Source organism: Leucobacter sp. GX24907 (assembly GCF_053567335.1).
In genome coordinates this window covers 179,396-234,733 of sequence record NZ_JBSGPD010000003.1, presented here as the reverse complement: position 1 = coordinate 234,733, position 55,338 = coordinate 179,396, and the positions used below count along the sequence as shown (strand labels likewise).

Genomic DNA, 55,338 nt, shown 5'->3' with positions numbered 1-55,338 from the left:
CTCACTATCGCTCAAGTAAATGGAATGCTGGTCGTGCGAATGCCTGCCCGATTTCGGGAACCCCGAAATAGGGCGCAAGGCACCAAGGAGCAACTCTACCCTTCAGGGCAAAGTTTGTAAAGGCGAAGGTACTGCGTCAGGGAATCGGCACCGGCGTGACGCCGAGCGGTTCGAGACCCGCAGCGCCGCCGTCTTCCGCGGTCAGCACCCAGATACCGTCGCGATGCACGGCCACTGAGTGCTCCCACTGCGCGCTCATCGAGCCGTCCGCCATCGTCACGGTCCAGTCGTCGTCCTGAACGACCGTGTCGATACCGCCTGCGGCGATGATGGGTTCGATGGCGACCACGAGCCCCGGCTTCACCTCGGGCCCGCGACGCTGCACCGGGTAGTTGAAGACGGGCGGATCCTCGTGCATGCGCCGTCCGATGCCGTGACCGATGTAGTCCTCGAGAATGCCGTAGTCGCTATTCGCATGCACGTACTCGGCGATCGCGTCACCGACCTCATTGAGGTGCGACGCACGCGCCAATCGGGCGATGCCCCGCCACATGGCCTGCTCTGTCACATGGCTGAGGCGCTCGTTGGCGTCGGTGAGGTCGGGTCGCTCAGGATCAGGCAGCACGACGGTGATCGCGGCATCACCGTTCCATCCATCGATGATCGCGCCCACATCGAGGGCGACGATGTCGCCGGGCTGCAGCGGACGATCGTCAGGGATGCCATGGACCACGTGCTCGTTGACGTTGGCGCAGATCGTGTGCCGGTACCCGGGCTCGAGAGCGAAGTTGGGTGCTCCCCCGAGTGAGCGGATGGTCTCTTCGGCGATCGAATCGAGTTCGAGCGGGGTCATTCCGACCCGCACTGCGTCGCGCATCGCCGCAAGCGCTGCGCCGGTCGCGTGACCGGGCGCCTGCATGAGGCGCAATTGCGCGGGCGACTTGTAAATCGAGCGCCGCAGCAGACCACGGGCCATTTAGCGGTCGCCCAATTTCGCATCGAGGGCCTCCGCGATGCGCTCGGCGACCTCTTCGATCGAACCCAAGCCGTCGACGGCGAGCAGGTTGCCGCGTTCGGTGAACAGTGCGATGAGCGGAGCCGTCTGCTCGGTGTAGACCTCCTGGCGATGACGAATCACCTCTTCGGTGTCGTCTGCTCGCCCTTCGATCTCGGCACGCTTGAGCAGGCGCGCAACGACCTCATCCGTGTCCGCGTCCAGCAGTACCACGGCATCGAGTCCGCCGCCCGACGGTGCGAGCATCGCGTCGAGCGCGTGCACCTGCTCGACCGTGCGCGGGTAGCCGTCGAGCAGGAAGCCCGATGCCGCGTCCGACTGGGCCAGGCGATCCTCGACGATCTCGTTGGTGAGCGAATCCGGTACGAGCTCACCCCGCTCGATGATCGCCTGGACGCGCTGACCGAGCTCGGTGCCGCCCTTGATGTTGGCACGGAAGATGTCACCCGTTGAGATCGCCGGGATGCCGTAGCGCTCGGCGATTCGATTGGCTTGGGTACCCTTGCCCGCCCCCGGAGGGCCGATGATGAGCAGTCGTGTAGCGACGCCTGCAGCGTCGGAGCGGTCGGTGGTCATTTGAGGAGTCCTTCGTAGTGGCGCTGCTGCAACTGCGCGTCAATCTGCTTCACGGTTTCGAGTCCGACACCGACGATGATCAGAATCGAAGCTCCGCCGAACGGGAAGTTCTGGTTCGCGCCGAAGAACGACAGCGCGATCAGCGGGATCAGCGCGATGACACCGAGGTAGAGCGAGCCGGCGCTGGTGATGCGGTTGAGCACGTAGTTCAAGTACTCGGCGGTCGGACGGCCTGCACGGATGCCCGGCACGAATCCACCGTACTTCTTCATGTTGTCGGCGACCTCTTCAGGGTTGAAGGTGATCTGCACGTAGAAGAAGGTGAAGCCGATCGTCAACAGGAAGAAGACCAGCATGTAGAGCGGCTGATCGCCCTGGACGAGGTTGTTCGAGATCCAGACGACCCACGGCTTCGGTTCTTCACCGACGCCGGGCTGGTTGAACTGCGCAAGCAGCATGGGCAGGTACAGGATCGCCGACGCGAAGATCACGGGGATCACACCGGCCATGTTGACCTTGATCGGGATGTAGGTGCTGGATCCGCCGTAGGTGCGGCGTCCGACGACTCGCTTCGCGTACTGCACCGGGATGCGACGCTGCGACTGCTCCACGAATACGACCGCGGTGACGACGACCAGGCCGACGGCCAGTACGAGGGCGAAGACCTCCCAGCCGTTGGTCTCCTTGATGATCCAGAGCGCACCGGGGAAGGTCGCGGCGATCGACGTGAAGATCAACAGCGACATGCCGTTGCCGATACCGCGCTCGGTGATGAGCTCGCCGAACCACATGATGAGGCCGGTACCGGCGGTCATGGTGAGGATGAGCACGAGGATCGCCCACCATTCCTGCGAGATGAGGTTCTGGCAGGCAGAGTTGGCGGATGCGCCGAAGAGCATGCCCGAACGGGCGACAGTGACGAGCGTGGTCGCCTGCAGCACCGCGAGGGCGATCGTCAGGTAGCGGGTGTACTGCGTGAGTTTCGCCTGGCCGGCCTGGCCTTCTTTATGCAGCGTCTCGAAGTGCGGAATCACCACACGCAACAGCTGGGTGATGATCGAGGCCGTGATGTACGGCATGATGCCCAAGGCGAAGATCGAGAGCTGCAGCAGCGCGCCGCCGCTGAAGAGGTTGATCATCTCGTACAACCCGGAGGTGCCCTGATTCGCGACCAGACACGCTTGCACGTTGTTGTAGTTCACGAAGGGCCCCGGCACGAATGAACCGAGCCGGAACAACGCTACGATCGCAAGCGTGAAGAGGATCTTCCGCCGCAAATCGGGCGTTTTGAAGATCCGTCCGATGGCGCTGAACAAAATCTGCCTCCTGAAGGCTACATTGAAGGGCTGCGCGATACGCGCTGACCGAGAACCCAGCCTACACGCCGACCCCTGATCATCTGAACTTTGAGCGCAAATTTTCGTTGCGTGCGGCCCATACAGCGAAGACGGGGGCCAGTTGAGTCTGCTGTGAAGCAGCTACTCCCCCGGCCCCCGTCTCAGGGCTGCACGTCGAACGCGCTACTTGATCTCGCCGCCTGCGGCGACGATCTTCTGCTCTGCAGCCGCGGAGACCTTGTCTACCGCGACGCTCAGCTTGACCTGCAGGTCACCGTCGCCCAGCACCTTGACGGGCTGGTTCTTGCGCACTGCGCCCTTTGCCACGAGATCCTCGACCGTGACCTCGCCGCCCTGCGGGTACAGCTCGGCGAGCTTAGCCACATTGACGACCTGGTACTCGGTGCGGAACGGGTTCTTGAACCCGCGCAGCTTCGGAGTGCGCATGTGCAGAGGCATCTGCCCGCCCTCGAAGCCGGCGCGAACCTGGTACCGAGCCTTGGTGCCCTTGGTACCGCGTCCGGCAGTCTTTCCCTTCGAGCCCTCGCCGCGACCCACGCGGGTCTTGGCGGTCTTCGAGCCCGGCGCGGGGCGAAGGTGGTGAGCCTTCAGCACCGGCTGGCGCTCCTCGTTGTTCTCGCTCATGCGTCGATCTCCTCAACCTCTACCAGGTGAGCAACCGCGCGGATGTAGCCGCGGTTCGCCTGCGAGTCCTCGCGCACGACCGACTGACCGATCTTGCGGAGGCCCAGGCTGCGCAGCGTGTCGCGCTGGTTCTGCTTCTCACTGATGACGGACTTCGTCTGCGTAATCTTCAGAGACTTGCTCATTACGCACCTGCCTTCGCCTTGGCTGCAGCGTCGGCCGCGGCCTTCGCCTCGGCACGCACAATGCGGGCCGGAGCGACGCGGTCGAAATCGAGGCCGCGGCGAGCTGCAACGGAGCGGGGCTCCTCGAGCTGCTGCAGCGCCTCGACAGTCGCGTGCACGATGTTCAGAGTGTTCGACGAGCCGAGCGACTTGCTCAGAACGTCGTGGATGCCGGCGCACTCGAGTACGGCGCGCACGGGGCCACCGGCGATAACACCGGTACCGGCAGCAGCGGGGCGCAGCAGGACAACGCCTGCAGCGGCCTCACCCTGCACCGGGTGCGGGATGGTGTTGCCGATGCGCGGCACGCGGAAGAAGTTCTTCTTCGCCTCCTCGACACCCTTGGAGATCGCGAGGGGCACCTCCTTCGCCTTGCCGTAGCCGACACCGACGGTGCCGTTGCCATCGCCCACCACGACGAGCGCGGTGAAGCTGAAGCGACGGCCGCCCTTGACGACCTTCGAGACGCGGTTGATGGTGACGACGCGCTCGAGGAACTGGCTCTCCGAACGATCGCGGCCGCCGCGCTCACCGCGGGTACCACGGTCGCGGCTGCCACGACGCTGCTCGCGGGGTTCGTTGCGGTGATCCTGAGCCGGGGCCTCGGTGGTCTGAGTCTCAGCAGACACTTCCTGCTCCTTCGTTTCGTTGCTCACAGGGCAAGTCCCCCTTCGCGAGCGCCGTCGGCGACGGCTGCGACGCGGCCGGCGTACTTGCTGCCGCCGCGATCGAATACAACAGCCTCGACGCCCGCGCTCTTCGCGCGCTCCGCGACGAGTTCGCCGACCTTGCGCGCCTTCGAGGACTTATCGCCCTCGAGCGAACGCAGATCCGCTTCCATCGTCGACGCCGAGGCCACGGTGAGGCCCTTGGCATCGTCGATGATCTGGACGAAGACGTGACGCGTGGAACGAGTCACGACGAGACGGGGACGAGCCTCCGTACCGACAATCTTCTTGCGCAGACGGGCGTGGCGGCGGATGCGCGCTGCCGAACGGCCCTTGGCACGTGACACTGATGCGGCCATCGCTTACTTACCAGCCTTTCCTGCCTTGCGGCGGACGTTCTCACCCGCGTAGCGAATGCCCTTGCCCTTGTAGGGCTCCGGCTTCTTCAGCTTGCGAATGTTCGCGGCGGCCTCGCCGACCGCCTGCTTGTCGATTCCGCGAACGGTGATCTTGTTGGCGCCCTCGACCTCGAGCGTGATGCCCTCAGGGGCCTCGTAGCTCACCGGGTGCGAGAAGCCGAGAGCCAGCTCGAGGCCGGTTCCCTTCTGCTGCACACGGTAGCCGGTGCCGACAACCTCGAGCTCCTTCGAGTAGCCCTCGGTCACACCGATGATGTTGTTGTTGATGAGCGTGCGGGTCAGACCGTGCAACGCTCGGGAGTCGCGCTCGTCATCGGGGCGCGAGACCTGAATCTCGCCCTCCTCGAGCGCAATGGTGATGGGCTCGGCGACGACGAGCGACAGCTCGCCCTTCGGGCCCTTGACCGTGACCGCCTGGCCGTCAATCGTGACGTTGACCGAACCGGGGACGGTGATGGGAAGCTTTCCAATACGTGACATGACGAATTACCACACGTAGGCGAGGACTTCCCCGCCGACGCCCTTCTGCTCGGCCTCGCGGTCGGTGAGAAGCCCCGAGGAGGTGGACAGGATGGCAATGCCGAGGCCGCCGAGCACGCTCGGGATCTCGACGGAGCGTGCGTACACCCGCAGACCGGGCTTGGACACGCGCTTGATGCCCTCGATCGAGCGTTCGCGGTTCGGACCGTACTTCAGGGACATGGTGAGGGTCGTGCCGACGCGTGCGTCCTCGACCTTCCAATCCTTGATGTAGCCCTCGCGCTTGAGGATCTCGGCGATCCGCTCCTTCAGCTTCGAGCCGGGGAGCGAAACGTCGTCATGATGCGCAGAGTTGGCGTTGCGCAGCCGGGTCAGCATATCTGCGACCGGATCAGTCATCGTCATGAGTGACTCTTCTTTCTCGCCTGGTATCGCTCGGCCGTTACACGACCGGCGACCTGGGTGACGCGGCTCAGGGCGCCTCGGGATTCCGAGGCGCCCCTGCCACTTGGACTATTCAGTTATTCCGACTTGAAGGGGAATCCGAGCGCGCGAAGCAGCGCACGGCCTTCGTCATCAGTCTTCGCGGTGGTCACGACAGTGATATCGAAACCACGCACCCGATCGATCTTATCCTGATCGATCTCGTGGAACACACTCTGCTCGGTCAAACCGAAGGTGTAGTTGCCGTTTCCATCGAACTGTCGATCTGACAGACCGCGGAAATCGCGGATACGGGGCAGCGCCAGGTTCACGAGGCGGTCGAGGAACTCCCACGCGCGGTCACCGCGAAGGGTGACGTGCGCGCCGATGGCCTGACCTTCGCGGAGCTTGAACTGCGCGATGGACTTACGAGCCCGCGTGACCATGGGCTTCTGACCGGTGATCTTGACGAGGTCGGCGACCGCGCCCTCGATCACCTTGCTGTCGCGCGCGGCTTCGCCGACACCGGTGTTGACGACCACCTTGACGAGGCCGGGCACCTGGTTGACGTTCGCGAAGCCGAACTCCTCGCGCAGAGCGGGCACGATATCCGCGCGGTACTTCTGCTTGAGGCGAGGCTGAACCTTGGTCTCAGTCATTTAGAGGTCCTTCCCGGAGGTCTTCGCGTAGCGCACGCGAACGGTCTTCGTCACGCCGTCCTTCTCGACCTCCTCGAGACGGAATCCGACGCGAGTCGGCTTCTTCGTCTCGGGATCAACGATCGCGACGTTCGACACGTGGATCGGGGCTTCGTGGGTCTCGATGCCGCCTTCGACGCTGCCGCGTGCCGACTGGCCGCGACGCACGTGCTTGGTGACGTAGTTGACGCCCTCGACGATCACGCGATCGCTATCGGTGAGCACCTCGATGACATGCCCCTGCTTGCCGCGGTATCCGCCGCGCTCCTGGGACGGGCCCGAGATGACCTCGACGAGGTCGCCCTTCTTGATCTTGCTAGCCATGGACTAGATCACCTCCGGTGCGAGCGAGACGATCTTCATGAACTTCTTGTCGCGAAGCTCACGGCCGACCGGCCCAAAGATACGGGTGCCGCGGGGCTCCCCGTCGGCCTTCAGAATCACGGCGGCGTTCTCGTCGAAGCTGATGTACGAACCGTCGGCACGACGGGTCGACTTGCGGGTGCGAACGACAACGGCCTTGACGATGTCGCCCTTCTTCACGTTGCCGCCGGGAATCGCGTCCTTGACGGTCGCGACGATGGTGTCGCCGAGACCGGCGTAACGGCGCTTCGACCCCCCGAGCACGCGAATCGTGAGCAACTGCTTGGCGCCGGTGTTATCGGCCACCTTGAGTCGGGATTCCTGCTGAATCACTTGCTACTCCTTCTTCCGTAAGCCCGGAGGCTTACTTCGCCTTCTCGAGGATCTCGACCAGGCGCCAGCGCTTCGAGGCGCTCAGCGGCCGGGTCTCGTGGATGAGCACGAGATCGCCGATACCTGCGGTGTTCTGCTCGTCATGAGCCTTCACCTTGGACGAGCGGCGCATAACCTTGCCATAGAGCGGGTGCTTCACGCGATCCTCGACCTCGACGACGATGGTCTTGTCCATCTTGTCGCTGACGACGTAGCCGCGACGAGCCTTGCGGTAGCCGCGCTGTTCCTTCTCGACCTCAACAGCCATTCCTAGGCCTCCTTCGTTTCGGTCTTAGCCGAATCACTAGCGGCGTCCGCCTGCTTCTTGCTCTTCTTGGACGAGGCCGGAGTCTCGGTCTCGGGTGTGGCCCGGAGGCCGAGCTCGCGCTCGCGCAGCACCGTGTAGATGCGAGCGATGTCGCGCTTCACCTGACGGACGCGGCCGTGGCTCTCCAGCTGGCCGGTGGCCGACTGGAAGCGAAGGTTGAAGAGTTCAGTCTTCGCCTTCTTCAGCTCCTCGGCCAGACGCTCGTTCTCGAAGGTATCGAGTTCGGTGATGGCCAGTTCCTTGGTACCGATCGCCATTACGCGTCGCCCTCCTCGCGCTTGATGATGCGGGCCTTCAGCGGCAGCTTGTGGATCGCGCGGGTCAGCGCCTCGCGCGCAAGCTGCTCGTCGACGCCGGCGACCTCGAAGAGGACGCGGCCCGGCTTAACATTGGCCACCCACCACTCCGGGGAGCCCTTACCGGAACCCATGCGGGTCTCCGCGGGCTTCTTGGTCAGGGGGCGGTCCGGGTAAATGTTGATCCAAACCTTACCGCCACGCTTGATGTGACGCGTCATGGCGATACGAGCGGACTCGATCTGACGGTTGGTCACGTAAGCGGGGCTCAGCGCCTGGATGCCAAATTCGCCAAAGACGACCTTGGTGCCACCCTTCGACTGGCCGCTACGGCCCGGGTGATGCTGCTTGCGGTACTTGACTCGACGGGGAATCAGCATGCTTACTTCTCCGCTCCTGCTGCGGCGGGCGCAGCCTCGGCCTGCGCGCCACGAGGCGCACGGCGGCGGTCGCCGCGTTCGCGGGCCGGCTTCTGCGCGGCCTGCTCACGAGCGAGTTCCTTGTTGGTGAGGTCGCCCTTGTAGATCCAGACCTTCACGCCGATGCGGCCGAAGGTGGTCTTCGCCTCGTAGAAGCCGTAGTCGATGTTCGCGCGAAGGGTGTGCAACGGCACACGGCCCTCACGGTAGAACTCCGAACGGCTCATCTCGGCGCCGCCGAGGCGGCCGGAGACCTGGATACGGATGCCCTTGGCGCCGGCGCGCTGAGCGCCTTGCAGCCCCTTGCGCATCGCGCGACGGAACGCCACGCGAGCAGCGAGCTGCTCGGCAATGCCCTGAGCGACGAGCTGAGCATCAGCCTCGGGGTTCTTGACCTCGAGGATGTTCAGCTGGATCTGCTTCCCGGTGAGCTTCTCGAGCTCCGAGCGAATACGCTCGGCCTCGGCACCGCGGCGGCCGATGACGATACCCGGGCGAGCCGAGTGGATGTCGATGCGGACGCGATCACGGGTGCGCTCGATCTCGATACGCGAGACTCCCGCGCGATCGAGCGACGTGCTCAGGTGCTGACGGATCTTGATGTCTTCGGCGAGGTAGTCGGCGTAACGCTGACCCTTCTTCGTCGAGTCCGAGAACCAGCGCGAGACGTGGTCGGTGGTTACCCCGAGGCGGAAGCCGTAGGGATGAATCTTCTGGCCCATACCTTAGGCTCCCTTCTTCGAGGCTGCGAGCTCGTCGGCAGACTGCAGTACGACGGTGATGTGGCTGGTCCGCTTGTTGATGCGGAACGCCCGACCCTGAGCCCGCGGGCGGAAACGCTTGAGCGTTGCGCCCTCGTCCACGAAGGCACGAGCGATGACGAGATCGTCTTCGTTGAAGCGAAGGTTCTCGTTATCGGCCTTCACACGAGCGTTCGCGATCGCCGAGGCGACGAGCTTGAATACGGGCTCCGACGCGGCCTGCGGGGCGAACTTCAGGATGGCCAGGGCCTCCTGAACGTTCTTGCCACGAACCAGGTCGATGACGCGACGGGCCTTCTGGGGGGTGATGCGGATATGACGCACGCGTGCGATCGACTCCACCATTTCTCTTCCTCCTTCACGTCGCCGCGTTAGCGGCGACGGCCCTTCTTGTCGTCCTTCACGTGACCACGGAAGGTGCGGGTCGGAGCGAACTCGCCCAACTTGTGACCGACCATGGTTTCAGTGACGAACACCGGGATGTGCTTGCGACCGTCGTGCACCGCGATGGTGTGACCCAGCATTGCCGGGATGATCATCGAGCGGCGCGACCAGGTCTTGATCACGTTCTTGGTGCCAGCTTCGTTCTGGACAACCACCTTGTTCAGCAGGTGGTTATCGACGAAGGGGCCCTTCTTGAGACTACGAGGCATCTTCTAGTTACTCCTACCTGCCGACTAACGCTTCTTACCGGTGGGGCGGCGACGCACGATGAGCTTGTCGCTTTCCTTGTTCGGATGACGCGTGCGGCCTTCCTTCTGACCCCAGGGGCTGACCGGGTGACGACCGCCCGAGGTGCGGCCTTCGCCACCACCGTGGGGGTGATCCACCGGGTTCATGACGACACCGCGCACGGTCGGGCGAACGCCCTTCCAGCGCATGCGGCCGGCCTTACCCCAGTTGATGTTGGACTGCTCGGCGTTGCCGACCTCGCCGACGGTCGCGCGGCAGCGCGCGTCGACGTTGCGGATCTCGCCCGAGGGGAGACGCAGCTGCGCGTAGGGGCCGTCCTTCGCAACCAGACGCACCGAGGCGCCGGCCGAACGTGCCAGCTTCGCGCCACCACCGGGCTTGAGCTCGATCGCGTGGATCACGGTACCGGTGGGGATGTTCTTCAGCGGCAGGTTGTTGCCCGGCTTGATGTCAGCCGAGGGACCCGACTCGACGGTGTCACCCTGCTTGAGCTTGTTCGGTGCCAGGATGTAGCGCTTCGAGCCGTCCGCGAAGTGCAGCAGCGCGATACGCGCCGTGCGGTTCGGGTCGTACTCGATGTGCGCAACCTTCGCGTTCACGCCGTCCTTGTCATTCCGACGGAAGTCGATGACGCGGTACTGGCGCTTGTGGCCACCGCCGATGTGGCGAGTGGTGATCCGGCCCTGGTTGTTACGGCCACCGGTCTTCGGCAGCGGGCGGAGCAGCGACTTCTCGGGGGTCGAACGCGTGATCTCGGCGAAATCGGCGACGCTCGAGCCGCGACGACCCGGAGTCGTGGGCTTGTACTTACGAATAGCCATGTGTGTCTTCCTCTTCGCTTCCGAGCTACAGCGCAGCCGTGAAGATGTCGATGGAACCCGACTTCAGGGTGACGATGGCGCGCTTGATGTCCTTGCGCTTGCCCATGCCGAACTTGGTCCGGCGCGTCTTGCCCTTGCGGTTGAGCGTGTTGATCTTGTCGACCTTCACCCCGAAGACCTGCTCGATGGCGAGCTTGATCTCGGTCTTGTTGGCATCCGGCTGCACCTCGAAGGTGTACTGACCGTTGGCATCGATCAGACCGTAGCTCTTCTCAGAGACGACGGGGCGGATGATGACGTCGTGCACGTTCTTGTTGATGCTCACTTCGTCTCCTCCTGGGCGGTACGACCTGCGACGAACGCGTCGAACGCGGCCTTGGTGAACACGACATCGTCGCTGACGACGACGTCGTAGGCGTTGAGCTGATCCTGCGGAATGACGTGCACGTTCTGGAGGTTGCGCACGCTCAGAACCGTCAGTTCGTCCTCGCGAGTGGTGATGACGAGCACGCGCTTGCCCGGCGCGACCGAAGCGAGGAACTCGCGTGCGGTCTTGGTGCTGGGCTTGTCGGCGATGCCGAAGCCCTCGACGACGTGCAGGCGGTTCGCGCGAGCGCGATCCGAAAGCAGGCCGCGAAGCGCTGCGGCAATCATCTTCTTCGGAGTGCGCTGAGCGTAATCGCGGGGCACGGGGCCGTGCACGATGCCGCCGCCGCGGTGCTCGGGCTGACGGATCGAGCCCTGGCGCGCGCGGCCGGTGCCCTTCTGCTTGAAGGGCTTGACACCCGAACCGGAGACCTCGCCGCGGTTCTTGGTCTTGTGCGTGCCCTGGCGCGCTGCTGCGAGCTGGGCGGTGACGACCTGGTGGATCAGCGGGACATTGGTCTCGGCTGCGAAGATCGACTCGGGCAGATCAACAGACCCGGCCTTGGCGCCCTTCGCGTCGAGGACCTCGAGCTTGGTAGCGGTAGCCATGAACTACGCTCCCTTCACTGCGTTGCGGACGAAAACGAGACGACCACGAGCACCGGGAACCGCACCCTTGACGAGGATGAGGCCCTTCTCGGCGTCGATCGCCTGCACGGTCAGGTTCTGCACGGTGACGCGGTCGCCGCCCATGCGGCCCGGCATGCGCTGGCCCTTGAAGACGCGACCGGGGGTCGCGGCGCCACCGATGGAACCGGGCTTGCGGTGGTTGCGGTGCGCACCGTGCGAAGCCGAGACACCCTTGAAGTTGTGACGCTTCATGGCACCTGCGAAGCCCTTGCCCTTGGAGGTGCCCACGACGTCGATCTTCTGCCCCGCTTCGAACGTGGCATCGACGGTGAGCTCCTGGCCGAGCTCGTACTCGGCGGTGTCGGGGGTGCGCAGCTCGGTGAGGTGACGACGCGGCGTGACGCCGGCCTTCGCGAAGTGACCAGCAGTCGGCTGGTTCACCTTGCGGGGGTCGATCTGACCGGCCGCGATCTGCACGGCGCTGTAGCCGTCGACCTCGGGGGTGCGGATCTGGGTCACCACGTTGGGGGCCACCTCGATGACGGTGACAGGGACGACATTGCCGTCCGCGTCCCAGACCTGGGTCATGCCGAGCTTCGTGCCCAGGAGACCCTTGATGTTCTTGTTGTTCGACATCTTCGGAATCCCCCTTACAGCTTGATCTCGATGTTGACGTCGGCCGGCAGGTCGAGACGCATGAGCGAGTCGACGGCCTTCGGGGTGGGATCGACGATGTCGATCAGGCGCTTGTGCGTGCGCTTCTCGAAGTGCTCGCGGCTGTCCTTGTACTTGTGGGGCGAACGGATCACGGCGATCACGTTCTTCTCCGTGGGGAGCGGCACGGGGCCGATCACGGTGGCACCGGCGCGGGTGACCGTGTCGACGATCTTGCGCGCCGAGTTGTCGATGACCTCGTGGTCATATGACTTCAGTCGAATGCGGATCTTCTGTCCCGCCATGTGACTCTCTCTTTCTCTTGCGTCGTACCGCGGGATCGTAAGATTCCGCGGCATTGGACGTCTTGCGTATCAGCGCCCTGATCACCCCTGAAGGCTCTCGCTCGCTGTTCACCTGTCAACACCACCGGCCGAGCGGTGGCCCCGCACACGAATAGGGCCAGGCGTGGCCCGGCCGCTACGAAGTGTGAGGGTCGTGTTCGCTGCCAGCGGCACGCACCCGCCGAAGCGAGTCGTCATGCACAACCTGGCAGTGATCCTCAACGAAATGAGAAGTACTGAACCTGACTATTTTGACACAGGCGCCGCGAACTCTGCAACCCGGGCGTGTCGCGTGTCGCGAGCTCTCGAGAATTGATGATGCGGCGACCTATTCGATTGGCAGGTTTGCAGAGCTGCGCGGCGGCAGAAGCGCCGGAAGCAGCAGATAGAAGACGAGCACCGCGAGGCCGCCGATGAGCAACGCGAGTGTGCCGAGGAGTCCGGTGAAGAGCGCAACGAGGCCGAGCCCCGAGGTCAGCAGCGTGCATGCGGCGGTGATCGCCGAGGCCTGCACGTGCGAGTAGCCGAGCTGCTGAATCCGCTGATAGACGTGCTCCTTGTGCGGTTCGTCCCAGCGCTTCCCCGCCCGAACCCGCTTCACGAGCGTGACTCCGACATCACCGAAGTAGATCACCATCGGGCCGATGGTCGCAAGCAACGGCACGCCGTAGAGCAGAGCCGCGAAACTCGTGATCGCGGTGGCGCCGCCGAGCAAGTAGCTGCCGACGTCACCGAGAAAGGCTCCGGGCTTCGTGAGGTTCCAGGGCAGGAACCCGCCGAAGCCCGCAGCGAGCACCAAGCCCGCTGCGACGAGCCAGGGCTGGGAGACGAGCCAGCCGGCGGTCGCAAAGGTGGCACCGGCGATCACTCCGTGGAGCCCGCTGATGCCGTTGAGTCCGTCCATGAAGTTCGCGACGTTGATGTAGCTCGAGATGAACAGCACCGCGTAGAGCACGAGCAGCGCCGATATCCCGAGCGGCAGCGCGTCGAACGGGGCATTCGCCCCCCAGCCGAACGTCGCCGCACTCCCCCCGCGGTCGAAGTCGATCGCGTCGTCCGACGAACGTACCGCGAGCAGCACCCCGATCGCCGAACCGGCGGCGATGAGCAGCAGCGCAGCGCTGCGCACCACCACACTCACCCCGCGCAGATCTTCGACGAGGCCCAACACGCCGGCGAGCAGCGAGCAGCCGACTACTACGAGCAGCACGTCCCAGACGCCGTGCCCCGACCAGCCACGCAGCGCGAAGAGCGCGACACCGATGCCTCCGCCGCAGGTCATCGCGATGAGCACCGCGAGCCCGAGCCCGCGCAACACGGGCCGCTCGTGCGAGGAGCGCTCATTCGGAACGTCCATAATGCCGAGCCGCACGAGCAGCGGCTTCACCGCGAACGGAAGCAGCAGGCTCAGCAGCAGCGTGAGACTCCCTGCGAGCAGCGCCACACCGTATGCACTCACTGCACGCGCTCCTCGGCTTCAGCCGTGAGATCCATACGCGCAACCCATCCTTCGTGGTCGAGCACTTCAGGACTGATGGTGTCGACCTGTGCATGCGAGATCTTCGGATGGAATGGACGCTCGTCGCTCTCGCCGATACCGATCAGCTCCTCATGCAGCTTTTCACCGTGACGCAGCCCGGTGAAGACGATCTCGACCGGCTTGCCCGACTGAGCGATCATGCGTTTCGCGACGTCGAGGATGAGCACGGGCTCCCCCATATCGAGGATCAGCACCTCTCCCGGCCGCCCGATGCCACCAGCCTGGATCACGAGCTGGCTGGCCTCTGGGATCGTCATGAAGAAGCGTGTCGCCTCAGGGTGAGTCACCGTGACCGGACCGCCCGATGCAATGAGAGACCTGAATGTCGGAAGCATGGATCCACGACTGCCGATCACGTTGCCGAAGCGCACCGACAGGTACCGCTCATCGGTTTGCGAAGCCATCCAGGCGGTGAGCTTCTCAGCGACTCGCTTCGAGTGCCCGAGCACGCTCGTCGGATTCGCCGCCTTGTCAGTGGATACGTTGACGAAGGTTCCGACCTCCGCCGCTCGTGCAGCGTTGAGCACGTTCAGCGTGCCGAGCACGTTCGTCTTCCATGCCTCATCGGGGTACTGTTCCAGCATGGGCAGATGCTTGAGCGCCGCCGCGTGGAAGACGACGTCGGGCCGGCGTTCCAAGAAGATCTTCTCGAGCGTCGCGGCATCACGGATATCTGCGAGCACCACGTCCCGCGTATCGAGCAGACCGTGCCCGCTGATCGAAATCTGCGTCTCCTGCAGGGCCGTCTCGTCACGATCCAACATGACCAGCTCCCGCGGCGCGAAGTGCACGAGTTGGCGGCAGATCTCAGAGCCGATGGATCCACCCGCTCCGGTGACCAGCACCGAGCGATCCTGCAGATAGCCGGCTATCGAATCGGTCTCGAGGCGCACCGGGTTGCGTCCGATGAGGTCCTCGATAGTCAGCTCGCGCACCTCACTGATCGCCGACGATCCCTGCAGAATCTGATCGAGGGGCGGGAGCACCATCACGCGCAGGCCAAGCTGCTCCGCTTGGCTATCGATACGACGCATGAGCGCGGCGTTCGCATCGCCGATGCACACCATGAGCGTCGTAGCACCGGTGCGGCTCGCGCACTCATCGAGATCTTCGAGCCCGCCCAGCACTTTCACCCCACGGACGGAGTGATTGCGCTTCGTCGGATTGTCGTCGAGGAATCCGACGGGCAGATACGCGGCAACCGGGTCGGTCAGGAGGCGCTTCGCAGTTTGGCCCCCGAGATAGCCCGCACCGTAGAGCAGTGTGCGCTCGGCGCCTTCCCCTGGCTTCAACTGATGCTCAGCCATGAGCCTCACGAGGTAGCGCAATGCGCCCATGAAGCTGAACGCGATTGGCGCCGCGATGACCATGGTGCTGCGCGGGATGCCCTGCCCGTAGGCAACCAGGTAGGCAAAAATCCACGCGCCCGCCATCACCGCGGTGATCTCGAGAACAAGGGCGCGCACCTCATCGAAGCTGCCCACCTCATAGCGGTTGCGGTACAACCAGAACACCCAACCGCCGATGAGCTGGAGCAGCGCCACCAGCCCGATCAGCGCGAACGTGTATCCCCACTGAATGCGTGCCGTATTGAACTCGAAGCGCAACACCAGTGCGGCGATGATAGCCACGCCCCACGCGAGTACGTCGAGCAGGTAGAGCACACCGTACTGACGGCAGAAGTGGGCGAGGCGGCTCGGCAGGGTGTGCTGCACGTCTCCTCCGTACCCGAGCGCTGCGCGCCACGGGCCTCTCGATCGATGGACAGGGGTCGTCTTCGAGGATACCGCGCTCGGCACGAATGAAGCGACGCGGCACGGAACGCGAAGAACCCCCGAGAGCAGGGCTCTCGGGGGTTCTCTCGGTGTTACGTCGGAGACTTACTCCACGACCTTGGTCACCGTGCCGGCGCCGACGGTGCGGCCACCCTCACGGATCGCGAAGCCGAGACCCTCTTCCATGGCGATCGGCTGGATCAGCTCGACGCTCATGTCGGTGGTGTCGCCGGGCATAACCATCGGCTTCTCCTCCGGAAGGGTGATGACACCGGTCACGTCAGTCGTACGGAAGTAGAACTGCGGACGGTAGTTCGTCTCGAACGGGTTGTGGCGGCCGCCCTCTTCCTTCTTGAGGATGTAGGCGGTGCCCTCGAACTTGGTGTGCGGGGTGATCGAACCCGGCTTCACGACGACCTGGCCGCGCTCGACGTCCTCGCGCTTGGTGCCGCGGAGCAGCAGGCCACAGTTCTCGCCGGCCCAGGCCTCGTCGAGCTGCTTGTGGAACATCTCGATACCGGTGACGGTGGTCTTCTGCGTCGGGCGCAGACCCACGATCTCGACCTCGGAGTTGATCGCGAGGGTGCCGCGCTCGGCGCGACCGGTAACGACGGTGCCACGACCGGTGATCGTGAAGACGTCCTCGACGGGCATGAGGAACGGCTTGTCCTTGTCGCGCACCGGGTCGGGGATCGAGTTGTCAACGGCGTCCATGAGCTCGACGATCGAGTCGACCCACTTCTCTTCGCCCTGCAGAGCCTGGTAGCCCGAAACGCGCACGACGGGAGCGTTGTCGCCGTCGAAGCCGTTCTTGGTGAGCTCCTCACGGACCTCCATCTCGACGAGCTCGAGGATCTCCTCGTCGTCGACCTGGTCGCACTTGTTGAGTGCAACGAGGAGGTAGGGAACGCCGACCTGCTTCGCGAGGAGGATGTGCTCCTTCGACTGCGCCATCAGACCGTCGGTTGCGGCGACCACGAGGATCGCGCCGTCCATCTGGGCGGCACCGGTGATCATGTTCTTGATGTAGTCGGCGTGGCCGGGGGCATCAACGTGCGCGTAGTGGCGCTTGTCGGTCTCGTACTCGACGTGCGAGATGTTGATGGTGATGCCGCGCTGGCGCTCCTCGGGAGCCGAGTCGATCGTGTTGAAGTCACGCTGCACGTTGACCTCGGACGGGAACTTGTCGGCAAGCGTCTTCGAGATCGCTGCGGTAAGGGTAGTCTTACCGTGATCGACGTGACCGATGGTTCCGATGTTTACGTGCGGCTTGGTCCGCTCGAACTTGGCCTTCGCCACTATGGTCCTCCTCAGGACATCGATGTACCGCTTCCTCTCGACGGTTTCGAAAGGCACGCGTACAGGGTGTGTATCAATGTTACAAGCTCAGATCAGTGATCGCGACCCGAGCGGGGTGCTCGGTGGCGGGATTCACGCCCGCCACCGAGCTCTAGGCGGATGTTACTCGCCCTTAGCCTTCTGAACGATCTCATCGGCCACAGCCTTCGGCACCTCAGCATAGGAGTCGAAGACCATCGAGAATACCGCGCGACCGCTGGTCTTGGACCGCAGATCGCCGATGTACCCGAACATCTCGGAGAGCGGGACAAGGGCGCGCACGACCTTGACACCACTCGCGTCTTCCATGGACTGCACCTGACCACGACGGGAGTTCAGGTCGCCGATCACGTCGCCCATGTACTCCTCGGGGGTGCGAACCTCGACGGCCATCATCGGCTCGAGCAGCACGGGCTGGGCCATGCGTGCGGCCTCCTTGAAGGCCATCGAACCGGCGATCTTGAACGCCATCTCAGACGAGTCGACGTCGTGGTACTGACCGTCGAGCAGAGTCGCCTTGACGTTGACCACGGGGAAGCCTGCGAGGATGCCGTACTGCATCGCATCGCGGATACCCGCGTCGACCGAGGGGATGTACTCGCGAGGAACGCGACCACCGGTGACCTTGTCCTCGAACTCGTAGGTCTTGTCGCCGCCCTCTTCGACCTCGAGCGGGCCGAGCGCGATCTGCACCTTCGCGAACTGACCGGAGCCACCGGTCTGCTTCTTGTGGGTGTAGTCGTACTTCTCGACCGTCTTGCGAATGGTCTCGCGGTACGCGACCTGCGGCTTGCCGACGTTCGCCTCGACCTTGAACTCGCGCTTCATGCGGTCGACAAGAATGTCGAGGTGGAGCTCGCCCATACCCGCGATCACGGTCTGGCCGGTCTCTGCGTTGAGGCTCACGCGGAACGTGGGGTCCTCTTCGGCGAGCTTCTGGATAGCCGTTCCCAGCTTTTCCTGGTCACCCTTGGTCTTGGGCTCGATCGCGACCTCGATCACGGGCTCCGGGAAGGTCATCGACTCGAGAACAACCTGGTTGTTCGGGTCGGAGAGCGTGTCACCGGTGGTGGTGTCCTTCAGACCGATGACCGCGTAGATGTTGCCCGCGGTCAGCTCGTCGACCGGGTTCTCCTTGTTGGCGTGCATCTGGAAGATCTTGCCGATGCGCTCCTTCTTGCCCTTGGTCGAGTTCACGACCTGAGCGCCCGACGGAGCCTTGCCAGAGTAGACGCGCACGTAGGTGAGACGCCCGAAGAACGGGTGCACGGCAACCTTGAATGCGAGTGCCGAGAAGGGCTCGTCGGCGTTCGGCTTGCGCTCGATGATGGTTTCCTCGTCGCGCACGTCGTGGGCCTCGATGGCGCCCACGTCGAGCGGGTTCGGAAGGAAGTCAACGACCGCATCCAGCATCGGCTGGATACCGCGGTTCTTGAACGCCGAACCGCAGTAGACCGGGTAGATCTCGTTGTTCACGACGAGCTTGCGGATGCCCGCCTTGAGCTCGTCGATCGTGAGCTCTTCGCCACCGAAGAACTTCTCGAGCAGCTCGTCGTCGCTCTCGGCGACGGTCTCGACCAGCTGAGCACGGTACTCCTCGGCCTTCGCCTGGAGCTCGGCCGGGATCTCTCGGGTCTCGTAGGCGGCGCCCAGCGAGACGTCACCCTTCGAGTCGCCCTCCCAGACGAACGCCTGCATCGAGAGCAGGTCGACGACGCCGATGAAGTCGCTCTCCGAACCGATGGGGAGCTGCATCACGAGCGGCTTCGCACCGAGACGGCTGATGATGGTGTCGACCGTGAAGTAGAAGTCGGCGCCCATCTTGTCCATCTTGTTGACGAAGCAGATGCGAGGAACGCCGTACTTGTCGGCCTGACGCCAGACGGTCTCGGACTGGGGCTCGACGCCCTCCTTGCCGTCGAACACGGCAACCGCGCCGTCGAGCACGCGGAGCGAGCGCTCCACCTCGACGGTGAAGTCGACGTGACCGGGCGTGTCGATGATGTTGATCTGGTTCTGGTTCCAGAAGCAGGTCACCGCGGCACTGGTGATCGTGATGCCGCGCTCCTTCTCCTGCTCCATCCAGTCGGTGGTCGAGGCACCATCGTGGGTCTCGCCCAGCTTGTGGTTGACACCCGTGTAGAACAGGATGCGCTCGGTCGTGGTGGTCTTGCCGGCATCGATGTGCGCCATGATGCCGATGTTGCGGACCTTGCTCAGGTCGGTGAGCACGTCTTGTGCCACAGGGGTCTCCTCCGTACAGGGGGTGAAAAGTTTGCTTGTTGGGGCAGGATCCGCCCCGTGCTGTCATCCCGGGCCGTCTCCGCGACCGCACCCGTGAGGTTCGCAGCAACTCGACTCGAGTTTCTACGATGCACCTCGAGGGCACGGTCAGGACGGCCCAGGGATGACGAGCGGCGACTACCAGCGGTAGTGAGCGAACGCGCGGTTCGACTCGGCCATCTTGTGAGTGTCTTCACGACGCTTCACAGCGGCACCCAGGCCGTTCGAAGCATCGAGAATCTCATTCGTGAGACGGTCGGTCATCGAGTTCTCGCGACGAGCCTTCGCGTAGCTGGTCAGCCAGCGGAGCGCGAGCGTGTTCGCGCGGTGCGGCTTTACCTCGACGGGCACCTGGTATGTGCTGCCGCCGACGCGACGCGAACGAACCTCGAGGGTGGGGCGCACGTTATCGAGCGCCTTCTTGAGGATCGTCACGGCGTCCTGTCCGGACTTCTCGGCCACGTTCTCGAGCGCACCGTAGACGATGCGCTCGGCGAGGCCCTTCTTGCCGTCGAGCAGGATCTTGTTGACGAGCTGGCTCACGACGGGCGAACCGTACACCGGATCGGCGACGACGGGGCGCTTGGGAGCGGGACCTTTACGAGGCATTACTTCACCTTCTTTGCACCGTAGCGGCTGCGAGCCTGCTGGCGATCCTTGACCGCCTGCGTGTCGAGCGCGCCGCGCACGATCTTGTAGCGGACACCGGGGAGGTCCTTCACACGACCGCCGCGCACGAGCACCATCGAGTGCTCCTGCAGGTTGTGGCCCTCACCGGGGATGTAGGCCGTGACCTCGGTACCGTTCGAGAGCTTCACACGAGCGACCTTACGCATCGCCGAGTTCGGCTTCTTCGGGGTGGTGGTGTACACACGGGTGCACACACCGCGCTGCTGAGGGTTCGCCTTAAGCGCGGGAGCCTTGGTCTTGGAGACCTTCGGCGTCCGGCCCTTGCGAACCAGCTGCTGAATAGTAGGCACTGATTCTCCTATGTAGTCCTGCACGGTGACAGGAATGCTTTCATGGTCAAGCATGTGCGTCCGCTTGCGCGGCCGCGAAGCTGCTGCTGCCCGAACACGTGCGCGGGCAACCGAGTGCAGCTATGCCGTGGGGGTGTCTCACCCACTGCGAACGCCGCGGATGGAGTGACCCGAGAGGAGTTCTCCGCCGTGAGGTCCGCGCCGAGGCACGGTGCTTCTCGGTGGAGCACACCAACAGACAACTTTACGCCGCGGAGCCTGCGAGCGCAACACGCCCGGGCGCGTCGCCGATGCCCCGCCGGCTCAGCTCGGCGGTTCGAGGTGACGACTCAGCTCGGCGAGCAGCGCTTCGATCTGCGGTTCGACGAAGCGGCGGATCGCGGCCTGGATGCGCGGCCGGTGCTCGGCAAGCGCGAAGCAGACCTGTCGCCCGGCTTCGGCAGCACAGCGATCGGCGAGATCGATCTCCATCCGAATCCGGCGCTTCTCCTCGGGGCTCAGCGGGGGCCTGGGAAGCGGGGGCTCCGGCTTGGTCTCTTCGGCGAGGCCGGCAAGCGTGAAGAGGAAGGGCTGCGTCGGCTCGTCGACCTCGGGATCGAGATCGATCCCGTCGTACTCAGGATCAAGACCTGCGGCAGGATCAAAGCCGCCGCTCTCCCAAAGCGCGGCTTCCGAAAGTTCCGAGTGGAGGGCGGGAAGCTGCTCCGCCGTGAACTCGTCGACGCGTCGGTCGATGATCCGCTGCATCCGGGAGACGAGCCCATGCCCGACCTGGTGCGGAACACCATCTGTGATACCGGCCGCGGCGAGGATCGGCGAACCGGTGCATCTCCGGCAGAGCCTCGCGCGCACACGCTGCGTGCCGGGGCGCCATTCGGGGAGTCGGAGCAGCCACGCAGCGACCGCATGGTCGACGCGCTGCTCGATGTCCTCTCCGGTGGTCACGCTCACCCCTCGTCGCCTTCGCGCTCCCACGGCCAGCGCGGCACGCCCCGATCGGTGTACACCCGCCTGAGCAGAACGGCCCAGCATGCGAGCGAGGAAACCGCCCAGATCGGCACCAGTAGTCCGGCATATGGACTGAGCCAGGTCTCATCGACCGAAGCTCCCGCGGCCATGCCGCCCACGCACCAGATGAGATAGGAACCGACTGAGAGCACCAGGAGGTGCGTCCAGGACGGACTGCGTCGTCCGCGCAGCAGCACGATCGACTGGGCCCAGAGGCCCCACGCCAAGGCCCCCAACGCGACCGCGAGAATCAGCGGTGCCGCCCACCGAGGCACGCCATCGGTCTCGATCGGTTCACTGTCCGCGAGGAGCGATAGCATTCCCCACGAAGCCACGACGAGCGACGCCGCAAGGATGGTGCATGCGGCGATGAGCGCACCGACGTAGCCTCGCGTAACTCCGCGCCGACCCGGTTCGCTCACCGCTTCGCACGCACCTCGGCGAGGGCTTCTTCGTAGTCGGCGAGGGCTTCGGCATTCCGTTGGGTCACCTTGCGCCCGCGTCGACCGATCCAGGCCCCGAACCATGCGGTGACCTCACGCGCGATGAGCGCAGCACCGAGCGCGGGGACGGTCAAGCCGAAGGTACTGATAATGGTCTCGTAGTTCCAACCCGTGCGCACCGCCCCGAGCACCTCGGGTGAAAGTGCGTACCCCACCGTCGTGGCCGCCCAGACGATGATGGCCACCGGGAGTCCCCCGATGACGTAGGCCCACCAACCAGCACGGCCTGAAATGAGCACGAGCAGTATGAGTGATACGAAGAAGGACGCGACGGCCGCGATGAACCCCCAAGAGGTCAAAAACGGCAGCAGGCCATCGGTCAAGAACGTCGAGGGCGGGTAGAGGGAGGAAATTCGCAGCGCGATCAGGCCCGCGTACAGCACGGCGAAGACAACCGTCGCGAGCAACGAGATCAGCACACCGGCGCCGCGGTTGCCACGAAATTCTGGGGGCATGGGCGTCTGCATGTAGAGCGCGGCCATCGGATGGTCTGCGCTCACGCGAATCTCTCCGTCGCGCGGCTCACCGAGCAGCGCTTCGGTCTCGGCCACCGAGAGCGCCGCAGTCTGCTCGCCCTCGGGCGAATCTGCCTCAGCACGCGCGCTGGAATCTCGCACCGGACGTCGGCTCGCAGGAGTGCGGGTAGGCGCTGCGGGCAGCACCAGCGGACTCTCCGGCTCGTCGACGTCGCGCGCATCGTTCTCGGGTCCTGCGCCATCACTTCCCTCGTCTACAGAATCGACGACGACAGTCTCTTCTGCGTCGGTGGAGTTCGCGAGGGCGGCCGGGTCATTGGTGTCCCGCGCGCGCTCAACGGCTGCGAGCACCTCGGTCTCCGTCGCCTCGCTCTCCTCGACGGGGGAACCGGCCTGCTGCGTCTCGCGATCCTCGCTCATCGCCTCACCTCTCATCGCGCCCGAGCACGTCTCCGGGGGCACCGCAGACGTGAATTGCTCGCCAATCTACAAGCCTCAAGGGCGGAAACCGCGGAACGACGCGGCAAGGCGTGAAAAACACGCAGGGTGAATAACGGTACGGCGAGTAACGTGAAGGGCGCCCGCACCTCGGAGGAGGTGCGGGCGCCCTTCACATGGGAACCAGATCGATCAGCTGTAGTTGCCCGGGTTGAACTCGTCAGCCGTGAAGCTATCGAAGTCCACGAAGGAGAGGTCGTTCTCATCGAACGTACCCTCGCTGGCGAAGAGGCGATTCGGGTAACGCTCCGCCTTCGCCTCCTCGGTCGCCTGCACGTCAACATCGCGGTAGACGTTCAGGCCGGTACCGGCCGGAATGAGCTTACCGATGATGACGTTCTCCTTGAGGCCGATGAGCGGATCCTTCGATCCCTCCATCGCAGCCTGCGTGAGCACGCGAGTGGTCTCCTGGAAGGAGGCCGCCGACAGCCAGGACTCGGTCGCGAGCGAAGCCTTGGTGATACCCATGACCTCGGGGCGCGCGGTCGCCGCACGCTTGCCGTCGATGACGGTCTCGCGGTTGATCTGCTGGTAGCGAGCGCGGTCGACGAGCTCGCCCGGAAGCAGCTCGGTCTCGCCGTGATCCACCACCGTGACCTTGCGCAGCATCTGCCGCACGATGACCTCGATGTGCTTGTCGTGGATCGGCACGCCCTGCGAGCGGTACACGCCCTGCACGCCCTCGACGAGGTACTTCTGCACGGCACGCTCACCCGGGATGTGCTTGCCGCCCTCGGTCGAACCGACCTGCAGAATGTCCTTCGGGTCGAGCGTGCCCTGGATGAAGGGCTGGCCGAGCTCGACACGATCGCCGTCCTCGACGAGCAGCGTGGCGCGCTTCAGCACGGGGTACGCCTTCTCCTCGGATCCATCGTCCGGAGTGAGCAGGATGCGGCGACCCTTCTCGGTGTCCTCGATCGTGATGCGGCCGGCGGCCTCAGCGATCGGCGATGCACCCTTCGGCGTACGGGCCTCGAAGAGCTCCTGCACGCGGGGCAGACCCTGCGTGATGTCGTCTGCCGAGGCAGAACCACCGGTGTGGAAGGTACGCATCGTCAGCTGCGTGCCCGGCTCACCGATCGACTGCGCAGCGATGATGCCGACGGCTTCGCCGATATCAACACGCTGGCCGGTCGCGAGCGAACGGCCGTAGCAGGTTGCGCACACGCCGACTGCCGACTCGCAGGTGAGCACCGAACGTACCTTGATCTCGGTAACGCCGGCTGCGACCAGCTGCTCGATGAGCACATCGCCCACATCCGACCCAGCAGTCGCGACGACGGTGCCGTCCTCGGTGGTTGCGTCAGCCGCGAGCGTCCGCGCATAGACCGAGTTCTCGACGTTCTCATCGCGCACGAGCACGCCGTTCGCGTCGGCCTCGGCGATCGGCATGTCGAGACCGCGCTTAGTGCCGCAGTCCTCTTCACGAATGATGACATCCTGCGAGACGTCGACCAGACGACGGGTCAGGTAACCCGAGTCGGCCGTACGCAGAGCGGTATCGGCAAGACCCTTACGAGCACCGTGGGTCGCGATGAAGTACTCCGCCACCGACAGGCCCTCGCGGTACGAGTTGATGATCGGTCGAGGGATGATCTCACCCTTCGGATCGCTCACCAGACCACGCATACCCGCGATGTTGCGGATCTGCAGCCAGTTACCACGAGCACCCGACGACACCATGCGGAAGATGGTGTTGTCTTCGGGGAACGCGTCGCGCATGGCCGCAGCAACCTCGTCGGTCGCCTCGGTCCAGATGTCGACCAGCTCACGGTGACGCTCGGCGTCAGTGATCAGACCCTTGTCGTAGTTCTTCTGCACGGCGCCGGCGCGCTTCTCGTGCTCGGCGATGATCTCGGCCTTGTTCGTCGGCGTGACGATATCGCTCAGCGAGACCGTGACACCCGAGCGAGTCGCCCAATAGAAGCCTGCGTCCTTGATCGCGTCGAGAGTCGCAGCGACCTGCACCTTCGGGTAGCGCTCGGCCAGGTCGTTGACCAGGGTCGACAGGCTGCCCTTGTCGGCGACGCGCTCGAAGTACGGGTAGTCGGCGGGCAGCGCCTCGTTGAAGATCGCCCGACCGAGCGTGGTCTCGACCAGCACGGGACGCTCATGCGTCGTTCCGGACTCGTCGGTGTAGCCGACCAGACGGATCTTCGCCGGTGCGCCCAGGTCGAGGGTGCCCTCGTCCATGGCGAGGATCGCCTCGGCGATTGAGCCGAAGGCGCGGCCTTCGCCCTGAACACCCTGCTTCACCGTGGTGAGGTGGTGCAGGCCGATGATCATATCCTGCGAAGGCAGGGTCACCGGGCGGCCGTCAGACGGCTTCAGGATGTTGTTGGAGGCGAGCATCAGGACGCGAGCCTCGGCCTGAGCCTCTACCGACAGCGGCAGGTGCACAGCCATCTGGTCGCCGTCGAAGTCCGCGTTGAAGGCGGTGCAGACGAGCGGGTGCAGCTGAATGGCCTTACCCTCGACGAGCTGCGGCTCGAAGGCCTGGATGCCCAGACGGTGCAGGGTCGGTGCGCGGTTGAGCAGCACGGGACGCTCGCGGATGATCTCCTCGAGCACATCCCACACCTCGGAGCGCGCGCGCTCCACCATGCGCTTCGCAGCCTTGACGTTCTGCGCGTGCGACAGATCGATGAGACGCTTGATGACGAACGGCTTGAACAGCTCGAGCGCCATCTGCTTCGGCAGACCGCACTGGTGCAGCTTGAGCTGCGGGCCGACGACGATGACCGAACGGCCGGAGTAGTCGACGCGCTTGCCGAGCAGGTTCTGACGGAACCGGCCCTGCTTGCCCTTGAGCATGTCTGAGAGCGACTTCAGCGCACGGTTGCCCGTACCGGTCACCGGGCGGCCACGGCGGCCGTTGTCGAACAGCGCGTCGACGGCCTCCTGCAGCATGCGCTTCTCGTTGTTCACGATGATCTCGGGGGCTCCGAGATCGAGCAGACGACGCAGACGGTTGTTGCGGTTGATCACACGACGGTACAGATCGTTGAGATCCGAGGTCGCGAAGCGTCCACCGTCCAGCTGCACCATGGGGCGCAGCTCCGGCGGAATCACCGGGACGACGTCGAGCACCATGGCGGCCGGGCTCGCGCCCGTCTGCAGGAAGGAGTTGACGACCTTCAGACGCTTGATGGCGCGGATCTTCTTCTGCCCCTTGCCCTCGGCGATCTGCAGGTGCAGCGACTCGCTCTCGGCTGCGAGGTCGAAGGACTCGAGGCGCTTCTTGATCGCCTCGGCGCCCATGTACGCCTCGAAGTAGTCGCCGTAGCGATCCATGAGCTCTGCGAAGGTTGCGTCCTCGGGCTTGAGGTCTCCGACCTTGAGGTTGCGGAAGTCCTCCCACACGCGCTGCAGGCGAGCGATGTCCTCGTCGTATCCCTTACGGATCGCGGTGAGCTCCTTCTCGGCGGAAGCTTCTGCGCGACGGCGCTGCTCGGCCTTCGCACCCTCCGCCTCAAGCGCGGCGAGATCGGACTCGGCCTGCTGCTGGCGACGGGCGATCGAGAGATCGCGCTGCTCCTCCAGGCTCTTGAGCTCGAGCCGGAGCTCCGACTCCAGCTCCGCCATGTCTTCGTGGCGGCCCTCTTCATCGATGTCGATGATCATGTACGCGGCGAAGTAGATGACCTTCTCGAGGTCCTTCGGCGCCATGTCGAGGAGGTAGCCGAGGCGCGACGGTACTCCCTTGAAGTACCAGATGTGAGTCACGGGAGCGGCGAGCTCGATGTGGCCCATGCGTTCGCGGCGCACGCTCGACTTCGTCACCTCGACGCCGCAGCGCTCGCAGACGATGCCCTTGTAGCGGACGCGCTTGTACTTGCCGCACGCGCACTCCCAGTCCCGGCTCGGACCGAAGATCTGCTCGCCGAACAGACCGTCCTTCTCGGGCTTCAGCGTGCGGTAGTTGATGGTCTCCGGCTTCTTGACCTCGCCGAACGACCAGCTGCGGATGTCTTCGGCGGTTGCCAGACGAATCTGCAGCTCGTTGAAACTCGTACCCTCGAGCAAAATGTTCTCCTTGGTAACTGTAAGAATTCGTCTGGATCAGATCTCGTCGACGGACGAGGTCTCGAAGCGCGTGGACAGGTTGATTCCGAGCTCCTCCGCGGTGCGGTGGGCCTCGTCATCGTTGTCGCGCAGGTTGACCGCCTGGCCGTCGGCGCCGAGCACCTCGACGTTCAGGCAGAGCGACTGCATCTCCTTCATGAGCACGCGGAACGACTCGGGCACGCCCGGCTCCGGAATGTTCTCGCCGCGCACGATGGCCTCGTAGACCTTCACACGACCCAGGATGTCATCGGACTTGACCGTCAGGAGCTCCTGCAGCGCGTAAGCGGCACCGTAGGCCTCGAGCGCCCACACCTCCATCTCGCCGAAGCGCTGACCGCCGAACTGGGCCTTACCGCCCAGCGGCTGCTGCGTGATCATCGAGTAGGGGCCCGTCGAACGCGCGTGGATCTTGTCGTCGACGAGGTGGTGGAGCTTCAGAATGTACATGTAGCCGACCGAGATCGGGTACGGGTACGGCTCACCCGAGCGTCCGTCGAAGAGCTGCGTCTTGCCGCTCGAATCGATGAGTCGCTCGCCGTCGCGCGTGACCAGCGTGGAGTCGAGGAGCCCTGCGATCTCTTCCTCGGTCGCACCGTCGAATACCGGCGTGGCGACCTTGGTGTCGGGAGCCGCTTCGCGGACCTCGTCGGCGAGACGGGCGGCCCACTCGGGAGTGCCCTCGACCTTCCAGCCCTGCTTCGCGATCCACCCCAGGTGAATCTCGAGCACCTGGCCGAAGTTCATTCGACCGGGGATGCCGAGCGGGTTCAGGATCACGTCGACCGGGGTGCCGTCTGCGAGGAACGGCATGTCTTCGACAGGCAGGATCTTCGAGATGACGCCCTTGTTGCCGTGACGGCCGGCGAGCTTGTCGCCCTCGGTGATCTTACGCTTCTGAGCGATGTAGACCACGACGCGCTGGTTGACGCCCGAGCCGAGCTCGTCGTCGTTGTCGTTCTCGGCGTCGAAGACCTTGACCGAGGTCACGGTACCCGAGACGCCGTGCGGCACCTTGAGCGAGGTGTCGCGCACCTCACGACTCTTCTCGTTGAAGATCGCGCGAAGCAGACGCTCCTCGGCGCTGAGCTCGGTCTCGCCCTTCGGGGTGACCTTGCCGACGAGGATGTCGCCGGGCTCGACCTCGGCACCGATGCGGATGATACCGCGCTCGTCCAGATCCTTCAGCGCCTCCATGCTGGCGTTGGGGAGGTCACGGGTGATCTCCTCCTTGCCGAGCTTGGTATCGCGGGCGTCGACGTCGTACTCCTCGATGTGGATCGAGGAGAGGGTGTCGTCCTTCACCAGGTTCTGGCTCAGGATGATCGCGTCCTCGAAGTTGTGCCCCTCCCACGACATGAATGCCACGAGCAGGTTCTTGCCGAGTGCGAGCTCGCCGTCCTGGGTCGCGGGGCCGTCGGCGATGACCTCGCCGGCCTCGATGCGATCCCCCGCCTTCACGATGACACGGTGATTGTAGTTCGTGCCCTGGTTCGAACGATCGAACTTGCGCAGGTAATAGCTCTTCGAGCCACCGTCGTCGTGCTGCACGGTCACGACATCAGCCGAGACGTCTGCAACGATGCCGGACTTCTCAGCGGCGACAACGTCGCCCGCGTCGATTGCCGCGTAGCCCTCCATACCGGTGCCGACGAGCGGGCTGTCGCTCTTGACGAGCGGCACAGCCTGGCGCTGCATGTTGGCGCCCATGAGCGCGCGGTTCGCATCGTCGTGCTCGAGGAACGGGATGAGCGAGGTCGCGACGGAGACCATCTGGCGCGGCGAGACGTCCATGTACTCCACGGCACTCGCGGGGAACAGCTGCACCTCGGAGCCGCGGGGACGCGCGAGCACCTGCTCCTCCGCGAACTCGCCATCAGCGGTCAGCGGGGCGCCGGCCTGCGCGATGAGGAACTCGTCCTCTTCGTGGGCGGTGAGGTATTCGACCTGATCCGTGACCTTGCCGTTGATGACTCGACGGTAGGGGGTCTCGATGAAGCCGAACGCGTTGATGCGCGCGAACGTTGCGAGCGCGCCGATCAGACCGATGTTCGGGCCTTCAGGGGTCTCGATGGGGCACATGCGACCGTAGTGCGACGGGTGCACGTCTCGCACCTCGACGCCGGCACGGTCGCGGCTCAGGCCGCCGGGGCCGAGCGCCGAGAGACGGCGCTTGTTGGTCAGGCCCGCGAGCGGGTTGTTCTGATCCATGAACTGCGACAGCTGCGACGTGCCGAAGAACTCCTTGATCGCAGCCAGCACGGGGCGGGTGTTGATCAGGGTGTTCGGGGTGATCGCCTCGATGTCCTGCGTGGTCATGCGCTCGCGCACCACGCGCTCCATGCGGCTGAGGCCGGTGCGCACCTGGTTCTGGATCAGCTCGCCGACCGCGCGGATGCGGCGGTTGCCGAAGTGATCGATGTCGTCGGTGTCGAGCCGAACCTCGACCTCCTTGCCGTCGCGAACGCCGGGAAGGGTCTCGGTGCCGGCGTGCAGGCCGACGAGGTACTTGATCGTCGCAACGATGTCTTCGAGCGAGAGCACCGAGTCGGTGATCGGTGCGTCGATGCCGAGCTTGCGGTTGATCTTGTAGCGACCGACCTTGGCGAGGTCGTAGCGCTTCGGGTTGAAGTAGCTGTTGTCGAGCAGCGCACGGGCTGCCTCGATCGCGACCTGCTCACCGGGACGCTGCTTGCGGTAGATGTCCTTGAGCGCCTCTTCCTGCGTGAGGATGCCGTCCTTCTCGAGGGTGGCGGCGATCGACTCGTAGCCGGCGAACTCCTCGAGGATCTCCTCGCTCGTCATGCCGAGGGCCTTCAGGAAGACCGTGACCGACTGCTTGCGTCGGCGGTCGATGCGGACGCTGACCTGGTCGCGCTTGTCGACCTCGAACTCGAGCCATGCGCCACGGCTCGGGATCACGCGTGCGGTGAAGACGTCCTTATCGGAGGTCTTCTCCTGGGCGCGCTCGAAGTACACGCCGGGGCTGCGGACGAGCTGCGAAACGATGACGCGCTCGGTGCCGTTGATGATGAAGGTGCCCTTGTCGGTCATGATGGGGAAGTCGCCCATGTAGACCGTCTGGCTCTTGAGTACCTGAGTCTCGGTGTTGTAGAACGCGGCCTCGACGTAGAGCGGTGCCGAGTAGGTCTTGCCCCGCTCCTTGCACTCCTCGATCGAGAACTTCTGCTCGTCGAGGATCGGGTTCTCGAACGACAGCTGCATCGTGCCTGCGTTGTCTTCGATGGGTGAGATCTCGTCGAAGATCTCCTCGAGCCCGCTCTTCAGGGCGATGTCATCGCGCCCCTCTGCCTGGGCCTCGGCGACGCGCTCTTTCCACGCGTCACTGCCGACGAGCCAGTCGAAGCTCTCGAGCTGCAGTGCCAGAAGGTTCGGCACCGACAGCGTGTCGGAAATCTTGGCGAAGCTCAGACGCGAGTGGTCGCGTCCGTTCTTCGGTGAATTGGTGGAAGATGCGTTGCGCGCAGCAGCCAAGGAACTACCTCCGTGGGCCCCGTCGGGCCGGTTGACCTGAGTCTTGCGGTGAGTTGCTTCGGCACCTGGAAGGGGTCCTGACGAGGGATCCCCAGGCCTACCGCTATATGAAGGCATACTGGTGTCCGGAGTGCAGCTATCTACTGTAACGGATCCTCTACCACAGGTCAACCGCCGCACTCAAGCCGAGAGGCGAAGGCGGAAGTAGCAGGTCGGGCCGACCACCTCCCCTGCCGCTTCACGGCGTTACTGCATGAGGTTCTTTATAGGGTGGCCGCATGGATCGACACCGTGAGATGCTGCGCAGGCTCGGCCCGTGGGCCGTCGCCGCCCTGCTTCTCGTTGCCGCCTGCGGCGCCTTCTTCGTGTTCGTCGATTCTTCCCCGTTCGGGATCGACCGATGGTGGCACGGCGTCGTCTCGACGTCCCGAGGCACGGGACCCTACGCGGTGGCGGTATTCTTCGCCGATATCGGCGGAGGGATCGGTGCTGCAGCCTGCACCGGTATCGCTGTCGCCGCCCTGCTGGCGCTGCGTCGCCCGCGGGATGCTGCGTCGGTGGGTTTCGCCCTGATACTGGGCATCGCGGTCTCGGAACTGCTCAAGGGGCTCGTCCTGCGTCCGCGTCCTTCGGATCCGCTCTACCCGACATTGGGATCTTCGTACCCGTCAGGCCATTCCATGGGAGCCGCGGCCCTCGCCGTGTCGGTGCTGCTCGTCATCGCGGGGCTCGAGCGCACCGGGGCCCGCACCACGAGGGTCGCCGCGTTGATCGCTGCGCTCTGGGTGGTCGCGATGATGTGGAGCCGCACAGCACTGCATGTCCATTGGCTGAGCGACACCATTGCCGGTGCACTGCTCGGCGCCGCCGTCGCGATCCTCTCACGCAGACTCTGGTTCGGATCCTCCACGCCGGGAAGATCCCGCTGACAGAACCTACTCGCAACGAGCCCCCCATCAGCGCGATCACCTCATCAGCGCGATCACCTCATCAGCGGTCGAGGAGATCCTCAGTCGTCGTCCCCGGCACCGAGAGCGTGACCTGAGTGCCCCAGGGGTCATTCACCACGATGGATCCGCCGGTGTCGGAGAATTCGAGTCCGCGTTCCCGCAAGCGCGCGGCCAGAGCGTCAAGATCGTTTCGACTCGGCAGCACGATAGCGACGTCGCCGAGCCCGAGGCGCGCGGCACGGGGTCCGGCTCCGTTGCTGTTCCAGGTATTCATCGCGACGTGGTGGTGGTACCCGCCCGCTGACGCGAAGAGGGCTCCGGGGTATCCGGTGACGGTCGGTTCGAAGCCGAGCGCATCGACATAGAACTTGCGGGCCGTCGGGAGGTCACCGACCTGCAGGTGAACGTGACCCACTGTTCCGGGAAGCGCATCGGTGGCAGCCAGGCTCTGCTCGGTGACATGGGTGCGAATGTATGCGTTCGGATCGAGGAACATCGTATCCATCTGCAGGTCGCCGTCGACGAACTGCCACTGTTCCCGTGGCCGGTCGCGGTAGAGCTCAATGCCGTTGCCTTCGGGGTCGGTGAAGTAGAAGGCTTCGCTCACCAGATGATCACTCGAACCGGCGAAGCGGCTCCTCGGGTCGTTTCCTGCCCGATAGGCAGTTGCGGCAAGCGCTGTCTGATCCTCGAAGAGAAACGCCGTGTGGAACAATCCGGCATCTGTCGGGCGCAATGCCGGCAGGTCGGGGGTGTGCACGAGGCGCACGAGCGGCGTTGTCCCCCGGCCGAGTACGCGATGCACCTCACGCCCCCGGCTCCGCTCCTCGAGCGGATCAAGTGCGAGAGCCTTGGCATAGTAGTCGGACATCGTCTCAAGATCACCGACGCGGAGGGTGACCGCATCCATGGCGAGTTCTGGGCTGAGCACGCGCTCATCGGGCGCGAGGGTGGCGTCTTGCTGCATTGGTCTACCTCTCAGATGGATCGGAACCACGCGATGACATCCGGGACGGGCGCGCTTCGCGATTCCGCATTTTAGTTTTATGTACAACTAAATAGTACTCGATGAATACTTAAAGATGCAACTAACCGGTACCCTGGAGGCATGAGCACTCCGCTGAGCCACCCCGAACGCGTCGCGATCGCCCGGTTGCACGCACTACTCGAGCTCCTGCCCACGGCACTCGACCGTCATCTCACCCCAGCAGGAATCACCTCGTTCGAGTACACCCTGCTCGAGGCGCTCGCCGAAGCCCCGGAACACACCCGTCGCATGAGCGCGCTCGCCTCGAAGACCAACGCGACGCTCCCCCGACTGTCGCGCGTGGTGTCATCGCTCGAGAAGCGCGGACTCGTCGAGCGGTCTCGATGCGCCGAAGACGGCCGTGCCACGAACGCAGTACTCACCGAAGCAGGACTCGAGGTGCAGCGCGAGAGCGCCCCCCTCTACGCAGACGGCGCTCGCACGCTCATCCTCGAGGGACTCCGCTCCCTTTCCGGCGATGGCGTCGCGCAGCTCACCGATGTCTCCTACGCAATCCTCAGCGCACTCGATCCCGAACAGCGTCTGGCAGTGACCGCGTCGACACCGCCCTGCACAGCGGATCCGGCTCCGCCGTGCTCAGCAGACCCTGCGCCGAAGCCCACGCCGTGCGCAGCCGATCCTGACGCGAACCCAGCGCCGTGCGCCGCTGATCCGGAACCCGATCCTGCACCATGTGCCGCAGACCCCGCGCCGAAGCCCGAAGCACCGTGCGCTGCCGACCCCGATCCTCTGGCAAGATTCAAGGCATGAGACTCCCGGAACCGGTCGTGCTCTCCTCCGGTCTGCTCGCTGAATTTCAGGAGGACCGTTTCGTCCCAGGCGCAGTGCAGCTCGTCATCGACGGCACACCGCAGTCGCACATCAATCTGCGCGATCCCTCCGACCTGTTCTTCGAGTACGTGCGGCGCATCGGACACGTGATCGACCTCTGCCGCCCGCCGGGCGCCCCGATCTCGGCGCTGCATCTCGGCGGCGGCGCCTTCACCCTGCCCCGTTACGTCGAAGCCACGCGCCCCGGGAGCCGTCAGCAGGTGATCGAACTTGAGGGCGCACTCGTCGACCTCGTCAGAGAAGTGGCGCCACTGCCCAGGCGGGCCAGCATTCGCGTGCGACGCGGAGATGCCCGCGACGTCGTCGGACGACTCCCCGACGGCATGCGCGGCGCAATGGACCTCATCATCGTCGACATCTTCGCCGGCGCGCAGACCCCCGCACACGTTTCCAGCACGGAGTTCTACGAGCTCCTCCGCCCGCTGCTCACCCCCGACGGCATTATTGCGATCAATGCTGCCGACGGCACGGGCCTCCCGTTCGTGCGCGGACAGGCCGCCACACTCGCAGCACTCTTCCCCGCGGTCGCCGCGATCGCCGAGCCGCAGGTGATCAAAGGACGCCGCTTCGGCAACGTTGTACTCATCGCCTCCGAGAGCGAAGCCGAGTGGGACTGGCTGCCTCGTCTCCTCGCCGGCGGCCCCCACCCGGCGAGAATGCTTGCTGGGCGCGAATTCTCCGAGCTCGTACGGGGAGCGAAGCCCATCACCGACGACACCGCGTTCGACTCCCCCGCACCCGCGCGCGAGCTGTTCGAGTAAGGCTGACCGGGCATGTCCGACCTCGACCGCGTCCGCGTGTGGGCGAATGCGCTCATCCGCATGCACCTCGATCCGCAAATCTGGAGCTTCGGGTTCGACAACGCGAAACGCCGCGCCGGACTGTGCAACTTCACCGAGCGGCGCATCACCGTCTCGCGCTACCTCGCCGCACGCTTCGACGACGACGAGATTCACCAGGTGCTGCTGCATGAGGTCGCGCACGCCATGGCCGGGCCACGGGCCGGGCACGGCGCCGAGTGGAAGCGCATCGCCGCCGAAATCGGCTACGTCGGTGGACGTACGCACGACGGCGAGATCGCGAGTGAACTCGCGCCGTGGGTAGGGCACTGCCCGGCCGGGCACGAGCACGTCCGTTTCAGGAAGCCCGGATCACGCCCGGTGTCGTGCGGCAAATGCTCGCGCGGATACTCAGACGCCCACCGCATCGAGTGGCGCAGACGATAACAGGCGCAGAGCTCGGCTGAACGCTCCGCGTTCAGCTTCCAAAACTCCCGGGCTGGTGAGCCCGGCGCGGAGTTCGGCTGAACGCTCCGCGTTCAGCTTTCAAAACTCCGCGCCCACTCGCGAACGCGCTCGGCGCTCTGCTCCTCAGAAAGATCCTCGACCCGTGTCATGATCGACCACCGGACCCCGAACGGATCGCGAATGCTCGCAAAGCGATCCCCCGAGACGAAATCGCTGGGCTTCTCGCGCACCGTCGCGCCTGCGTCGACCGCGCGCTCGACCGTCGCGTCGACGTCGGGCACGTAGAGTCCCATCGAGTAGCAGTCATCCTCACCCTCGGGTGCGGCCACGAGATGGTACTCGGGAACCGCCTCCCCGAGCTGCAAGTGCCCGGTACCGAAGTCCAGGTCGGCGTGCACCACGAGACCGTTCATCTCGGTCGTGTCGATGACTCGGGCGCCGAAGACATCGCGGTAGAACTCGATCGCTCGCGCCGCATCAGCGATCGCAAGGAAGGGGGTGAGGCTCGTCGAGCCATGGGGCATGCCGTTCGTCGTGTGGGCACCGTTGGCGGCGCGGGTCTCGTTCGCGTTCATGCCCCCAGCGTAGACTTCGGCGCAGGCCTGCGGCTTGCAAATTCGCGCCAGGTCGCGCGAAAGACGAAGGCAACGGGGCAACATGAATCAGGATCGACGCGGCGTGCTTTACCCAGGGCGCCTACCCGAGTTTCACCGCTTGGAGCCAGCGCCCGAACTCTCCCACGCCCTGCGCTGGTTCTGGATCCCGGAGTGGGACCTGCCGGAAGGCGCCGAGTCCCGGCAGGAGCTGCTCCCCTTCCCGGCCTGCAACCTGGTCGTGGAACCGCACGGCATCCATCTCTTCGGCCCCGCCACACGGGTCTCCGAACAGACCCTGCGCGGCCGGGGCTGGGCCGTTGGGGCTCTACTCCGGCCGGCCGCCGCGGTCGCGCTTGCCGAGGAACCGTCACAGTTACGCGACAGCTCCACACCGATCCACGCTCCCGACATTCACCGCGCAATCGTCGAGACCATGGACGATTCGCAGACCCCGGCCGCAGCCCGGAGATCGGAGTCGGTGCGGATCCTCGGAGCCTGGCTGAGCGACCGCATCCCCGAACCCGCCGAGGGAGCGGAGGGGGCGCTCGCGAACGAGCTCGAGCAGCTGCTGGCAGACCCTGGGATCGTCAGGGTCGATCAGATCCCGGCGCTCCTCCACATGTCGATGCGTTCGGTGCAACGGATTGCCGCGCGCTGCTTCGGCCTCTCAGCACGTGCGATGATCCAACGCCGTCGACTGCAAGAAGGGGCCGAACGCCTGCGCGAAGACCCCGCACTCCCCGTCGCAGTACTGGCCGGCGAACTGGGCTACACCGATCACGCCCACTTCACGAACGATTTCAAGTCACTGCTCGGGGTGACTCCGAGCGAATATCGCAGCAGGGCTGGCGCTTGACTCCGCCTCCGCCGTCATCAGGTCAACAACCAACGGAAGCCAGCGCCTGACGCAGCAGGACACCGCGGCCCGCCCCTCGCTTCGCTCCGTGGGCTGCCGCCGTGGGCGGCACCGGCCGCGGCGGCGAAGGCTCCGCCTCCGCCGTCATCAGGTCAACAACCAACGGAAGCCAGCGCCTGACGCAGCAGGACACCGCGGCCGCCCCCGAGCTCGGCAAGAGTCGATTCCGCGAGGGCATCCTCGGGCGGCATCCAAGTCACCTCGAGCGCATCCTGACGGGGATTGCAGCTGCCCGTAACGGGCACGACGTACAGGAGCGAGACGGCGTGCTGGCGTTCGTCGTGGAAAGCCGAGATGCCCGGCATCGGGAAGTACTCGGCCACTTGCGCGGGAACCGGTGACGCTGGGATCTGCGGAAACGCCATCGGGCCAAGATCATTCTCGAGGTGGCGGAAGAGCGCCTCGCGCAACGGTTCACCGTGCCGCACGCGACCCGAGACGAACGCGCGGGTCATGACACCGTCGGGTGTGCTCCGCAGCAATAGCCCGACCTCGGTCACATGACCGTGTCCGTCGACTCTGACCGGCACGGCCTCGACGTAGACCATCGGCACCCGGCCGCGTACGAACGCGAGTTCATCGTCGCTCAGCCACCCCGGGTACTGTCCCGGACCAGGGCGATCCTCGGGGTCGGGTGGTTCAGGACGATCTGCGGTGTCGATGGCCATACCCTCATTCTGGCACCACGTCCTCAAGAGCGCGGCCCCTCCCCTATGGTGGAGGGCATGAGTACCGAGAGTCCGATCCTCAACCCCGACAGCATCCCGAGCGGCGAGACTCAGCGCATCGCTATCGTGCAGGTCGCGAGCCCCGACGACGAGTCGCAGGCCGACCGGATCGCACGGGTCGAGACTTTGCTTCGAGCGCAGCACGACGTCGACTTCTTCGTGCTCCCCGAGCTGTGGAGCGCCGGGTACTTCTCGTTCGACCGGTACCGCGAACTCTCGGAGACGCTCGATGGCCCGACTGTCGAGATGTGCCGGCGGGTGGCCCGCGACCTGGGTGCTTGGGTGCACGTCGGAAGCATCGTCGAACGCATCGAGAACGCTGAAGCCGACGACGTCGATGCGGTGCGACTGCACAATACGGCAGTGCTCGTCGATCCCCAGGGGCGGATCGCACAGACCTACCGCAAGATCCACGTCTTCGGCTACCAGTCGCTCGAATCCGAGCTCCTCACCCCCGGTGACACGCTCAGCGTCGTCCCGAGCCCCGTGGGCTCTCTCGGCAGCACCACGTGCTACGACCTCCGTTTCCCCGGCCTCTGGCAGCAGCTGAGCGCACGGGGCGCCGAGGCGGTCGTGGTTCCCGCGGCCTGGCCCGCCGCTCGACGGGAGCACTGGCGACTGCTCACGCAGGCCCGCGCCGTCGAGCACCAAGTCTGGATCCTGTCATGCAACGCGTGCGGTCAGCAGGGCGGTGTTGAGCTCGGCGGGCACAGCCGAGTCGTCGACCCCACGGGAGCAATCATCGCCGAGTGCGGGTCAGACGAGGAGGTACTCATCGTCGATCTCGACCCGAGCCTCGTGCACCGGGTTCGCACGGAGTTCCCGGTCATCGCCGACCGTCTCGACGACTACGCCGGCATCTCAACGGCAAGCGGAGCGGAGTAGCCGCAACGCCCGTGAGAAGCTGGTCGCATGGATCAACTCGTGACCCTGCAGCAGCTCAGATACTTCGTCGAAGTCGCAGCCGAGGGATCGATCACCGGCGCGGCCGCGATCCTCTATCTCTCGCAGCCGAGCTTGTCGGCATCGATGAAGGAGCTCGAGTCCCGCCTCGGCACCGAGCTCTTCATCCGCTCGTCGCGCGGCATCACCCTCACCGCTGATGGCACCGAGTTTCTGGGGTACGCGAGGCAGGTCATCGAGCAGGCCGATCTCCTCGAACGGCGCTACGGCGACCGCACTCCGTCGAAGCGGCAGATCGCAGTCTCGACGCAGCACTATGCGTTTGCGGTCAACGCGTTCGTCAACATGGTGCAGGCCGAGCAGGTCGAGGAGTACGAGTTCACACTGCGCGAGACGCGCACGCATGACCTCATCGAGGACGTACGCACGATGCGCTCCGAGATCGGCATCCTGTACCGCAACGACTTCAACCGGCGAGTGATCGACAGTCTGCTGCGCGACGCCGGGCTCACGTTCCATCCCCTTTTCATTGCGAAGCCGCACGTCTTCGTCGGCAGCGAGAACCCTCTGGCGCGAAAGCCGTTTGTGACGCTGCAAGATCTCGAGCCCTATCCTCGCCTCTCCTACGATCAGGGCCAGCAGAACTCGTTCCATCTCGCCGAAGAGATTCTGAGCACGGCACCCGCGGCCAAGCAGATTCGAGTGAGCGACCGTGCAACGATCTTCAACCTGATGATCGGCATCGGGGGCTACACGATTTCGACCGGCATCGTGAGTGAGGATCTCAACGGCCCCAACATCGTCGCCATTCCATTGAGGATCACCGAGCGCATCGAGATCGGATGGATCGCCCACTCCGGCATCGCACTATCCAGGCAGGCCACCCGATATCTCGAGGAACTGCGCACGGTCGTGGCGGGCTTCGACGTCGAACTCGCGGATGCCCCGCCGCAAGCTTCGGCATACTCGTCCAAGCCATAGCCTGAGACTATGTAAACCTATCGTCGAGAGCACTTACCCGATGGCGAATGGTTCAGAGGAACATGGTGTGAGAACGATCGGCGCGCAGACGACGCCGGTCGCTGAACTGCGCAGGGCCACGATCCTGCCCCACCATTCTCGAAGGACACACCATGACCGCACGTTTCCAGCTCGTCGGCAGCCTCCTGCGCCCGCAGGAGCTCCTCGATTACAAGGACCAGATCCAGGTCCGCGATGACGTCACCTACCCGTTCTACGAAGACGTCCCCGGTTACCGCGACACCGAGATCAAGGCGACTGAAGGCGTCATCACCGAGCAGATCGCGCACGGCATCGATGTGCTCACCGACGGCGAGTACACCAAGTCGCTCTGGCACACCGACTTCGTGTGGGGCCTCGGCGGCGTCGAGCGCGTCATCGCCGACAACGGCTACTTCTTCCGCGACCTCGACGGTGAGGGCACATTCGAGACCCGCCGCGACGTCGGCACCAAGGTGGTCGCTCCGCTCAGCGGCAAGAACCACCACTTCATCGAGTGCTGGCAGCGCGTCGCCGCCGCGGCCGACGGGCGCGACACCAAGCAGTGCATCCCGTCGCCTGCCCACATCTTCGGGGAGCTGTCGGGCATCCTGTCGGGCGCTCCGCACGCGGGCAGCGAAGAGGGCGTCTACGCGGCTCGCGACGAACTCAAGGCCGGCCTGCTGAGCGCGTACAAGGAGTTCGCCGCAGAGTACGCCGCCGCAGGCGGACGCATCCTGCAGCTCGACGATTGCCTGTGGGAGCTGTTCGCCGACGACAACGCTCACTCGCCGTTCTCGAAGGGGGCACCACTCGAGAACGCCGGGCGCGAGATCGCCGAGGAATTCATCGCGATCAATAACGAGCTCATCGACTTCGCGCATGAGCTCGGCCTGACCGTATGGACCCACAATTGCCGTGGCAACTACGCCTCCCGCAACATGGGCGACGGTTCGTACGACGCCATCGCCGACCTCTTCCTCAGCCAGCAGCGCTACGACCGCTTCTTCCTCGAGTGGGATGACGAGCGTGCGGGCTCCATCGAGGCGCTGCGCGCCTTCGAGGGTCGCGACGATGTCGAGGTCGTTCTCGGCGTGCTATCGAGCAAGACGACCGACCTCGACGACGAGGCGCGCGCACTGCGCCTGCTCGAGCAGGCCGCGACGATCATTCCGAAGGAGCGCCTCTTCCTCTCGCACCAGTGCGGCTTCGCCTCCTGCGACAACGGCAATGCTCTCGCGATCGACGAGCAGTGGGCGAAGATCGACCAGGGCCGCGAGCTCGCCACGAAGTTCTGGGGCTAATCCAGGCCTGAGTGCTGGACCGAGTTCTCGTGCTGGGCCGAGGCGAGTGATCGCCCGGTCCAGCGCTGCTCGGCGGGCAGCTCATCGGTCGCGGCGGGCACGAATCGCGCCGCGACCCAGGTCGTGATCGGGATCGCGAGCATGAGACCGATACTGCCGCACAGCGTGCGCACCACCTCAATGGCGATGTCTTCTTGGGAGAGCAGCAGGAAGAGCGGTCGATCGTACAGGTAGAGCAGGATGAGCACGCCCATCGCCGCGCCGACATACGAGAAGAACACCGTGTAGACGGTGGACGCGAGATGGTCGCGGCCGATCCTCATCGCGCGCGCGTAGATCTCACTGCGCGGCATATCGGGAGCAGCCGCACGCAACTCCCACACTGAAGACGCCTGGGTGATGGTCACATCGTTCAGGATCCCGAGCCCGGCAATGATGATCGCGCAGGTGAGCAGCCCTCGGAAATCGATGTGCGACGCCATCGTCGAGAGCTGCCCCGACGCCTCATCGCCGATGCCGCTCAGTCGCGTCGCGGCCACCGCGATCAGCGAGATCCCCGCCATGATCAAAATGCCGCACAACGTTCCCACGAGCGCAGCAGTCGTTCGCATATTCCACCCGTGCACGAAATACAAGATCACGAACATGATCGCGCTCGACCCGACCAGGGCGACGAGCAGTCCTGGCTTCCCCTCGACCAACGCCGGCAGCACGAAGGCCAGGAGCACGAACGCCGCCACTCCGAGGGCGATCAGCGCGAGGAACCCTCTCAGGCGACCGATCGCAATCACGACCGCCGCGAAGACGAGGGCGAGGATCGCGAGCGGCAGACCGCGGACCACGCCTGACACGGTGTAGGTCGAGCTGATCTCGTAGCTGTTCGATGCCCCGGTTTCAGGCTCCGCCTCCGGGGCCTCGGTACCCGGTGATGCTTCATCTGCGTGTGCATCGCCTGTGCTCGCCTCGCCTGCATCGTCGCCGAGCTCGGGAGCCGGCGCGCTCGGCAGCGCGACGAGCTCGATCGAGTCTCCGACCTGCAACCCGGCAACGGCGTATGCACCGCGCAACGTAACATCCACCATCCGGCCAGCGTCGGGGCCTGACCGGAGCCCAACACTCGCTACTTGGCACTCCCCCGAGGCCTGCTGGGCTTCGCTCTCGGCGCCGGCTTCCCCGGTGCCGACTTCCCCGGATCCTGCCCCCGCCTCATCGCAGCCGTCTTCAAGACCCAGAATCTCGCCGCGCTCGTAGGTCACTCCTTCAACCGCGTAGACGCTCCCCTCGGCCACCTTGCCGACAGCACCGTAGTCGGGCCACAGCAACGCCAGACCGGTCAACGTCACCGCGGCAAGCGTCACGAGAACAATCGCGGTGACCATGCGGGTCAGGCGGCTCGTGACGACAGCTCCTGCCGGCAGATCATGCGTGTGCGGAGTCGGGCGCCGATCTTTGATGAACACGATTCTCAATAGTAGCCGGAGAGTCGGCCCATGGGTCGGAGGCACCTCAGGCTCGTTCGGCGTGCACCGCGGCGATCGCTTCGGCCCGGGATCCGACCCCGAGCGCGTGCAGAATGCGCGAGACATGGAACTTCACCGTGTTCTCGCTGATGTTCAGCTCCGACGCGATGGCCCGGTTCCGGTAGCCGGCAACGAGAAGCTGGAGCACCTCGACTTCACGAGGCCTCAGGTCTCCCGTAACCGACGCCGCAACGAGCGTTCGGGGTGGATCGAGCGGAATCGCCATCGACATTTCGGTGCCCCACCCGGCTGTGTGCTCCACCGAAAGCTCTGCGGCGAGCGCGTGCATGCGCTGCTGCACCGACTGCTCCAAGGCTGCGGCGTCTTGCTCACGCCCCGGCCCGTCATCACGGATATTGATCAGGAGGTGCGTGCCGTCGCAGTCCCATTGCACGCGGACGCGTGTGACGCCGGCGAGATCCGCAATCGCAAGAATCACCCCCCGCACCGCCGCACGGGCGCCACGCGCAACCTCACCCGGCAATGGACGCCCATCAAGCGGAGGTTCGACGAACTGCACCGCGATATCACGGTGCCGCATGACCGGACGAAGCTCATGCTGCAAGCGAACGAATGCCGTCGCGACAGGTTCCTCGGACAGGGTGCGCACCCGGTCGCCGGCGGCGCGCAGCTCCACAAGGCCTTCGGTCGCGAGGGCCTCCGCCTGCCGTCGCGCTGCCCGGTCATCCACGTGCGATGACCGGAGCACTGCCAGCACCGATTCGAGCGTCGTCGAGTACTCATCAGCCAACGCTGTGAGCGCGCTCAAACGCTCGCCGGCCGAGACCCTCGCATCGTGCAGATAGGCCGCCGATGCCTCGTCAGCTCGACTCTGCACCTGAACTGCCACGATGTTCCAGATATCGAGCACCAGCGCATCGGCATCAGCGGGCCCCGGATCAGCGAGCACCAGGAGTGCACCATTGCGCGAGACGGCCTGGAGCACCGCGCGACGATGCCCTCCAGTGTTGAGCACCTTCCTCGTCACGGTCTGCGCCTCGGGTGCTTCCCGGCGCAACCGATCGAGCTCGAGTCTGCTGAGTTCGTCGGGAAATCTGCGCTCACCGTACCAGCTTGTCCAGCCACCGCTCGCATCGGCCGCGAGCAGCGCAAGAGTCCGATGCTCGAGCACCGATGCGAGAAGCGACGACAACTCTTCGGCCAGACGATCGCGGGGCGCAGACACGACGTCAGCAATGCGGCAGAGCAGATCGTGGTGATACTTGCCGAGCTCCATGTCGCAGACCTCCTCCGCGGGAACGGACCACCTGTCTACGAGGCTATTCGAAAGTATTGCTCGAGCACCACGTCCGAGCCGTTGAGTCGCACCAATGGACGGCACAGACTGAACGTGACGCAGCCCGCGCCGACGGGATCGTCTGTGAACGCACATACATCCGCCTCAGATCGAGGCGAGCAACGAAAGGATCCACCATGTCAGTCACCCTTGAAGATGCACGTCGCGTTATCGCTGCCGCGGAACGGCGCGCAGATGAGCTCGGTCAGCCGATGAACATCGCTGTCGTCGATGCCGGAGGCAACCTCGTCGCACATGTGCGCCAGGACGGCGCATGGATCGGTAGCGTCGAGATCTCCATCAGCAAGGCATGGACCTCGCGCGCCTTCGACATCACGACGAAGGATCTCGGAGACAACTCGGGGCCCGGTCAGCAGTTCTTCGGTATCCACGCCACGAACCATGGTCGAGTCGCGATCTTCGCCGGCGGCATTCCCCTGCGCCGGGACGGACAAGTCGTCGGTGCGGTTGGTGTGAGCGGCGGCTCGGGAGAGCAGGACCACTCCACCGCAGAGGCCGGCGCCGAAGCCTTCTGAGCGAAGCAGCACCCACAAACGAAAATCGGCCTGATCAGAAATAGCTTCTGATCAGGCCTTTTCGTCGGGATGACAGGATTTGAACCTGCGACACGGTCATGTCTATCGCCAGGCGATTTGAGGTGAGCCGGATGACAGCCTAGGAGAAGCTCGCTTGCTCGCTCCTTTCGGTTGAGCAGCCTCGTGAATTAGGTCGGTGCGCTAACTAGATATGGAGTTCCTCACCGCAAACGCTGCCTCCTTGACGGCCGAACCTGTACAGGCGCTCATCCAAGGCAGCGAGAGAACGAGGGGTGCCTCAGATAGCAATTGAACACGAAAGAGTCGGATTTGCGAACGGCGAGATAATTGCATCCGGGCAGGAATCATGATCGCCTACCAAGATCTAGAGAGGATCGTCAACACCGGCAAAAAAGGCGATAGCTTCCGTAGCCGACGCTACGAAGTATTGACGCCGCAACGGCAACTCAAGTCGTACCTGCGCCCCGAAGCCCGAAAGGACTATATGACCTTAGGGATCGGGCAGTGAAGCACGTTCGCGGGGACGGCCAGAACTGGCTTATCTCGGGCCGTCGTAATCGTCGTAGTAGCGCCGCTTCGGTGACGTCGTAGCCTTGAGGTAGAGGCGCACGAGAGACTGCTTCTTCTCGAAGTAGGCGTGCTTCTCGATCTCACCCCGCGCATACTGCTCTTCGAGTTCACGCATGGTTTCCTCGGCGCTGCTCGCATTGAACCGAGACTGGCCGGAGTCCATGCCTCCTTCTTCGCGAATCTTCACGCTGGGTAGTCGTCTTTCCGCCAGTAGAGCACCTGCGCACCCTCCGGGATACGTGTGTCAGCTTCTGCACCCACTTCGGGCCAGGCGGGGTGATCCGTACTCGAGGCTTCGGCGACGTTGCCGTCTGTGACGCGGTAAGTGACTCGAGTTCGCATACGGGCCAGCCTAGATGAGCGGCGGCGGCTCGTCCGACGCCGGCAGGTCCGTCGTGACCGCGCTCGGGATCACCGCCGACTCCGCGACGGTCTTCTCGACAAGGTCGGCTCCGCCGGGCGCTCGGGGTCGAACCACTCGTCGTGCAGCTCTCGGGGCAGTCCGAGGGTCATGCGCGAGTCGCCGCGGAACGTCATGACGGTTGAGGCTTCTCCGGCACCTTCGCGGGTCACAAGTGAGTCGCTGATAGTCGTCTCGTCGCCGACGGTGCGGGGCGACAGGATCGCCGCCATTCCAAACAACTGGCCGTTGGGAAGCACCCATCACTTTTTTCCCGCGACGTATCACGTGGTGAGAAGAATCGCCCGGTGCTGGAACGCGCCACGCCACTTCGCCATCGGCGCGAGTGTGTCGGGCAGGGGCTTCCCGAGCCCGCTGAGTCCGTGGGCTTGCGCACGTTTCGTCTTAGCAAGTTGCACGGTACTGTCTCGAACATAGGAGGTGCCGAGGTGATCGATCTCTTGATGTTTATTCCGGCGTGTTTTGCATTGAACATGGCCTTTGGCCCGAACAACCTGTTGTCAGTGACCTATGGGGCGCAGAGAGGCATCGGTTTTGCGAGCCTTGCCGGGACCGCGAGAATCGCCGCCTTCGCTCCGATGATCATCGTGAGCGCACTGGGGCTGGGCTTTCTGCTGAGTGTGTCTGCAGTCGCGTTCAACGTGCTCAAAGTCATCGGCGCGGTGTATCTCGTATACCTCGGCATTCGTCTCCTGCTGAGTAGCGCCCACCCTGAATCCGTCACCGAAGTGCGTTCACTGAGGCTCAAGGACGCACTTCGAGCAGAGGCCGCTGTGGCACTGAGTAATCCGAAAGCAATCCTGATCTTTGCCGCATTCTTCCCGCAGTTCGTCGATGCTCAGAACTACTGGTTAAGCTACGCGATTCTTGGGGGCCTGTTCCTCCCGCTCGAAGCAGTCGCGATTCTCGCCTATGGCGCATTGGGGCGCTTGGCTCTCAAGTTCGCGGCGAAGCGACTGCACTGGTTGCAGCGTGGTTCTGGGGTCGGAATGATAACCTTTGGTGGGCTCTTGCTCTTTGCCAAGCAGCCGTCTCAGGTCTAGTGCTCCTCTTGACGATTTACGACCGACGCCGCGGGTACCCCTGTCCAAGAGGTGAAGGACCGACACCCTTAAGGGCACGAAACTCCCATGACACAGACTGGTTTGCTTCCTCGAGCGAGTCCCAGCAGGCCGAGCAAGAGTCACTGGTGATGCAGCAACGCCCTCTCCCGGTCAACGTACATTCGATTGCCCTCACAGTCGTCGATGTGCGCGATGATCGCGGCGGGGTAGCCCTTCGGTTTGCGCATCACGCCCCACCGATCGATGTCGATCTGGATATACGGCGTTCGGTCGCGTTCGGTTTACTTGGTCACGGTGGCTCCTCTCGATGAGGTGAAGCATAGATCCGGCAACCGACATATGGAGACCTGCGGCGGAGGAGTCCTGACTCGCAATCGTCTCTGAAACGTGTCCGCAGCGAGATTCGTTCTTCAGTGACAATACAGAAGACCCGGAACTTTCGCGTGATTCTGCGATAGTTCCGGGTCTCGTGGTCGGGATGACAGGATTTGAACCTGCGACCCCGTCGTCCCGAACGACGTGCGCTACCAAGCTGCGCCACATCCCGATTGCGCCATTGGCGCAAGGAACACTCTAGCGCCTCGAGTGCGGACGGCGCAAAACGATCCGGCGCTCACGCACTCCCGGGATCCTGCGCTCCGGCTATGGCAGAATCGAGCCGTGCCGACCCTGCCAGATCTCGTCGCTTTCGACCTCGACGACACCCTCGCCCCATCAAAGTCGCCGCTCGATCCTCGCATGGTGGAGGTTTTCACCCGACTGCTGGAACGCACTGCGGTCGCGGTCATTTCTGGCGGCAATTTCGAACAGTTCGAGGCGCAGCTCGTTTCGCGTCTCGGCGGGGTCGACGAAGCCTTGCTCGAACGCCTGCACCTCCTCCCGACCTGTGGCACCCGCTACGAACGTCGGCAGGGCAGGAAGTGGGTCACGGTCTATCGGGAGCACCTCACCCCCGAGGAGCGCGACGCGTCGTTCGCGGCGCTTGAGACGGAGGCGAAGCGGCTCGGGCTGTGGGAGGCCGATCCGTGGGGCGCGATCCTCGAGGATCGCGGATCCCAAGTCACCTTCTCCGCTCTCGGCCAACGAGCACCCGTTGCAGCGAAACAGGCCTGGGACCCGGACGGAGTGAAGAAGAACGCGCTCCGAGCGGTCGTCGCAGAGCGCCTCCCCACGCTCGAGGTGCGCAGCGGAGGATCCACCTCGGTCGACATCACCAGGCGCGGAATCGATAAGGCGTACGGTATGCGCAAGCTCGTCGAGCACACCGGCATTTCGCTCGACCGGATGTTGTTCGTCGGCGATCGTCTCGATCCTGACGGCAACGACTACCCGGTGCTCGAACTCGGCGTCGAATGCCATGAGGTTGGCGGGTGGCAAGACACAGTCGAATATCTCGAGGCGTTACTCGCCGACTGAGACTCGACTACTCTTCGGCCCCGCCACGTATCTGGCGGCCGGCCTCAGGCGGTCGATGTTACACGGCCGAGGTCAAGCAGTGACTTCGACGGCCTCAACAGCGGCCGGGACCAGGCCAAGCACCTCAGCAGTCTCAGCGAGTGTCGCCTCCGCCGCTGCGCGGTCGTGGTTCACGCCGACCCCGAAAGCCGGAACTTGCTGCTGGATCTGAGCCTTCCAGCGTGACGCGAACTCTTCGGGGAAGCAGTCTTCAAGCACACCGAGCATGGCGTGCACCGCCGTCGATGCGCCGGGAGAAGCACCCAGCAGGCCCGCAATCGTGCCGTCGGCACCGGTGATGACCTCGGTGCCGAACTGCAGGACGCCACCCGCTTCAGGATCCTTCTTCATCACCTGGACGCGCTGGCCTGCAGTGATCATGGTCCAGTCCTCGGAGCGAGCGCTCGGCAAGTACTCGCGCAGCGTGTCGATCTGCTTCTCACGGCTCGCCATGAGCTCACCCAGCAGGTACTTCTCGAGAGCGAACTCGGTGAGACCGACTTTCAGCATCGGGCCGAGGTTGTGGGGCCGGATCGAGCCTGGAAGATCCCACCACGAGCCGTACTTCAGGAAGTTCGGGCTGAATCCGGCATACGGGCCGAAGAGCAGACTCTCCTTGCCGTCGATAACTCGGGTGTCGAGGTGCGGAACCGACATCGGCGGTGCACCGACCGCAGCCTTGCCGTACACCTTCGCGTGATGCTGGGCCACGACCTCGGGGTTGTCGCAGCGGAGGAACTTGCCGCTGATCGGGAACCCCCCGAAACCCTTGATCTCAGGGATGCCGGAGGACTGCAAGAGCGAAAGCGCACCGCCACCCGCGCCCACGAAGACGAAGCGCGCGTTGACCTTGGCGCTGCCGAAGCCCACGCGGTTACGTACGAACACATCCCAGGTGCCGTCTTCGAGACGCCGCAGCTTGCGCACCTCATGCCCGGTGTGCAGCTGGGCGCCGTTCTGGCAGAGATGAGCGATCAGCTGGCGCGTGAGTTCGCCGAAGTCGACATCAGTACCACTGACCGAGCGTGTCGCGGCGAAGACTTCTTCCTTGTCGCGCAGATCGACGAGCAGCGGGGCCCACTCGGCGATCGTCTCGACGTCTTCGCTGTACTCCATATCGGCGAAGAGCGGTTCTTCGCGCAGCAGTTCGTAGCGTCGACGGAGGTACTCGACGTTCTCCTCACCACGCACGAACGTCATATGCGGCGTCGGATTGATGAAGCTGGATGGATCAGAGAGTACGCCCTGTCGCACGAGCTCGGACCACCACTGGCGGGAGAGCTGGAACTGCTCATTGATGGACACAGCCTTGTCGACCGAGAGGGATCCGTCTTCGCCCTCTGGCATGTAGTTCAGCTCGCAGAGCGCTGCGTGGCCGGTTCCGGCATTGTTCCAGCCGTTACTGCTTTCGACTGCGGCCTGTTCTCGGGACTCGAAGATCTCGATGGACCAATCCGGTTGCACCTGCTTGATCAAGGTGCCGAGCGTGGCGCTCATCACGCCACCACCGATAAGAACGACGTCTACAGTGTTTTCACTCACGGGGATCTAGTCTACCGCGCTTCTCCGAAGAGAGAGTGCGGCCTCCGCGACGCGCGCCAGCGTCGCGAGCTCAGCGCCGAGCACACGCGTGTATCCGAGACGGGAGGCCTCGCCCGCACGCAGCTCGCTTGCCATGACTGGCCGCACTTCACCTGCGAGGCTCAGCTCCCCCACCGCTGCTACGCTGTGTGGGATCGCACGATCCGACGCCGCGGAGATCACTGCGAGAGCAATCGCGAGATCCGCCGCGGGTTCTGTAAGCCGCACCCCTCCGACCGTCGAGACATACACGTCTTGGTCATGCAGACGTACGCCTGCTCGACGTTCGAGCACCGCGAGGATCATGGCGACTCGAGCCGAATCAACACCACTCGTCACTCTGCGCGGGTTGGGTGTCGCACTCTTGGCCACCAGAGCTTGAACTTCGACGGGCATCGCCCGACGCCCTTCGAGGGCGACCGTTGCGCACGTACCGCTCACGGGTTCTGCATTGCGACTCAAGAAGAGACCGCTGGGGTCGGGCACCTCCCTGATGCCACTCCCCGACATCTCGAAGCACCCGACCTCATCCGTTGGACCGAATCGGTTCTTCAAGCTGCGAAGGAAGCGAAGTGCACTCTGCCGATCCCCCTCGAAATGACAGACGACATCAACAAGATGTTCCAACAACCGGGGACCGGCCACGGTGCCGTCCTTGGTCACGTGCCCAACGAGAACGACCGGGATCCCGCGCTCCTTCGCCACCCGAATGAGCGCTGAGGCGACCTCCCGCACTTGGGCCGGGCCGCCTGCACCGCCCTCGACCCGGTCACTCGCGAGCGTCTGCACAGAATCGACGATGAGCAACTCGGGCTGCACCGCATCAATGTGACCGAGCACGGTCGCCAGGTCATTCTCGCTCGCAAGGAAAAGGGTGTCGTGCAACGCCCCGGTGCGTTCGGCTCGCATGCGGATCTGCCCTGTCGACTCTTCTCCGCTCGCATAGAGCACGCGGCGACCGCTCTCGGCAGTGCGGGCGGCGACGTCCAACAGCAGTGTGGACTTGCCGACACCTGGCTCACCGGAGAACAAGATCGCCGCACCGGGAACCACACCGCCACCGAGCACACGGTCGAGCTCCGAGATACCTGTCGGACGATGTGCCGCGACCTCACCGCTGAGCTCGGTGATGGGTCGCGCCTCCCGGCCGGACACCGGAGCCGCTGCCTGCACCGTGCGCGCGAGCCCGGCCCGCGCCGCTCCGCGAGCCTCAACCGTTCCCCACTGCTGACACTCGCCACAGCGACCGACCCATTTCGGGGCCTGCCACCCACACTCGGTGCACGCAAAGCCATTGCTCGATCTCGCCATGCTGGGGAGCCTAACGGCAGCATGCGACATCGACGAGATCCGCAGCGACACGCCGTTACCCAGAAGCCGATTCGCGTTCACCAACCCAGATCACGTATTCTTTTTCGCGGTGACGTGTCCGAGCGGCCGAAGGTGCAACACTCGAAATGTTGTGTAGGGTAACCCCCTACCGTGGGTTCAAATCCCACCGTCACCGCCATGAAAACCCCTGATTATCAGGGGTTTTCTTCTTTTCTGCGGTACTCGCAGGGCCGTGTTACCGAGGTCGCCGGCCAGAAACAGTCGATGACACCGATCTCTGGCGGTGCAGCATGAGGGCACCAACAAAGATGCGCCTCCCTCGACCCGAAGGACGAGAGAGGCGCAAACCGAAAATGGTTCTACTTTGTACGCCAGGAGAATTGGGAGTAGTAGCTTCCACCGACCGCCGCGCACGTGGCCCGCACCTTGAGGTAGGTCACCTTCTGCTTCTTGAGTGCCGCCACCTTTTTCGCCGTCTGGGAGTGGCAGGTGGCCTTGGAATCCCACATGCCGCTCCAGCTGTGGTTCATGGCGTACGCCGGGCTCGCCGTGAAGACCCCACCGATCACGAGCGCGACGGTAGTTCCGGTAGCGGCGAACTTTCTGCGGATCGACATGGGAAGGCCCTTTCTTCAGATGCGGTCGACTTCTTCCACGCTATGGGAGGGCGCAGTTACGTGTCCACCTATCACGTGTCGAGTAGCGAGACCGCATCCCACTGATCTCTTCAGAGGCCCCACAACGAGAGCGCCGAGAAGAGGCCTGCGATCGAGAGCACGATACTGACGACTGCCACGATTCGGGCCGGCCGGTCGGTGGCCCGATTGAGCGCGGCTCCGGCAAGAGTTGCCAGGATGAGCCCACCGATCGGTCCAAGAGTGCCGACCACGAGCACGGCGCCCCAAAGGGATGGATCCGTGCGGGGCATGAGCGTGATCACGAACCCGAACAGGGCGAGTACTCCGGTGACTGCAGCTAAGACGAGGCCTCGATGACTTCGCGGAGTATCCACGCGGACCACCGTAGCAGGGCCCATACTTCAGTACCTTGAGAGCCCGCGCCGACATCGGGCCACTAGTGCTCCGAGACGGTTTGCCCGACGACTTCTCCCTCGAGAATGCTCGAGTCGGCCTTGGTCTTCCGCTTCATCAGGTTCTTCCTGACGAACGGCCAGCACACGATGAGTACGACCGTGGCGACGAGGCTCGTCCACACCTGGGTGCGCCCGGTCTCAGACGAGAGCATGACGATGAGCACGCCGACAATGGCCGCGATCAGCAGAATGTTGAGCCAGGGATGCAGCCACATCTTCAGCTTCAGGCCCGACACTTCTTCGGGTGACATCTTCTGCCGCAGACGCATTTGCGTCAGCGCGATGAAGACGTAGACGAAGAGCGCGACGAGGCCGGCCGAGTTCATGATGAAGTCGAAGATGCCTGAGCCGGCCGCCACGAAGTTGACGATCGTCGCTGCTACTGCGCCGCTTGTCGAGGCGAGCAGCGCCCACATCGGCACGCCGTTCTTCGAGCGCTTTGCTATGAATTTCGGAGCGAAGCCCTGGTCGGCGAGGGCGGCGAACATTCGCGAGGCCGAGTACAGTCCCGAGTTCAGCACCGAGATCACCGCGGTGAAGATGATCAGCTGCATGACCATAGCTGCACCGGGCAGACCGAGCAGCGAGAACACGTAGGTGAAGGGAGCTGCCGCGACGTTGACGGGCTCGGGAAGCTCGTCCCACGGCACCACCATCGTGATGATGAGCACCGCTCCCACGAAGAAGAGCAGGATGCGCCAGATCACCGTACTGGTGGCCTGTCGGATTCCCTTGGCCGGGTCCTCGGATTCCGCAGCGGCCATGACCGCGATCTCCGTGCCGAAGTAGGAGAAGATCACGAGGGCGACGCCGGTGAACGCAATCCCGTAGCCGTTCGGCGCGAACCCGCCGTGCTCCCACAGATTCGGAACCGAGAATGACGCGGTGGGCCAGAGGCCGAGAGCGAAGAGCAGGCCGGCCCCGAGGAAGACCACGATGGCGAACACCTTGATGCTTGCCAGCCAGAACTCGACTTCGCCGAAGGTGCGCACCGAGATGGCGTTGACCACGATGAAGATCAGGATGAGGGCGAGTGACCAAGCCCAGGACGGGAGGAACGAGAACCACTCATGCAGGGTTTCGCCTCCGAGTACGGCTTCGTAGGCAAGAACGCCGACCCAGAAGTACCAGTACAGCCAACCCACGAGGTAGGCGGCCCAGTTGCCGAGTCCCACGCGTGCATATTCCATGAAGGATCCGATAGCCGGACGCGCGGCGGCCATTTCGCCGAGCATGCGCATGGCCAGGAAGACGAGGAGCCCACCGATGAGGTAAGAAAGGATCGCGGCCGGCCCGACCGAGCGGATGACATTGCCGGATCCGACGAAGAGGCTGGCTCCGATGATCCCTCCCAGCGTGATCATCATCACGTGACGGGAGCGAAGTTTCTTATGAGTCACCGTCTGACCGGCCGAAGTCTCGGGTGAGACTGGCTGAGAATAGTCGGGGTTCTCGGCTTGCGTAGTAGAGGTCATAGATAGTCCTGGATTTCGGCGCTCTGAGGCGCGTAACTCGATTCAGGGGCAAAAAGCCCGGACCAAAGTTACTCGCAACATCATCGGATGAAAAATCCGTCCGCAATAGAAGCACGGTGGCTCTGCGGATGCATCGCGACGTGTGCGGCAGGGTCAGCTCATCGGAACGTTGCGAGCCCGCACCTGTCCACCGGCACTCTCAGGCGGTTCCAGCCGGTACGGCCGCCCGCACTCTCCGGAGAGCCTTCCATCTTCGCTCACGCACAGCTGCGAAACCCGCTCGCCACGAGGAATCGCGGATGAAGATCATATCTCCCACGATCATGAGCAAAGAGAACCATGGCAGCGCCAACAGAATCGCAATCGACGCGTGCATCCCGGTGACGAGCACCAGCCCGATGATGCGGGTCGGCTTGGTCAGCAGCATCGCCGGGAACAGCAGCTGACCATAGACGCTCAACCAAGAGGCGACGAACACGAGCGGCGTGATCTGCCAGGCGAGGTGGTTGAGCCACGGGAAGAGCGTGAGTTCCTCGATCTGCAGCGGATAGTACGAGGCCACTCCTGAAACCCAGGTGTTGCCCTGCAGCTTCCACAGCGCACTCGAGACGTAAATGACGCACAACTGGTAACCGATGAGGATCACGGCGACATTGTTCGAAAGCATCGGCACCCATCGCGGCAATCGCCAGCTCCCCCGTCCGAGTGCGGGATCCTCGCCCCTGTGCTTCCGCCGGCGTGCGTCGAGTGACCAGCGACGGGAAGTATCAGCGAGCAGGAGGAACAGTAGGAAGATGCGGAAGGTCTGATAGTGACCAGTGTTGAAAACGACCGGGTTCAGCGTCGTGAAGCCGAGCCACATCATGGTGAACACGGGTGCGGTGATCCGCATCCGCCATCCTGCGGTGTACACGACCGCCACGGCCATGAGCAGGATCACCTTGGTGAGCCGAAGGGCATCCGGCTCGTCGCGAGAGAACAACGCCGTGATCGGCTGAGCAAAATCGTTCACCGACGAAGTCCGGAACAACGCCTCACCCCAGCGCGACGCCTCGCCGAAGGTGTACGAGAAATTGGGCAGATACATCGCCAGGATGATGACCGTCATCGCTCCGATGCCGATCCGCATCAGCGCAAGGCCGTAGGTCGAGCGGCGTTCATCGAGCAGCCAGTGAAGGAAGCGCGCAGGGAGCGAGCCCACCGGCCCGGGCGTCTTCAGCGTTGCTTCATGCTGCGCGCCGTTCATCGCCCGCCCTCCTCGTTCTGATTCTGCGCTTCCGCGTTGTTCGCCGGCGACCCGCCCGATGCAGCATCCTCGAGCTCAGGGGCGACGCCCGCGTTGTCGGCCCACGAACGGAAGGTCTTCCCGAACGCATCGCGATCCTGACCGTGCCATTCGAGTACCGGAACCCACCCGAGATCCGTGTACGACGCGGCCGGGCGCTCCGCATCGGGATCCTTTCGATCGTTCCAGCGCACCACCGGGTCATACACCGCCCGGGTCTGGACCGCCAGCACCTCTCCCTGGTCGCCCCAGAGCGCCTGCGACACCTGTGACGCGTAGGACGCGGCGAAGTTGTTCGCCCTGATGAACGCGTCGACCGCTGCGACGTTGGAATCGTCGGCGGCGAGCATCGCATCGCGAAGCGGATAGAGCGCCTCGCCGTCGAGGTGGTTCACCGCGGCCGCGTCGCGGTGCGCATCACCGAGTCTGCTGTACGCAGCCATCAGACGCTCCGCACCCATGATCGACAACTGCTTCCGCAGCACCTTTCTATGGAAGGCGGAGAGTTCGACTTCAGTCGAGTTCACCCATTCGGATCGCACCCGATCGCCGCCGGGCGTCTCGATCCAGGCGCGGACCCAGAGCTGGTGATCGGAGTCAATGGGTTCGGGAGCGAAGATCTTGTAGTCCTGCACGAGATAGGGCTGGACGTACCTGTTGGACAGACCCCAGAGCGCACTGCTCCTGATCTCCTGGGACGGGGCATTGAAGACAGCCGTCAGCACCATGTGGATCGCGAGCAACACCACTGCAACACCGGCAATGATCTTCGCCGGCCGAGAAATCGGAGATCGCGAAAATTCAGGCCTGCGCCGCTGCGCTTCAGGATTCGGCTCCTGCTGCGACCGCTGCTCCGCATCGGTCATCTCGACGGTGGTACCCATTGTCATCCCCCAAGAAAAGAAACTCGGAAATCGCGATAGCCGTGGCGGCCCGGAGAGGACTCCGAACCGCCACGGCTACATCACGCGACGCGATCAGACGCTGCTCACGTCCGATCCCTTCCTCCGCGAGGCGAGGAAGACTCCGGCGCCCATGAGCAACAGGAGTGCGCCCAGCGGAGCGACCGCTCCCAGATCGACGCCTGTGACCGCGAGCTTGGATCCGCTACCGCTGGAACCCTCCCGGGTCTGATCGGCGCCGACGGGATCCGACCCTCCGAGACCGCCCTTGACCAGCACCGTCACGCTCGCATCGGCCGTGCGGCCACTGCTCTCACCCTCCGCGTTGAAGGTCGCGAGACCCGCAGCGTGGCCGGCCGGGACCTTCCACGTGGTGGTGAAGGCGCCCGAATCATCGGCGAGGACGTCCTGCTTCGACCCGTTAGGGACTGTCAGCACGACATTCTCATCTGAAGCAAAGCCAGTGCCCGTCAAGGTGACTGTGTCTCCCGAGTAGACCTCGCCGGGGCTTGCGCTCAGCTCAGCCGTGACCTCATTGGGGTCGGTACCCGGGTCAGTGCCGGGATCATCACCAGGCTCAGTGCCCGGATCGGTACCTGGATCAGTACCAGGGTCATCGCCGGGATCGGCACCAGGGTCCGTTCCCGGATCAGTACCAGGATCGTCACCAGGCTCAGTGCCGGGATCAGTACCAGGATCCGCACCCGGGTCTACTCCAGGATCCGTGCCCGGATCAGTACCAGGATCGTCACCAGGCTCAGTGCCGGGATC

General features: G+C 64.3%; 61 protein-coding genes and 2 tRNA genes. 12 read left to right on the top strand and 51 right to left on the bottom strand.

The features are described from left to right. Positions 1 to 136 precede the first annotated feature (136 nt). The 34 genes from map to rpoB form a co-directional block, all read right to left on the bottom strand. On the bottom strand, positions 137 to 976 hold the full coding sequence (map, locus tag ACUYV6_RS06225) for a type I methionyl aminopeptidase (RefSeq protein ID WP_449277787.1): 840 nt from the start codon (positions 974 to 976) through the stop codon (positions 137 to 139). Further along, a complete protein-coding gene (locus ACUYV6_RS06220) occupies positions 977 to 1,591 on the bottom strand; it encodes an adenylate kinase (protein ID WP_449277786.1) in 615 nt (204 codons plus the stop codon). Beyond that, positions 1,588 to 2,907: a preprotein translocase subunit SecY gene (secY, locus tag ACUYV6_RS06215; protein WP_449277785.1), complete on the bottom strand. Its 1,320-nt coding sequence runs from the start codon at positions 2,905 to 2,907 to the stop codon at positions 1,588 to 1,590. Before secY ends, ACUYV6_RS06220 begins: the two co-directional genes overlap by 4 nt. Positions 2,908 to 3,111: 204 nt before the next feature. Further along, the gene (gene rplO / locus ACUYV6_RS06210; RefSeq protein WP_449277784.1) at positions 3,112 to 3,573 is read right to left on the bottom strand and encodes a 50S ribosomal protein L15; all 462 of its coding nucleotides are present in this window, start codon (positions 3,571 to 3,573) and stop codon (positions 3,112 to 3,114) included. After that, a complete protein-coding gene (gene rpmD, locus ACUYV6_RS06205) occupies positions 3,570 to 3,758 on the bottom strand; it encodes a 50S ribosomal protein L30 (RefSeq protein WP_449277783.1) in 189 nt (62 codons plus the stop codon). Before rpmD ends, rplO begins: the two co-directional genes overlap by 4 nt. Beyond that, on the bottom strand, positions 3,758 to 4,426 hold the full coding sequence (gene rpsE / locus ACUYV6_RS06200) for a 30S ribosomal protein S5 (protein WP_449277782.1): 669 nt from the start codon (positions 4,424 to 4,426) through the stop codon (positions 3,758 to 3,760). The genes rpmD and rpsE overlap by 1 nt, the downstream gene beginning before the upstream one ends. Positions 4,427 to 4,449: 23 nt before the next feature. Then, on the bottom strand, positions 4,450 to 4,824 hold the full coding sequence (gene rplR / locus ACUYV6_RS06195; protein WP_449277781.1) for a 50S ribosomal protein L18: 375 nt from the start codon (positions 4,822 to 4,824) through the stop codon (positions 4,450 to 4,452). 3 nt (positions 4,825 to 4,827) lie between these two features. Then, entirely contained in the window at positions 4,828 to 5,364 is a 537-nt protein-coding gene (gene rplF, locus ACUYV6_RS06190) for a 50S ribosomal protein L6 (RefSeq protein ID WP_449277780.1), read from the bottom strand. A gap of 6 nt (positions 5,365 to 5,370) precedes the next feature. After that, positions 5,371 to 5,769, bottom strand: coding sequence for a 30S ribosomal protein S8 (gene rpsH / locus ACUYV6_RS06185; protein WP_449277779.1), 399 nt, complete (start codon positions 5,767 to 5,769; stop codon positions 5,371 to 5,373). 116 nt (positions 5,770 to 5,885) lie between these two features. Beyond that, positions 5,886 to 6,446: a 50S ribosomal protein L5 gene (gene rplE / locus ACUYV6_RS06180; RefSeq protein WP_449277778.1), complete on the bottom strand. Its 561-nt coding sequence runs from the start codon at positions 6,444 to 6,446 to the stop codon at positions 5,886 to 5,888. Next, entirely contained in the window at positions 6,447 to 6,809 is a 363-nt protein-coding gene (gene rplX / locus ACUYV6_RS06175; protein WP_449277777.1) for a 50S ribosomal protein L24, read from the bottom strand. Between the two features lie 3 nt (positions 6,810 to 6,812). Further along, entirely contained in the window at positions 6,813 to 7,181 is a 369-nt protein-coding gene (gene rplN, locus ACUYV6_RS06170; protein ID WP_449277776.1) for a 50S ribosomal protein L14, read from the bottom strand. Positions 7,182 to 7,212: 31 nt separating this feature from the next. Further along, complete coding sequence (gene rpsQ / locus ACUYV6_RS06165; protein ID WP_449277775.1) at positions 7,213 to 7,488, bottom strand: 30S ribosomal protein S17; 276 nt, start codon at positions 7,486 to 7,488, stop codon at positions 7,213 to 7,215. A 2-nt stretch (positions 7,489 to 7,490) separates the two neighbouring features. After that, on the bottom strand, positions 7,491 to 7,805 hold the full coding sequence (rpmC, locus tag ACUYV6_RS06160) for a 50S ribosomal protein L29 (protein WP_449277774.1): 315 nt from the start codon (positions 7,803 to 7,805) through the stop codon (positions 7,491 to 7,493). Further along, on the bottom strand, positions 7,805 to 8,224 hold the full coding sequence (gene rplP, locus ACUYV6_RS06155) for a 50S ribosomal protein L16 (protein WP_449277773.1): 420 nt from the start codon (positions 8,222 to 8,224) through the stop codon (positions 7,805 to 7,807). Before rplP ends, rpmC begins: the two co-directional genes overlap by 1 nt. A 2-nt stretch (positions 8,225 to 8,226) precedes the next feature. Further along, the gene (gene rpsC / locus ACUYV6_RS06150; RefSeq protein WP_449277772.1) at positions 8,227 to 8,985 is read right to left on the bottom strand and encodes a 30S ribosomal protein S3; all 759 of its coding nucleotides are present in this window, start codon (positions 8,983 to 8,985) and stop codon (positions 8,227 to 8,229) included. A gap of 3 nt (positions 8,986 to 8,988) precedes the next feature. Next, positions 8,989 to 9,369: a 50S ribosomal protein L22 gene (rplV, locus tag ACUYV6_RS06145; protein ID WP_449277771.1), complete on the bottom strand. Its 381-nt coding sequence runs from the start codon at positions 9,367 to 9,369 to the stop codon at positions 8,989 to 8,991. 26 nt (positions 9,370 to 9,395) lie between these two features. Then, the gene (gene rpsS, locus ACUYV6_RS06140) at positions 9,396 to 9,677 is read right to left on the bottom strand and encodes a 30S ribosomal protein S19 (RefSeq protein ID WP_025133706.1); all 282 of its coding nucleotides are present in this window, start codon (positions 9,675 to 9,677) and stop codon (positions 9,396 to 9,398) included. 24 nt (positions 9,678 to 9,701) lie between these two features. Beyond that, complete coding sequence (gene rplB / locus ACUYV6_RS06135; RefSeq protein WP_449277770.1) at positions 9,702 to 10,538, bottom strand: 50S ribosomal protein L2; 837 nt, start codon at positions 10,536 to 10,538, stop codon at positions 9,702 to 9,704. Between the two features lie 25 nt (positions 10,539 to 10,563). Further along, the gene (gene rplW, locus ACUYV6_RS06130; protein ID WP_449277769.1) at positions 10,564 to 10,863 is read right to left on the bottom strand and encodes a 50S ribosomal protein L23; all 300 of its coding nucleotides are present in this window, start codon (positions 10,861 to 10,863) and stop codon (positions 10,564 to 10,566) included. After that, entirely contained in the window at positions 10,860 to 11,513 is a 654-nt protein-coding gene (rplD, locus tag ACUYV6_RS06125; RefSeq protein ID WP_449277768.1) for a 50S ribosomal protein L4, read from the bottom strand. Before rplD ends, rplW begins: the two co-directional genes overlap by 4 nt. A 3-nt stretch (positions 11,514 to 11,516) precedes the next feature. Further along, entirely contained in the window at positions 11,517 to 12,170 is a 654-nt protein-coding gene (rplC, locus tag ACUYV6_RS06120) for a 50S ribosomal protein L3 (protein ID WP_449277767.1), read from the bottom strand. Between the two features lie 14 nt (positions 12,171 to 12,184). Continuing rightward, positions 12,185 to 12,493: a 30S ribosomal protein S10 gene (gene rpsJ, locus ACUYV6_RS06115; RefSeq protein WP_025133701.1), complete on the bottom strand. Its 309-nt coding sequence runs from the start codon at positions 12,491 to 12,493 to the stop codon at positions 12,185 to 12,187. 367 nt (positions 12,494 to 12,860) lie between these two features. Continuing rightward, complete coding sequence (locus tag ACUYV6_RS06110) at positions 12,861 to 13,991, bottom strand: UDP-phosphate alpha-N-acetyl-D-fucosaminephosphotransferase (RefSeq protein WP_449277766.1); 1,131 nt, start codon at positions 13,989 to 13,991, stop codon at positions 12,861 to 12,863. Continuing rightward, positions 13,988 to 15,787 carry a polysaccharide biosynthesis protein gene (locus ACUYV6_RS06105; protein WP_449277765.1) on the bottom strand — a complete coding sequence of 600 codons (1,800 nt, stop codon included), beginning with the start codon at positions 15,785 to 15,787 and terminating at the stop codon, positions 13,988 to 13,990. The genes ACUYV6_RS06110 and ACUYV6_RS06105 overlap by 4 nt, the downstream gene beginning before the upstream one ends. A gap of 165 nt (positions 15,788 to 15,952) precedes the next feature. After that, the gene (gene tuf, locus ACUYV6_RS06100) at positions 15,953 to 17,146 is read right to left on the bottom strand and encodes an elongation factor Tu (protein WP_449277764.1); all 1,194 of its coding nucleotides are present in this window, start codon (positions 17,144 to 17,146) and stop codon (positions 15,953 to 15,955) included. 162 nt (positions 17,147 to 17,308) lie between these two features. Next, on the bottom strand, positions 17,309 to 19,429 hold the full coding sequence (gene fusA / locus ACUYV6_RS06095) for an elongation factor G (protein WP_449277763.1): 2,121 nt from the start codon (positions 19,427 to 19,429) through the stop codon (positions 17,309 to 17,311). Between the two features lie 177 nt (positions 19,430 to 19,606). After that, a complete protein-coding gene (gene rpsG, locus ACUYV6_RS06090) occupies positions 19,607 to 20,077 on the bottom strand; it encodes a 30S ribosomal protein S7 (RefSeq protein WP_449277762.1) in 471 nt (156 codons plus the stop codon). Then, a complete protein-coding gene (gene rpsL, locus ACUYV6_RS06085) occupies positions 20,077 to 20,448 on the bottom strand; it encodes a 30S ribosomal protein S12 (protein ID WP_046456180.1) in 372 nt (123 codons plus the stop codon). Before rpsL ends, rpsG begins: the two co-directional genes overlap by 1 nt. A 303-nt stretch (positions 20,449 to 20,751) precedes the next feature. Continuing rightward, on the bottom strand, positions 20,752 to 21,393 hold the full coding sequence (locus ACUYV6_RS06080) for a spermidine/putrescine ABC transporter substrate-binding protein (protein ID WP_449277761.1): 642 nt from the start codon (positions 21,391 to 21,393) through the stop codon (positions 20,752 to 20,754). Between the two features lie 2 nt (positions 21,394 to 21,395). Then, positions 21,396 to 21,878, bottom strand: a complete 483-nt coding sequence (locus tag ACUYV6_RS06075) for a hypothetical protein (RefSeq protein ID WP_449277760.1) — start codon at positions 21,876 to 21,878, stop codon at positions 21,396 to 21,398. Then, entirely contained in the window at positions 21,875 to 22,855 is a 981-nt protein-coding gene (locus ACUYV6_RS06070; RefSeq protein ID WP_449277759.1) for a hypothetical protein, read from the bottom strand. Before ACUYV6_RS06070 ends, ACUYV6_RS06075 begins: the two co-directional genes overlap by 4 nt. A gap of 210 nt (positions 22,856 to 23,065) precedes the next feature. Continuing rightward, entirely contained in the window at positions 23,066 to 26,959 is a 3,894-nt protein-coding gene (locus ACUYV6_RS06065) for a DNA-directed RNA polymerase subunit beta' (protein WP_449277758.1), read from the bottom strand. A gap of 36 nt (positions 26,960 to 26,995) precedes the next feature. Further along, positions 26,996 to 30,493 carry a DNA-directed RNA polymerase subunit beta gene (gene rpoB, locus ACUYV6_RS06060; RefSeq protein WP_449277757.1) on the bottom strand — a complete coding sequence of 1,166 codons (3,498 nt, stop codon included), beginning with the start codon at positions 30,491 to 30,493 and terminating at the stop codon, positions 26,996 to 26,998. 278 nt (positions 30,494 to 30,771) lie between these two features. Between rpoB and ACUYV6_RS06055 the strand changes: the two genes are divergently transcribed. Continuing rightward, positions 30,772 to 31,422 (top strand): phosphatase PAP2 family protein, encoded by a 651-nt coding sequence (locus tag ACUYV6_RS06055; RefSeq protein ID WP_449277756.1) that lies wholly within the window; start codon positions 30,772 to 30,774, stop codon positions 31,420 to 31,422. A 61-nt stretch (positions 31,423 to 31,483) separates the two neighbouring features. Here the strand turns inward: ACUYV6_RS06055 and ACUYV6_RS06050 are convergent, their stop codons facing one another. Continuing rightward, positions 31,484 to 32,410 (bottom strand): VOC family protein, encoded by a 927-nt coding sequence (locus ACUYV6_RS06050; protein ID WP_449277755.1) that lies wholly within the window; start codon positions 32,408 to 32,410, stop codon positions 31,484 to 31,486. A 141-nt stretch (positions 32,411 to 32,551) separates the two neighbouring features. On the opposite strand from ACUYV6_RS06050, the gene ACUYV6_RS06045 reads away from it, so the two are divergent. The 3 genes from ACUYV6_RS06045 to ACUYV6_RS06035 are packed head-to-tail and all read left to right on the top strand — an operon-like array spanning position 32,552 to position 34,548. Then, positions 32,552 to 33,241, top strand: coding sequence for a MarR family transcriptional regulator (locus tag ACUYV6_RS06045; RefSeq protein ID WP_449277754.1), 690 nt, complete (start codon positions 32,552 to 32,554; stop codon positions 33,239 to 33,241). Beyond that, positions 33,238 to 34,083, top strand: coding sequence for a spermidine synthase (locus tag ACUYV6_RS06040; RefSeq protein WP_449277753.1), 846 nt, complete (start codon positions 33,238 to 33,240; stop codon positions 34,081 to 34,083). The genes ACUYV6_RS06045 and ACUYV6_RS06040 overlap by 4 nt, the downstream gene beginning before the upstream one ends. Positions 34,084 to 34,095: 12 nt before the next feature. Further along, positions 34,096 to 34,548 carry a SprT-like domain-containing protein gene (locus tag ACUYV6_RS06035; RefSeq protein WP_449277752.1) on the top strand — a complete coding sequence of 151 codons (453 nt, stop codon included), beginning with the start codon at positions 34,096 to 34,098 and terminating at the stop codon, positions 34,546 to 34,548. A 92-nt stretch (positions 34,549 to 34,640) separates the two neighbouring features. On the opposite strand, the gene ACUYV6_RS06030 is transcribed toward ACUYV6_RS06035, so the two are convergent. After that, complete coding sequence (locus tag ACUYV6_RS06030) at positions 34,641 to 35,144, bottom strand: VOC family protein (RefSeq protein WP_449277751.1); 504 nt, start codon at positions 35,142 to 35,144, stop codon at positions 34,641 to 34,643. Positions 35,145 to 35,226: 82 nt separating this feature from the next. On the opposite strand from ACUYV6_RS06030, the gene ACUYV6_RS06025 reads away from it, so the two are divergent. After that, a complete protein-coding gene (locus tag ACUYV6_RS06025) occupies positions 35,227 to 36,021 on the top strand; it encodes a helix-turn-helix domain-containing protein (RefSeq protein ID WP_449277750.1) in 795 nt (264 codons plus the stop codon). 152 nt (positions 36,022 to 36,173) lie between these two features. Here ACUYV6_RS06025 and ACUYV6_RS06020 read toward each other — a convergent pair whose 3' ends face one another. Continuing rightward, entirely contained in the window at positions 36,174 to 36,749 is a 576-nt protein-coding gene (locus ACUYV6_RS06020; RefSeq protein WP_449277749.1) for an NUDIX hydrolase family protein, read from the bottom strand. Between the two features lie 57 nt (positions 36,750 to 36,806). On the opposite strand from ACUYV6_RS06020, the gene ACUYV6_RS06015 reads away from it, so the two are divergent. The 3 genes from ACUYV6_RS06015 (at position 36,807) to ACUYV6_RS06005 (ending at position 40,015) form a co-directional block, all read left to right on the top strand. Further along, positions 36,807 to 37,694 carry a carbon-nitrogen family hydrolase gene (locus ACUYV6_RS06015; protein ID WP_449277748.1) on the top strand — a complete coding sequence of 296 codons (888 nt, stop codon included), beginning with the start codon at positions 36,807 to 36,809 and terminating at the stop codon, positions 37,692 to 37,694. 27 nt (positions 37,695 to 37,721) lie between these two features. Further along, complete coding sequence (locus tag ACUYV6_RS06010; protein ID WP_449277747.1) at positions 37,722 to 38,693, top strand: LysR family transcriptional regulator; 972 nt, start codon at positions 37,722 to 37,724, stop codon at positions 38,691 to 38,693. A 152-nt stretch (positions 38,694 to 38,845) separates the two neighbouring features. Next, positions 38,846 to 40,015 (top strand): cobalamin-independent methionine synthase II family protein, encoded by a 1,170-nt coding sequence (locus ACUYV6_RS06005; protein WP_449277746.1) that lies wholly within the window; start codon positions 38,846 to 38,848, stop codon positions 40,013 to 40,015. On the opposite strand, the gene ACUYV6_RS06000 is transcribed toward ACUYV6_RS06005, so the two are convergent. After that, positions 40,012 to 41,475 (bottom strand): YibE/F family protein, encoded by a 1,464-nt coding sequence (locus ACUYV6_RS06000; protein WP_449277745.1) that lies wholly within the window; start codon positions 41,473 to 41,475, stop codon positions 40,012 to 40,014. The two genes, ACUYV6_RS06005 and ACUYV6_RS06000, sit on opposite strands and share 4 nt — an antisense overlap. Positions 41,476 to 41,521: 46 nt before the next feature. Beyond that, positions 41,522 to 42,772: a LuxR C-terminal-related transcriptional regulator gene (locus ACUYV6_RS05995; RefSeq protein WP_449277744.1), complete on the bottom strand. Its 1,251-nt coding sequence runs from the start codon at positions 42,770 to 42,772 to the stop codon at positions 41,522 to 41,524. Between the two features lie 197 nt (positions 42,773 to 42,969). On the opposite strand from ACUYV6_RS05995, the gene ACUYV6_RS05990 reads away from it, so the two are divergent. After that, a complete protein-coding gene (locus tag ACUYV6_RS05990) occupies positions 42,970 to 43,368 on the top strand; it encodes a GlcG/HbpS family heme-binding protein (RefSeq protein WP_449277743.1) in 399 nt (132 codons plus the stop codon). 559 nt (positions 43,369 to 43,927) lie between these two features. Here ACUYV6_RS05990 and ACUYV6_RS05985 read toward each other — a convergent pair. Genes ACUYV6_RS05985 through ACUYV6_RS05975 form a run of 3 tightly spaced genes read right to left on the bottom strand, consistent with a single transcriptional unit; the run spans position 43,928 to position 44,437 of the window. Continuing rightward, a complete protein-coding gene (locus ACUYV6_RS05985; RefSeq protein WP_449277742.1) occupies positions 43,928 to 44,122 on the bottom strand; it encodes a hypothetical protein in 195 nt (64 codons plus the stop codon). A 20-nt stretch (positions 44,123 to 44,142) separates the two neighbouring features. Continuing rightward, positions 44,143 to 44,301: a hypothetical protein gene (locus ACUYV6_RS05980; RefSeq protein WP_449277741.1), complete on the bottom strand. Its 159-nt coding sequence runs from the start codon at positions 44,299 to 44,301 to the stop codon at positions 44,143 to 44,145. Positions 44,302 to 44,311: 10 nt separating this feature from the next. Beyond that, complete coding sequence (locus ACUYV6_RS05975) at positions 44,312 to 44,437, bottom strand: hypothetical protein (protein WP_449277740.1); 126 nt, start codon at positions 44,435 to 44,437, stop codon at positions 44,312 to 44,314. A 371-nt stretch (positions 44,438 to 44,808) separates the two neighbouring features. Between ACUYV6_RS05975 and ACUYV6_RS05970 the strand changes: the two genes are divergently transcribed. After that, positions 44,809 to 45,423 (top strand): LysE family translocator, encoded by a 615-nt coding sequence (locus ACUYV6_RS05970; protein ID WP_449277739.1) that lies wholly within the window; start codon positions 44,809 to 44,811, stop codon positions 45,421 to 45,423. A 491-nt stretch (positions 45,424 to 45,914) separates the two neighbouring features. Here the strand turns inward: ACUYV6_RS05970 and ACUYV6_RS05965 are convergent. Further along, positions 45,915 to 45,991 (bottom strand) — tRNA-Pro (locus ACUYV6_RS05965). A gap of 113 nt (positions 45,992 to 46,104) precedes the next feature. On the opposite strand from ACUYV6_RS05965, the gene ACUYV6_RS05960 reads away from it, so the two are divergent. Continuing rightward, positions 46,105 to 46,860 carry an HAD-IIB family hydrolase gene (locus tag ACUYV6_RS05960; protein WP_449277738.1) on the top strand — a complete coding sequence of 252 codons (756 nt, stop codon included), beginning with the start codon at positions 46,105 to 46,107 and terminating at the stop codon, positions 46,858 to 46,860. Between the two features lie 72 nt (positions 46,861 to 46,932). Here the strand turns inward: ACUYV6_RS05960 and mqo are convergent, their stop codons facing one another. Beyond that, positions 46,933 to 48,396, bottom strand: coding sequence for a malate dehydrogenase (quinone) (gene mqo / locus ACUYV6_RS05955; RefSeq protein ID WP_449277919.1), 1,464 nt, complete (start codon positions 48,394 to 48,396; stop codon positions 46,933 to 46,935). Between the two features lie 51 nt (positions 48,397 to 48,447). Then, the gene (gene radA / locus ACUYV6_RS05950) at positions 48,448 to 49,791 is read right to left on the bottom strand and encodes a DNA repair protein RadA (protein ID WP_449277737.1); all 1,344 of its coding nucleotides are present in this window, start codon (positions 49,789 to 49,791) and stop codon (positions 48,448 to 48,450) included. A gap of 108 nt (positions 49,792 to 49,899) precedes the next feature. Here radA and ACUYV6_RS05945 point away from each other — a divergent pair. Beyond that, a tRNA-Ser gene (locus tag ACUYV6_RS05945) sits at positions 49,900 to 49,990 on the top strand. A gap of 181 nt (positions 49,991 to 50,171) precedes the next feature. Here the strand turns inward: ACUYV6_RS05945 and ACUYV6_RS05940 are convergent. The 6 genes from ACUYV6_RS05940 to ACUYV6_RS05915 all read right to left on the bottom strand — a co-directional run. Beyond that, the gene (locus tag ACUYV6_RS05940) at positions 50,172 to 50,429 is read right to left on the bottom strand and encodes a hypothetical protein (protein ID WP_449277736.1); all 258 of its coding nucleotides are present in this window, start codon (positions 50,427 to 50,429) and stop codon (positions 50,172 to 50,174) included. Positions 50,430 to 50,539: 110 nt separating this feature from the next. Beyond that, on the bottom strand, positions 50,540 to 50,824 hold the full coding sequence (locus ACUYV6_RS05935) for a hypothetical protein (RefSeq protein ID WP_449277735.1): 285 nt from the start codon (positions 50,822 to 50,824) through the stop codon (positions 50,540 to 50,542). 62 nt (positions 50,825 to 50,886) lie between these two features. After that, positions 50,887 to 52,272 (bottom strand): amino acid permease, encoded by a 1,386-nt coding sequence (locus tag ACUYV6_RS05930; RefSeq protein ID WP_449277734.1) that lies wholly within the window; start codon positions 52,270 to 52,272, stop codon positions 50,887 to 50,889. Positions 52,273 to 52,579: 307 nt separating this feature from the next. Then, complete coding sequence (locus tag ACUYV6_RS05925) at positions 52,580 to 53,626, bottom strand: HTTM domain-containing protein (RefSeq protein ID WP_449277733.1); 1,047 nt, start codon at positions 53,624 to 53,626, stop codon at positions 52,580 to 52,582. Then, positions 53,623 to 54,549: a DUF5819 family protein gene (locus tag ACUYV6_RS05920; protein ID WP_449277732.1), complete on the bottom strand. Its 927-nt coding sequence runs from the start codon at positions 54,547 to 54,549 to the stop codon at positions 53,623 to 53,625. Before ACUYV6_RS05920 ends, ACUYV6_RS05925 begins: the two co-directional genes overlap by 4 nt. Before the next feature lie 93 nt (positions 54,550 to 54,642). Next, positions 54,643 to 55,338, bottom strand: a 696-nt coding sequence (locus ACUYV6_RS05915) for a hypothetical protein (RefSeq protein ID WP_449277731.1), incomplete at its 5' end; no start/stop codon positions are given.

Bases quoted from the DNA above. Each gene is read 5' to 3' on its own strand.
- map (WP_449277787.1), bottom strand. From the start codon at position 976: ATGGCCCGTGGTCTGCTGCGGCGCTCGATTTACAAGTCGCCCGCGCAA.
- ACUYV6_RS06220 (WP_449277786.1), bottom strand. From the start codon at position 1,591: ATGACCACCGACCGCTCCGACGCTGCAGGCGTCGCTACACGACTGCTC.
- rplO (WP_449277784.1), bottom strand. From the start codon at position 3,573: ATGAGCGAGAACAACGAGGAGCGCCAGCCGGTGCTGAAGGCTCACCAC.
- rpmD (WP_449277783.1), bottom strand. From the start codon at position 3,758: ATGAGCAAGTCTCTGAAGATTACGCAGACGAAGTCCGTCATCAGTGAG.
- rplR (WP_449277781.1), bottom strand. From the start codon at position 4,824: ATGGCCGCATCAGTGTCACGTGCCAAGGGCCGTTCGGCAGCGCGCATC.
- rplF (WP_449277780.1), bottom strand. From the start codon at position 5,364: ATGTCACGTATTGGAAAGCTTCCCATCACCGTCCCCGGTTCGGTCAAC.
- rpsH (WP_449277779.1), bottom strand. From the start codon at position 5,769: ATGACGATGACTGATCCGGTCGCAGATATGCTGACCCGGCTGCGCAAC.
- rplE (WP_449277778.1), bottom strand. From the start codon at position 6,446: ATGACTGAGACCAAGGTTCAGCCTCGCCTCAAGCAGAAGTACCGCGCG.
- rplX (WP_449277777.1), bottom strand. From the start codon at position 6,809: ATGGCTAGCAAGATCAAGAAGGGCGACCTCGTCGAGGTCATCTCGGGC.
- rpsQ (WP_449277775.1), bottom strand. From the start codon at position 7,488: ATGGCTGTTGAGGTCGAGAAGGAACAGCGCGGCTACCGCAAGGCTCGT.
- rpmC (WP_449277774.1), bottom strand. From the start codon at position 7,805: ATGGCGATCGGTACCAAGGAACTGGCCATCACCGAACTCGATACCTTC.
- rplP (WP_449277773.1), bottom strand. From the start codon at position 8,224: ATGCTGATTCCCCGTCGAGTCAAGTACCGCAAGCAGCATCACCCGGGC.
- rpsC (WP_449277772.1), bottom strand. From the start codon at position 8,985: ATGGGCCAGAAGATTCATCCCTACGGCTTCCGCCTCGGGGTAACCACC.
- rplV (WP_449277771.1), bottom strand. From the start codon at position 9,369: ATGGTGGAGTCGATCGCACGCGTGCGTCATATCCGCATCACCCCCCAG.
- rpsS (WP_025133706.1), bottom strand. From the start codon at position 9,677: ATGCCTCGTAGTCTCAAGAAGGGCCCCTTCGTCGATAACCACCTGCTG.
- rplB (WP_449277770.1), bottom strand. From the start codon at position 10,538: ATGGCTATTCGTAAGTACAAGCCCACGACTCCGGGTCGTCGCGGCTCG.
- rplD (WP_449277768.1), bottom strand. From the start codon at position 11,513: ATGGCTACCGCTACCAAGCTCGAGGTCCTCGACGCGAAGGGCGCCAAG.
- rplC (WP_449277767.1), bottom strand. From the start codon at position 12,170: ATGTCGAACAACAAGAACATCAAGGGTCTCCTGGGCACGAAGCTCGGC.
- rpsJ (WP_025133701.1), bottom strand. From the start codon at position 12,493: ATGGCGGGACAGAAGATCCGCATTCGACTGAAGTCATATGACCACGAG.
- rpsG (WP_449277762.1), bottom strand. From the start codon at position 20,077: ATGCCTCGTAAAGGTCCCGCTCCCAAGCGCCCCGTCGTCGCCGATCCG.
- ACUYV6_RS06070 (WP_449277759.1), bottom strand. From the start codon at position 22,855: ATGAGCGAGGATCGCGAGACGCAGCAGGCCGGTTCCCCCGTCGAGGAG.
- ACUYV6_RS06055 (WP_449277756.1), top strand. From the start codon at position 30,772: ATGGATCGACACCGTGAGATGCTGCGCAGGCTCGGCCCGTGGGCCGTC.
- ACUYV6_RS06050 (WP_449277755.1), bottom strand. From the start codon at position 32,410: ATGCAGCAAGACGCCACCCTCGCGCCCGATGAGCGCGTGCTCAGCCCA.
- ACUYV6_RS06045 (WP_449277754.1), top strand. From the start codon at position 32,552: ATGAGCACTCCGCTGAGCCACCCCGAACGCGTCGCGATCGCCCGGTTG.
- ACUYV6_RS06040 (WP_449277753.1), top strand. From the start codon at position 33,238: ATGAGACTCCCGGAACCGGTCGTGCTCTCCTCCGGTCTGCTCGCTGAA.
- ACUYV6_RS06035 (WP_449277752.1), top strand. From the start codon at position 34,096: ATGTCCGACCTCGACCGCGTCCGCGTGTGGGCGAATGCGCTCATCCGC.
- ACUYV6_RS06030 (WP_449277751.1), bottom strand. From the start codon at position 35,144: ATGAACGCGAACGAGACCCGCGCCGCCAACGGTGCCCACACGACGAAC.
- ACUYV6_RS06025 (WP_449277750.1), top strand. From the start codon at position 35,227: ATGAATCAGGATCGACGCGGCGTGCTTTACCCAGGGCGCCTACCCGAG.
- ACUYV6_RS06020 (WP_449277749.1), bottom strand. From the start codon at position 36,749: ATGGCCATCGACACCGCAGATCGTCCTGAACCACCCGACCCCGAGGAT.
- ACUYV6_RS06015 (WP_449277748.1), top strand. From the start codon at position 36,807: ATGAGTACCGAGAGTCCGATCCTCAACCCCGACAGCATCCCGAGCGGC.
- ACUYV6_RS06010 (WP_449277747.1), top strand. From the start codon at position 37,722: ATGGATCAACTCGTGACCCTGCAGCAGCTCAGATACTTCGTCGAAGTC.
- ACUYV6_RS06005 (WP_449277746.1), top strand. From the start codon at position 38,846: ATGACCGCACGTTTCCAGCTCGTCGGCAGCCTCCTGCGCCCGCAGGAG.
- ACUYV6_RS05995 (WP_449277744.1), bottom strand. From the start codon at position 42,772: ATGGAGCTCGGCAAGTATCACCACGATCTGCTCTGCCGCATTGCTGAC.
- ACUYV6_RS05990 (WP_449277743.1), top strand. From the start codon at position 42,970: ATGTCAGTCACCCTTGAAGATGCACGTCGCGTTATCGCTGCCGCGGAA.
- ACUYV6_RS05985 (WP_449277742.1), bottom strand. From the start codon at position 44,122: ATGGACTCCGGCCAGTCTCGGTTCAATGCGAGCAGCGCCGAGGAAACC.
- ACUYV6_RS05980 (WP_449277741.1), bottom strand. From the start codon at position 44,301: ATGCGAACTCGAGTCACTTACCGCGTCACAGACGGCAACGTCGCCGAA.
- mqo (WP_449277919.1), bottom strand. From the start codon at position 48,396: ATGAGCGCCACGCTCGGCACCTTGATCAAGCAGGTGCAACCGGATTGG.
- radA (WP_449277737.1), bottom strand. From the start codon at position 49,791: ATGGCGAGATCGAGCAATGGCTTTGCGTGCACCGAGTGTGGGTGGCAG.
- ACUYV6_RS05940 (WP_449277736.1), bottom strand. From the start codon at position 50,429: ATGTCGATCCGCAGAAAGTTCGCCGCTACCGGAACTACCGTCGCGCTC.
- ACUYV6_RS05930 (WP_449277734.1), bottom strand. From the start codon at position 52,272: ATGATGATCACGCTGGGAGGGATCATCGGAGCCAGCCTCTTCGTCGGA.
- ACUYV6_RS05925 (WP_449277733.1), bottom strand. From the start codon at position 53,626: ATGAACGGCGCGCAGCATGAAGCAACGCTGAAGACGCCCGGGCCGGTG.
- ACUYV6_RS05920 (WP_449277732.1), bottom strand. From the start codon at position 54,549: ATGGGTACCACCGTCGAGATGACCGATGCGGAGCAGCGGTCGCAGCAG.